Source organism: Sphingobium sp. (assembly GCF_036170395.1).
Taxonomy (GTDB): domain Bacteria; phylum Pseudomonadota; class Alphaproteobacteria; order Sphingomonadales; family Sphingomonadaceae; genus Sphingobium.
This window is the reverse complement of the sequence record NZ_JAVHPD010000011.1, coordinates 54,852-101,644: the sequence shown is the minus strand read 5'-3', so window position 1 is coordinate 101,644 and position 46,793 is coordinate 54,852. Positions and strand designations below refer to the sequence as shown.

The window sequence follows — 46,793 nt, the reverse complement described above, 5'->3', positions numbered from 1 at the left end:
ATGCCGACATAGTCCCACATGAAGCGGCGGATTTCCTTCCAGTTATGCTGGACGATGACTTCCTCGTCGCTGTTGGTGACGCGGCTTTCGTCCCAGGGGCGGATGGGCGGGGGCGGGGGCAGGCTGTCCCAATTAGCGCGGATGTGACGGGCCGCCGCCTCGCCGAACACGAAACATTCGAGCAGCGAGTTGGAGGCGAGGCGGTTGGCGCCGTGCAGGCCGCTCTCGCTTACTTCGCCGGCGGCATAGAGGCCGGGCAGGTCGGTGCGGCCGTCCAGATCGATGATGACGCCGCCGCAGGTATAATGTTGCGCGGGCACGACCGGAATCGGCTCCTTCGTGATGTCGATGTCGAGATCGAGCAGGCGCGCGTAGATGGTCGGGAAGTGATGCTTCACGAATTCGGGGTCTTTGTGACTGATGTCCAGATGAACATAATCGAGCCCCAAGCGCTTGATCTCATGGTCGATGGCGCGGGCGACGATATCACGCGGGGCCAGTTCCGCGCGCGGGTCGAAGCGGGGCATGAAGCGCTCGCCGGTGCCGGGGATCTTCAGATGCCCGCCTTCGCCGCGGACGGCTTCGGTGATGAGGAAATTCTTGACTTCGAGGTTGTAGAGACAGGTCGGGTGGAACTGGTTCATCTCCATGTTGGAGACGCGGCAGCCCGCGCGCCAGGCCATGGCGATGCCGTCCCCGGTCGCGCCGCGCGGTGCGGTCGAGAAAAGATAGGTGCGCCCCGCGCCGCCGGTGCAGAGGATCGTGGCTTTCCCGAGCAGCGTATCGACGCGCTTCGTTTTCTTGTTGAAGGCATAGACGCCCCAGACATGGCCGTCGCCCGAATAGCGCTCGCCATGGCGGGAGGTGACGAGGTCGATCGCGACCATATCCTCCATCAGCGTGATGTTGGGGTTGGCGCGCGCGGCTTTCAGCAGCGCAACCTGCACCGCATGGCCGGTGGCGTCGTCGACATGGATGATCCGGCGGTGGCTGTGGCCGCCCTCGCGGGTCAGGTGCCAGCGCTCGCCGAACTCCTCGCCGCCGTTGAAGGGGACGCCCAATGCGGCGAGCCGCTCGATCGCGGCGGGCGCTTCGGAGACGACGAACTCGACGGTCGCGCGATCATTGAGGCCGGCGCCCGCGACCATCGTGTCATGGACATGCGCCTCGAAACTGTCGCCGGCGTCGAGCACGGCGGCGATCCCGCCCTGCGCCCAGTTGGTCGAGCCGCCATCGAGCGCGCCCTTGGCGAGCACCAGAACCTTGCGATCCTGTGCCAGATTGATCGCGGCAGTAAGCCCGGCCGCGCCGGAGCCGATGATGATGACGTCGTGGAGGGTGGTCATTCTTATCTTATTTTCTTTACTCCCCTCCCGCAGGCGGGAGGGGCTGGGGGTGGGTCTGCGCAAGCATCGCTCGAATGTGCGAGACGACGCCTTCAAGATTCGTCATCACATCGTCATTGCCGATGCGCAAGATTTGGAAACCTAGCGAGCGGCAATAGGCGTCACGTCGAGCGTCGTGATCGATGCTCAGATCGTGGCTGGCACCATCAAGTTCGATGATCAGCTTGAGTTCGCGACAGAGAAAATCGGCGAAATAAGGTCCGACAGGCATTTGTCGGCTGAATTTATAGTCCAGCTTGCGGCTGCGCAGGCATTGCCAGAGGAGTTGCTCAGCAGCGGTCGCATCGTTCCGCAAGCTCTTTGCCCGAGACGTATTGCGTTGCTTGAAGGGGCGTGCTTGCCCACCCCCTAGCCCCCTCCCGCCTGCGGGAGGGGGAACTGTGTTGCTTTCATCCCTCACGCATCCGCCGTCAAATTCAGGAACACATCCTCCAGGTCAGGGTCGCGGGTCGATACATCGACGATCGCCAAGCCGCTCGCCTGCACCGCGCTCAGCACCTGTCCCGCGTTGGCGCGGTCCTTGCTGTAGGTGATGGTGAGGGTGCGGTCGTTCGACAGCTCGACCTTCTCGAAGCAGGGCGCGTCAGGCGCCGCCGTGAGATCGCGGTCCACCGTCACCACCACGACCTTTTCCTGCGCCATGGCGATGAGTTCGCGGGTCGGCTTGTCGGTGATGACGCGGCCATGGTTGATGATGCCGATGCGATCGCAGAGCTGCTCGGCTTCTTCGAGATAATGGGTCGTCAGCACGATCGTCACGCCCATGGCGTTCAATTCGCGGACATAGGCCCAGAGTTGCTGGCGCAGTTGCACGTCGACGCCCGCGGTGGGTTCGTCCAGCACCAGGATGGGCGGCGAGTGGACCATAGCCTTGGCCACCAGCAGCCGGCGCTTCATGCCGCCCGAGAGGGTTCGGGCATAGGCATTGGCCTTGTCCTCCAGATGCACCGCGCGCAGCAGCTCCATCGATCGGCGGCGCTCCTTGGGCACGCCATAATAGCCGGCCTGGTTCTCCAGCGTCTCGAACGGGGTGAAGAAGGGATCGAAGACGATTTCCTGCGGGACGATGCCGATGCTGTTTTTGGCATTGCGCGGATGCGCGTCGATGTCGAAGCCCCAGATGCTGACATCGCCCGCAGTCTTATTGACCATGCCGGCGAGGATGTTGATCGTGGTCGATTTGCCCGCGCCGTTCGGCCCCAGCAGCCCGTAGATTTGGCCGCGCGGGATGGAAAGGTTGATCCCGTCGAGCGCGCGCTTGCCGCCTTTATAGACTTTGGTGAGGTCGCGGATTTCGATGGCGGCTTGAGGGGTTGCGGATGGGCTATCAGTCATGGCTGATATCTATGGGGATCGGGGCGCGGGATGGGAAGGGGCATCGTCGACCTGCCGGAACCGGACGACGCGACAGCCGAAGTTCACACCGTCGTTGGGCTTCGGGCGCACGAAGCGCTCGGGAAGCGATCGCGACGCCACCGCGAGGCGACAGTGGCGCGCCACATGCGTTCCGGCAATGCGCCATGTATGCGACATCGGCGCGCCGCGCAGGCGACGGGGTCGCGACAGGATCGCGCCGGCGAGGCGACACCTTCATGGCGCCACGCGGGGCGCGGGGCGGCGGGAAGGATCGGGGGCGAAGGGATCGGCCAGGCGCGCGGCGTGAAGCGCCAGCGCGTTAGCCCAGGCCCGGTCGAAGGCCGTGCCCGCGAGCCGCTGACGCAGGCGATACGCGCTGGACCGCGACATGCCTACCAACCTTGCCGCGCGGGCGACGCTACCGGTGTCGAGCAGCGCGGCGAGAAAGGCGCGCTGCCTGTGCGGCGTCCAGTAGGCGCGGATGGGAGTGACGGACGCCGCGGGTGCGGCGGGGGGATTGGGGTAGGGGTGCTGTGCCATCCGATAGGGTGGATCAGAAAAGGCGCGTGTAGGAAAGGGCGAGGTTGGGGTTTTGCCGCTTTATCTCGTCTCGGGGCAGCTTTTCGGCGAATTGGAAAGAAGACGCTCGCCCAACCCTCTCCCGCGAAAAGCGGGAGAGGGCTATGGGCTAAAACTGCTCGGCAATATCCATCAGCCCCAGCAGTTTCTTCGGTGCGATCTGGCGCCAGCTTGCGCGCAGTCGCTCCGCGATGTGCTCCCAGTCGGTGTCGCCCAGGTCGAGGCGGATGCCGACCCAGTCGTTGCCGAAATAGGCGGGGCGGTAATAGCGGTCGGGGTCGGCTTCGATCAGCGTCGCCTGTTCCTCCGGCGCGGTGGTCTTGACGAGGACGGCGGTGATGCCGTCGCCATGATGGTCGCGGGTGAACCAGCCAAACTTCTTGCCCTTGACCACGCCGAAGCAGGGCATGCCGTGCGAGAGCGTCTCTTCCGCCTGGGGCAGGGCGAGCGCGATTTCGCGAACCTTGTTCAGCAGCCAGTCGGGCTGGCGCTCGCGCGTGACGAAGTCGGCGAGGGTGCGGGCGTAGAGCTGATGCTCGGCGATGAGGATGCGGGCGGCGAGGGTGTCGGCGGTGTCGCCCGGCAGGATCGCGACCGGGGTCTGGCCCAGCACCGGGCCGTCGTCCAGCTCCGCCGTCACGATATGGACCGAGCAGCCGGCCTGGGCATCGCCTGCGTCGAGCGCGCGCTGGTGGGTGTCGAGGCCCTTATACTTGGGGAGCAGGCTGGGGTGGATGTTGAGCATCCGGTTCTCCCACCCCGCGACGAATTCGGGCGAGAGGAGGCGCATATAGCCCGCGAGCGCGACATAATGCGCCCCGGCGGCGCGCAGCTCGCCGTCGATGATGCGGTCGAACTCGGCGCGTTTCAGCCCCTTGTGGCTGTAGGCGAAGGTGGGGATGCCTTCTGCGGCGGCGAGGGCCAGGCCGGGGGCTTGCGGATCGTTGGCAGCGACCAGCACGATCTCGAACGGGCAATCGTCAGCCTTCGCGGCGTAGAGCAGGGCCGCCATGTTGGACCCGCGGCCGGAAATCAGGACGGCGACTTTTGCCTTTTGCATCAAAACCTCCGTTCGGTTCGAGTATCCTGAGCTTGTCGAAGGGCGAGAACCCTGCACGCCGTTCTCGACAAGCTCGAACCGAACGGGGGTGGTGTAAGCTTTAGCCCAGATGCGTCGCCGACCAGTCGGCCTTCGCGCTCCACGTCTCGATGCTGCCCTTCACCGTGCAGCCCTTCTCGCCTTCCTCCACCGCGCCGATGGTGAAGACGGTTTCGCCCGCATCCTCCAGCGCGTGGATGACGGCGGCGACATGAGCTTCGTCGACGGCGAGCACCATGCCGACGCCGCAGTTGAAGGTGCGCGCCATTTCTTCGGGCTCGATATGACCCTGCGCCTGGAGGAAGGCCATGAGGCGCGGCTGGGGCCAGGCGTCGGCGTTGACCACGGCATGGCTGCCTTCGGGCAGCACGCGCGGAATGTTTTCGAGCACGCCGCCGCCGGTGATGTGGGCGAGCGCGTTGACCATGCCAGCGCGCACCAGCGGCAGCAGGCTCTTCACATAGATGCGCGTGGGGGCCATCAGCGCGTCGATCAGCAGCACATCCTGATCGAAGATCGCCGGGCGATCGAGCTTCCAGCCCTTGTCGGCGGCGAGGCGGCGGACCAGCGAATAGCCGTTGGAATGGACGCCCGAAGAGGCTAGGCCGAGCAATATGTCGCCCGGCTTCACGCGGTTGCCGGTCAGCGCCTTCGCGCGCTCCACCGCACCGACGCAGAAGCCGGCGAGATCATAGTCGCCATCGGCATACATGCCCGGCATTTCGGCGGTCTCGCCGCCGATCAGCGCGCAGCCGGCGATCCGGCAGCCTTCGGCGATGCCGGCGATGACCCGCTCGGCGACGCCGCTTTCCAGCCGGCCGGTGGCGTAATAATCGAGGAAGAAGAGCGGTTCGGCCCCCTGCACGATCAGGTCGTTGGCGCACATGGCGACGAGGTCGATGCCGACGCCGTCATGCCGGTCATGGTCGATGGCGAGCTTCAGCTTCGTGCCGACGCCGTCATTGGCGGCGACCAGCAGCGGATCGTCATAGCCGGCGGCCTTCAAGTCGAAGAAGCCGCCGAAGCCGCCCAGATCGGCCTCCGCGCCGGGGCGGCGGGTGGCCTTCGCCAGCGGGGCGATCGCGCGGACGAGGGCGTTGCCGGCGGCGATGTTCACGCCGGCCTTGGCGTAGCTGTAGGATTCGGTGTCGCTCATGGGGCAAGCGCTCTAGGGTAATGTGCCCGAAAGGGGAAGGGCGGGGGGCTTAAGACTCTTCGTTCCCCGGCGCAGGCCGGGGTCCAGTTCCACGGTCCGAACTGGGCCCCGGCCTGCGCCGGGGAACGGTTGGGTAAAGCTGGGGCCAATCTCTCCTTCACGCTTGGCATCGCAGGCAATTGCCGCCAAAAGGGCGCGCGTGAGCCTTAGCCTGTCCCGATCCTGGTCCCTGTCCCCCGCCCTGCTGCGCCTGCTGTCCCGGCCGGTTCAGATCGTGCTCGCCATCGGCATCGGCCTGATCGCCGCGGCCCTGTTCGCGCAGATGGAGGGCGAGCGGGGCGTGCCGCCGATCGCCAGCGGCGGGGATTTCGAGGTGCGCGGGGTCAAGGTGGACGTGGTGGCGAAGGATGCCGACAGCGCCCGCTATGCCGGCTGGCGCATCGCGCAGCGGCAGGCATGGCGGATGCTCTGGACCCGCACCCATGGCGGGGCGGGCGCGCCGGGCCTGTCCGATTCGCAGCTGGAAGGCATGATTTCGGGCATTGAGATCGAGAGCGAGCAGATCGGCCCCAACCGCTATGTCGCGACCTTGGGCGTGATGTTCGACCGGGCGCGGACAGGCGCTCTGCTGGGTGTGAGCGGCAATGTGATGCGCTCACCGCCGCTGCTGGTCATCCCGGTGCTGTGGGACGGCGGCTCCGCCGTGTCCTATGAGCGGACCAATGAATGGCAGAAAGCCTGGGCGCGCTACCGCACCGGCGACAGCGCGATCGACTATGTCCGCGTCGCAGGCTCCATCGCCGACCCGATCCTGCTCAATGCCGGGCAGACCGGGCGGCGCGGGCGGTTGTGGTGGCGGGTGCTGCTCGACCAATATGGCGCCGCCGACGTGGTGATCCCGATCGCGCGGCTGGAGCGCGCCTTTCCCGGCGGGCCGGTGACCGGGCGCTTCACCGCGCGCTATGGCCCCGACAACAGCCTGATCGGCAGTTTCACGCTGCGCGCCTCCAACGACAGCGGCATTCCGCAGATGCTGGACGAGGGCGCGCGGCGGATCGACGAGCTTTATATCCGCGCGCTCAATGACGGGCGGCTGCGGCCCGACCCCTCGCTCATCATCGAAGAGCCGGTCGATCCCGATGCGCTGGAAATCGAGAATGCGACCGACGCGCCGATCGAGGCGATCGACGTGCCGGTGCTGCCGGCGGCGGGCACAGCGAGCTTCTCGATCCAGTTCGACACGCCCGATGTCGGATCGATCGGCGCGGCCGAATCGGCGGTGCGCGCGGTTCCGGGGGTGCGGTCGGCGGCGACCAGCAGCCTGGCGCTGGGCGGCACGTCGGTGATGCAGGTGAGCTTCGAGGGCACCGCCGACATGCTGCGCACCGCCTTGCAAGCGCGCGGCTACAGCGTGGCGGCGTCGGGCAACACGCTGCGCATCAGCCGCAGGCAGGCGGCCCCGGCGGCGCAATGAGCCAGATCAGCCTGCCCTTCGACTGGCAGGGCGATGCGGACGGCGATTTCCTGGTGAGCGACGCCAACCGCATTGCCGTCACCCATCTGGAGCGGTGGCGCGACTGGCCGCTGTCGGTGAGCGTGCTGACGGGACCGCCGCTGTCGGGTCGCACCACGCTGGCGCGCCATTTCGCGGCGATGAGCGGCGGCGCGGTGATCGATGACGCTGAAGGGAGCGACGAGCATCGGTTGTTCCATGCCTGGAATGCAGCGCAGACGGCGCGGCGGCCGCTGCTGCTGGTGGGGCAGACGCCGCCCATGACCTGGACCGTGGCCCTGCCGGACCTTAGATCGCGCCTCGCCGCCGCCCCCCATGTCGCCATTGCCGAGCCGGACGAGGCGCTCGCCCGCGCGCTGATCGCGCGGGGGTTCGATCGGGCGGGGGCCGGCTATGCGGCGGACGTGTCCGACTGGCTGCTGCGCCGGATCGAGCGCAGCTATGGGGCGATCGCCGCGGTCATCCGCCTGCTCGATCGCGCCGCTTTGTCATCCGGACGCAAGATTTCCATCGCAATGGCGAAAGAGGCTCTGCAAAGCGCCGGCTTTCTGCCTATAGTCCCGCCCGATCCTTCCACCGACCAGCGCGAGTAATCCGTGGCCGACGCCGATCCCATCGCCAGCCTCACCGTACCCGGCGACCGCTATTTCAACCGCGAGCTGTCCTGGCTGGCGTTCAACCAGCGAGTGCTGGAGGAGGCGATGAACCGCGCCCATCCGCTGCTCGAACGGGTGCGCTTCCTGTCGATTTCGGGCGCGAACCTGGACGAATTCTTCTCCGTCCGGGTCGCGGGCCTCAAGGGGCAGCAGTTACAGGATGTCGATCTGCGCTCGGCTGACGGCCTCACCCCGGCGCAGCAATTGGGTGCGATCACCGAGGCGACCGCCACGCTGATGCGCGCGCAGCAGCAGGTGTGGGGCGCGCTGCACGGCGAACTGACGCAGGTGGGCATCGAGGTGATCGGGCCATCGGCGGAGATCGATATCGGCTGTGCGCAATGGCTGCGCGAGCATTTTCTGACGCAGATTTTTCCGATCCTCACCCCCCAGGCGCTCGACCCGGCGCATCCCTTTCCCTTCATCCCCAATCAGGGGCTATCGATCGTCTTCGATCTGGAACGTCTGTCCGATCAGCAGCCGATCCGCGAGCTGGTGATGATCCCGCCTTCGCTCGCCCGCTTCGTGCGGGTGCCGGGGGAGCCAGCGCGCTATATGGCGCTCGAAGCGGTGATCCGGCGCTTTTCCGCCGACCTCTTCCCCGGATATAAGGTGCGCAACAGCGGCGTGTTCCGCATCATCCGCGACAGCGATATCGAGATCGAGGAAGAAGCCGAGGATCTGGTTCGCCATTTCCGCAGCGCGATCAAACGGCGGCGGCGCGGCCGGGTGATCCGCATGGAGATTGAGGAGCGCATCCCCGAGCCGGTCGAGGAGATGTTGCAGGACATGCTCCAGGGGCATGACGCGATCATCGAGGAAGTGGAGGGCTTCGTCGGCATCGGCGACCTCAGCGGCATTGTCGACGAGGATCGGCCGGACCTGAAGTTCGAGCCTTACGCCCCGCGCTTCCCCGAGCGCATCCGCGAATATGGCGGCGACTGTTTCGCCGCGATCCGGGCTAAGGACATCGTCGTCCACCACCCCTATGAGGCGTTCGACGTCGTCATATCCTTCCTGAAGCAGGCGGCGTCCGACCCCGATGTGGTGGCGATCAAGCAGACGCTCTATCGCGCCGGCAAGCAGTCCGCGATCATCCGCGCGCTGATCGACGCGGCGGAGGCGGGCAAATCCGTGACTGCCGTGGTCGAATTGAAGGCGCGGTTCGACGAGGAGCAGAACCTCCTGTGGGCCGATGCGCTGGAGCGGGCGGGTGTGCAGGTCGTCTATGGCTTCATCGACTGGAAGACCCATGCCAAGGTGTCGATGGTGGTGCGGCGCGAGGGCGAGCAGTTCCGCAGCTACTGCCATTTCGGCACGGGCAACTATCATCCGGTGACGGCGCGCATCTACACGGACCTCAGCTTCTTCACCGCCGATCCCGCCTATAGCCGCGATGCCGCCGCGCTGTTCAACTATATCACCGGCTATGTCGAGCCCAAGCGCCTCGAAAAGCTGGTGATGAGCCCGCGCGACCTGCGCGATCGGCTGTGCCAGTGTATCGAGGCCGAGATCGACCATGCCCGCGCCGGGCGGCCCGGCACCATATGGGCGAAGATGAACAGCCTGGTCGATCCGGCGATGATCGAGAAACTCTACGCGGCAAGCAATGCCGGGGTGCAGATCGACCTCATCGTGCGGGGCATATGCTGCCTGCGGCCGGGCGTGCCGGGCATGTCGGAAAATATTCGGGTGAAATCGATCGTCGGCCGCTTCCTGGAGCATAGCCGGATCGCCGTGTTCGGCAACGGCAAGGCGCTGCCCAATAACGGCGCGAAGGTCTATATCAGCTCGGCCGACTGGATGCCGCGCAATTTCGACCGGCGGGTGGAGTTCATGGCGCCGATCGAGAATCCGACCGTCCACGACCAGATATTGGACCAGGTGATGGTCGCGAACCTGATCGACACCGAGCAGAGCTGGACGCTGGACGGCGACGGCCATTATAGCCGGCTGGAGGCGGGCGAGAAGCCGTTCAACCTGCACCGCTATTTCATGACCAACCCGTCGCTGTCCGGGCGCGGCGCGGCCTATGACGATGGCGCGGTGCCGACGCTGCGCCTGCGCGGCCGGGCGTGATCGCGCGATGAATTCGATGCTGAGCCGGGTGCGCGCCGCCGCCGAGCAGATGGTGACATCGCCCGAGCCCGCCCATGCGCGCACCGCGATCATCGATATCGGCTCCAACAGCGTGCGGCTGGTCGTCTATGACGGGCCGCGCCGCATCCCCTTCATCCTGTTCAACGAAAAGGTGATGGCGGGTCTGGGCGCGTCGCTGGCGCGGACCGGCGCGATTGAGGCGGAGGCGATGGAGCGCGGCCTGCGCGCGATCGGCCGCTTCGCCCATCTGTGCCGGTCGATGAAGGTCGCCGACATACGCTGCGTCGCGACGGCGGCGGTGCGCGATGCGACCAACGGCGCGGACTTCATCGCCCGCGCCGAGGATATGGGCCTCTGCGTCGAGCTGCTGTCAGGCGGGCAGGAGGCGATCGGCGCGGCGATGGGCGTGCTGTCGGGCATACCCGACGCGGACGGCATCGTCGGCGATCTCGGCGGCGGCAGCCTGGAGCTGGCGCGGGTGCGGGGCGGCGCGGTCGAGCAGACGATATCGTTGCCGCTCGGCGTGCTGCGCCTGCCGCAGATCCGGGCGAAGGGGCCGCGCGCGCTGGAGCGGCTGGTCGCCAGCATGCTGGAGAAGGCCGGATGGCGGCCCGAACCGGGCCTGCCGTTCTACATGGTCGGCGGATCGTGGCGCGCGCTGGCGCGGTTCGACATGCAGCTGACCCACTTCCCGCTGCCGGTCGTGCATCAATATGAAATGACCGCCGCGCGCGCCGAGCAGCTGACGCGGATCGTGAGCCATGTCGACCGCGCGCGATTGAAGCAGATCCCGGCCATGACCGGATCGCGCGTGCCCACGCTGCCCGATGCGGCGGCTCTGCTGTCGGTGGTGGTGCGGCAGTTGAAGTCGAGTTGCCTCGTCGTGTCGGCCTATGGCCTGCGCGAAGGATTGCTGTTCGAGGCGCTGCCGCCCGAAATCCGCGCGCATGATCCGCTGCTGGTCGCGGCCGAAGCGGAAGGGGAAGCGCAGGCGCGCTTTCGCGGCCATGGCGACCGGATCGACCGCTGGATCGATCCGCTCTTCCCGGACGATGATCGGGCTATGCGGCGGATACGGCGGGCGGCCTGCCTGCTCGCTGACGTGAGCTGGCGCGCCAACCCTGATTTTCGCGCAGAGCGCGGGGTCGAGATCGCGCTGCACAGCAATTGGGTGGGCATTACCGTGGTCGAGCGGGCCATGCTGGGACAGGCGCTGCACAGCCATTTCGGCGGGGGGATGAGCGTGCCGCCGGGGCTGGACCGCATCGCGCCGGCCGATGCGTTGGGTCGCGCCGCGCTCTGGGGGCTTGCCATCCGGCTGGCGCAGCGCCTGTCGGGCGGGGTGGAAGCGCCGCTGGCCGTATCGCGGCTGGCGCGGACGGACGCGGGCATTACGCTGCACATGCGCGCCGAGGATGCCGAGCTTTATGGCGAGGCTGTCGAGCGGCGGCTACGGAACCTGGCCCAGGCGATGGACCTGTCCTATGCGATGGTGACGGGGTAGGCTGGCAGTAGAGACTTTTGTTCCCCGGCGCAGGCCGGGGTCCAGGGTTCGAGGCGCTGCGCATGGGACTCTGGACCCCGGCGCGCGCCGGGGAACATCGTAAGTTGGATTATCCGTGCGCTTACTCGCTCGCGTTGCCCGCAGCGTTCGCCGCCGGCGCTTCGGCCGCATTGGCGGCGTTGCCCGCTTCCGCCGCATTCGCGCCCTCGGCGGCGGCGGGGGCCGCGTCGGCGGCGGGGAGGGGCAGGTTCGACCCCTGGGTGTTGAGCCAGGCGATGAGATTGGCGCGATCGGCAGGATTGCCCAGGCCCGCGAAGGTCATCTTGGTGCCCGGCGCGAACTCGCGCGGGCTCTTCAGCCACGCATCGAGATTGTCGAAGCTCCACTGGCCGCCCTTGCTCTTGAGCGCGTCGGAGAAAGCGAAGCCGCCCTTGCCCTGAGCGATGGCCTCGCCCACCGTGCCCCAGAGATTGGGGCCGATGCCGTTCGCGCCGCCCTGGTTGACGGTGTGGCAGGCGGCGCATTTCGCGAACACCTTTTCGCCCGCTGCGACATCGGCGCTGGCGAGCAGGGTGTTGAGGCCGGGGCCGCTGTCGCCGCCTTCGCCTTCGGCTTCCACGCCCTCGATGGCGTAGCCCATCTTCTCGGGCCGTTCGTCATGGAAATATTTGGAACTGACGATCGCGCCGCCCAGGGCGATGATGCCTGCAAACAAAGCCCAGCCCGCAACGGTATTGAAACGATCGCCCATCTCGCTCGATTTCCCTCAGCTTTTTCTTCTGGCGGCTGGCAGATGCGCCCCCTGTTGTGCGCTGCCATAATGGCGGAGGCGCGATGGTGCAAGCCGGGTTGAGCCCTATTGCTTGCACTCGCATCCACTTAATCCTAAGCGCACGCGCGCTTATGGAAAACTATCCCGCTCCCGCCCGCGCCATCGTCGCCGAGCTTAGCCAGAAGGCCGCCGCCGACCCGACACGCGCTGTCGCCTATCAGGGCGCGCCGGGCGCGAATTCGCATCTGGCGGCGCTCGGCTATGCGCCCGATTGCGTGCCGCTGCCCTGCTTCGCGTTCGAGGATGCGATCGACGCGGTGCGCAACGGATTGGCGGCGCGCGCGATCATCCCAATCGAAAACAGCCTGCACGGGCGCGTGGCCGACATGCATTTCCTGCTACCCGAATCGGGATTGGCGATCGTGGACGAATATTTCCTGCGTATCCGCCACTGCCTGATGGCGGTGGACAGCGTGGCGGTGAAGAGCGCGATCAGCCATCCGCAGGCGCTGGGCCAGTGCCGGCATTATCTGCGCGAGCGCGGCATCCAGCCCGTCGCCTATGCCGATACCGCCGGCGCGGCGGCGCTGGTGGCGGAGACGCGCAACCCCGGCGAAGGGGCGATCGCGCCCTATCTGGCGGCGGAGATTTACGGGCTGCGCCTGATCGCCGAGAATATCGAGGATAGCGACGACAATATGACCCGCTTCCTGGTGCTGGCGCGCGAGCCGAAGATGCCGCTCGTCGGGGTCGGCCCGGTCATGACGACCTTCCTGTTCGAGGTGAAGAACATCCCCGCCGCCCTCTACAAGGCGATGGGCGGCTTTGCGACCAATGGCGTCAACATGACCAAGCTGGAAAGCTACCAGCGCGGGGCGAGCTTCGCCGCGACCGAATTCTACTGCGATATTGAAGGGATGCCGGGCGACCCGGCGGTCGATCGGGCGCTCGCGGAGCTGGAATTCCACACCAAATGGGTGCGCCAACTGGGCAGCTATCGGCAGGCGCGGCCGCGCACCTGAGCGTGCGCGCGCAACCAAGACGGCTCATCCGCGTATATCCCGCCAGGGTCCATGCTGGACCTTCATGGGACATGGGAGCAAGACATGGCGCGTTCGGCCGAGAAACGGGGCAAGGAAGAAACCGCTGCGGCGGCGAAGAAGGTCAAGGCGACGGGCAAGCCCGCCGGCGGCGCGCGCGGCGGCATCACCGCGCCGGTGACGCCCTCGCCCGAACTCGCCGAGATCGTGGGCGAGAAGGATCTGCCCCGCAGCGAAGTCGTCAGCAAGGTGTGGGACTATATCAAGAAGCACGACCTTCAGGACGCTAAGGACCGGCGGCAGATCAACGCCGACGAGAAACTGGGCAAGATTTTCGGCAAGAAGTCGGTCAGCATGTTCGAGATGAACAAGCATCTCAGCCAGCATCTGACCGCGCCGAAGAAGGATTGAGCGGGACGAACTCCTGACCGCAGCGCCTCGAACCTGGACCCCGGCCTGCGCCGGGGAACACGGGGGTGAGCGTGGCGCGATAAGGCTTCAACTGACCTTCGCCGTTCGTTCTCCGGCGCAAGCCGGAGGCCAGAGTCCCACCCACAGCGCCTCGAACCCTGGGCCCCGGCCTGCGCCGGGGAACAGCTTTCTCATTCGCGGAAGGCGGTTTCCTTCAGGCGGGTGAGCGGCGTCAGGATGTAGGCGAGGACGGTGCGCTTGTCGCCGAGGAGGTTCGCTTCCGCGCCCATGCCGGGGCCGATCAGCAGGCGGCGGCCATTTTTGTCGGTGATGCCGTCGGCGGTGGTGCGGACGCGGACGAGATAGTGGCTCTCGCCGGTGCGCTCGTTGACAACGGCGTCGGGCGAGATCGCGATCACGCGGCCCTCCATCGATCCATAGACGGCGCTGTCATAGGCGGTGATGTTGACCTTCGCCTTCTGGTCGAGCTTGACCGAGGCGATGTCCTTGGCGGCGACCATGACCTCTACCAGCAGATTGTCGCGGCCCGGCACCATTTCGAGCAGCGGATCGCCGGGGCGGACAGTGCCGCCGACAGTGGTCGCGAATACGCGGTTGATCCGGCCGTCGACCGGCGCGCGGACGATGGTGCGGTCGAGCTTATACTCGTAAGCCGGCAGGGTCGCTTGGCGCACGCCGGCTTCGGCGCGCGCGGCGGTAAGTTCGTCGGCGGCGCGGGTCAGCCAGTCGCGCCGCTGCTGCGCGGCGGACGCCTGCGCTTCGGCCAGCGCCGACTGGGCGCGGCCGAGCGCGGCGGCAGCAGCGGCGGCTTCGCTGGAGGAGACGCTATAGGCGTTTTCGGCCTGGAGCAGCGAGCGGCGCGGCTCTATTCCTTCGCGCACCAGCGGACGGATGAGGGTGAGGTCGGCCTGTGCGGTGTCCCGGGCGGAGATGCGCGCGGCTTCGGCGGCGCGCGCCTCGGCGATGGCGCGCTGGCTTTGCGCGATGCGCGCTGCGCCGACTGAATTGATGCTTGCGATTTCGGACATGCGCGAGGCGTAGAGCGCGCGCTCGACCGCGATCTGGCCGGCCATGGCGGGGTTGCGGGGGGCGGGGAAGCGCGGCGCGTGACCGGCGATCTCGGCCTCCAGCCGCGCGATCTTGAGCGCGAGCGCGTCGGTGCTCGCCTGGTTGGAGGAGAGTTCGGCGGTGGGCTGGGTGGGGTTCAAGCGGACGAGCGGCGCGCCGGCTTTCACCTCCTGCCCCGTGCGGACAAGGATCGATTCGACGATGCCGCCTTCGAGGTTGGAGATGATCTGGAGCTGCGAACTTGGGATCACCTTGCCCGTCGCGCGGACGGTACGGTCGATTTCGGTCAGCCCGGCCCAGAGGAGAAAGATGATGACGAAGGCGAGGATCGCCCAGAGGAAGATGTTGGCCGGGACAGCGGGCTTGATCTCCGCCGTGGGCTGATGAAGGTCCATGGTGTCGCTCATGCGGCCTTGCCTCGCGTCAGGCGCTGGAGAATGGCGTCGCGCGGCCCGTCGGCGGCCACCTTGCCCGCTTCCAGCAGGATGATCCGGTCCACCAGCCGCAGCAGCGAGGTGCGGTGGGTGATGAGGAGGAAGGTGCGGCCCTGAATCTCGTCCTGCAACCGGGCGATCAGCTCGTTTTCGGTCTGCGCATCCATGGCGCTGCTGGGTTCGTCGAAGATCAGGATCGGCGGCCGCCCAGCGAGCGCGCGGGCGATCGAGATGGACTGGCGCTGGCCGCCCGACAGGCCATCGCCGCGGTCGGCGAGGCGCAGGTCATAGCCATTGGCGATCTGCCCCATGAAACGGTGCGTCCCGCTGATCTCGGCGACGCGGATCATCTCGTCCTGGTCGACATGGCCGCGCTCCAGGCTGATATTCTCGCGCACGGAGCCTTGCAGCAACACATTGTCCTGCATCGCCGCGCCGATATGGCGGCGCAGTTCGATGGGGTCATATTGGCGCACGTCCGTGCCGTCGATCAGGACGACGCCTTCCTGCGGCTCATAGAGGCCGAGGATCATGCGGGCGAGGGTGGACTTGCCCGATCCCACGCGGCCAAGGAAGCCGACCCGTTCGCCCGGCGCGATTCCCATGTTGACGCCGTCCAGCGCTTTTTCGGGCGCGCCGGGGTAACGGAAGGCGACGTTGCGCAGTTCGATCCGGCCCTGAAGATTGGCGGGGATGATGCCTTCGCCCTGCGGGCCTTCGCTCGGCGTTTCCATCAGCGCGTTGATCTGGCGGTAGGCGACGCGGGTGGCCGACAGGCGCGACAGCAGCGTCGCGATCTGCGCCAGCGGGGCGATGGCGCGGCCGCACAGGACCGAGCAGGCGAGCAGCGCACCGGTGGTGATCGTGTTGCTGCGGAGCAGGCCGACGCCGACGATGATGATGCCGCAGTAGGCGATAGTGCTGGCGCTGCTGGCGACAGTGACGGCAATCGAGGAGATAAGCCGCTGCCCCAGCGAACTGTGCGAATGTTTGTTGAGCGCCAGGCGCCAGCGGCGCCCCAACATCGGGCCGGCGCCGATCGCCTTCACCGTTTCCAGGCTGCCGATGGTTTCGACCAGCACCGATTGCTTGACGAGGCCATCGCCCAGGCTCTTGGCCGAAAGCCGGTCGAGCGCGGGGTTGGTGACAAGGCCCGCGCCGATGACCAGCGGGATCATCGCCAGCGGCAGCAGCACCAGAACGCCGCCCAGCAGCCAGATCACGGTCAGGGTGATGAGGATGAAGGGCACGTCGATGATCGCGGTGAGCGTCGCCGAGGCGAAGAAGTCGCGCAGCGTCTCCAACTCGCGCATCAGCCCGGTGAGTGTGCCGGTGGAGCCTTTGCGCATGTCGAGCCGCAGCGCCATCAGCTTGGCGAATAGCGTGTCGCCGACCTCATAGTCGATATTCGCGCCGGCGATATCGACGAAATAGACGCGCAGGAGCCGCAGCACGAAATCGAACACCACGACGATGGCGAGGCCGATGCTGAGGCCCAGCAGCGATTCCGAGGCGTCGTTGGGGATCACCCGGTCATAGACCGTCATGGTGAAGAGCGAGGAGACAAGGGCGAAGATGTTGATGAGCGCCGCCGCCGCCGCCACCTTGATATAGGTGCTGCGGTTGCGGAGCATCGGCTCGATCAGCCAGGGGGCAAAACGCGCCTTCGCGGTGGCGAGCAAGGGCTGATCGGTCACGGCTGTGCCATCCTCTCGGCAGGATCGACCCTGATCCCCAGATCGTCGAGCAGCAGGCCGCTCTTCGCCAGCAGGACGAAACGCGACACGTCCCGTTCGGCCAGCGTCTGGATGAAGGTCGTTATGGAATAGAAATAGCTGTCCTCGGCATAGAGGAGGTCGGTGATCGTGCCCTGCGAGGCTTCAAAGCGGGTGGCAATAACATCGCGGGCGGTGCGGTTGGCGATATAGCCAGATTCGGCGGCGGTAAGCTGCGCCTCCAGCCCCTTGGCATCGGCGAGCGACATTTGCGCGTCGCGCAGCGCCTCCAGCCGGACGCGCGCGGCATAGGCGTCGGCGGCGTCGGCGCGGGCGGTCGCCTGGTCGGCGCGCGCGTTGATCCCAGCGCCCAGTTGTGCGCGCACGATGACGCGGCCGCGAATGTCATAGTCGCCCGGATTTTCGAACACGCCATAGCGGCCGGCGTCCAGTCCGGCGGAGATGGTCGGCAGCCGTTCGGAGCGGGTGGCGCGCGCGTCCTGCCGCGCGGCGCGGGCTTCGGCCTCGGCGCGCAGCACCACCGGCGCGCGGGCGATGAGCGCATCGAGCGCCTCTGGCGTGTCGGCGGCGGTGCGGGGCAGCGGCGCGCGGGCGAGATCGGGCGGCGCGTCATGGCCGGTGAGCGCCCGATACTGCGCTTCGGAACTGGCGAGGTCGCGGCGGAAACTGGCGAGCCGGGTCTGGACATTGGCGATCGAGCTGTCGATCCGGGGCAACTCGCCGCGCGCGGAAAAGCCCTGGCCGATACGCTTTTCGACTGCCTGGCGCAGACGCGCCTGCCGACCGACATATTCCTCGGCCGCCTGCGTCATCAGTCGCTGGGCGAGGATCGAATACCAGGCGGTGACGGTGCGGATCGCGACATCCTGGCCATAGCCGAGCGTCGCATTTTCAGCGGCGGTCACGCGGGCGTTGCCGGCGTTGATGCGGCTCGACGTCGCGCCGAAATCGAGCAGCCGCTGGCGGATCGAGGCGGTCGCGTCGGTGCGGCCTTCCGGGCGCGACCGTTCGATGATGTTGCCCGGATCGTTGGAGAAGTTGCGCGCGAAGCTGCGGTTGGCGTCGACGGTGAGATCGACGGTCGGGAACAGGGCCGAGCGCGCTTGCACCCGCGCCGCCTCCGCCTCGCGCACGCCGGCGCGGGCTTCCTCCAGCAGCGGATTGTAGCGCACCGCCGATTCCACTTCGGCGCGAAAGCGGCTTTCGGTGGTCGTGGTGCGGGCGAGCGCCAGCAGCGGATCATCCTGCGCCGGGGCGGAGAAGGGGCGCGGATTGGGCGGGACGATCAGATGATCCTGCGCGCGCGCCGGCATGAGCCCAACCGCGCCCGTGCACAGCATCGCCAGCGCAGCGGCTCTGCGCCCCCCGGCACGTCCCGTGTTCATCGTCAAGCGCACAGCACCCCAACCGCGCCAAAGCCCCATGTCGCATGGATGATTCCGCTGGTAAGGCGCCAGTCATCGCTCCGACTCCGCGGCTAATGCACGAACATGATGGGCAGCGCAACTTGGCCAGCGACGAAAGGAGCGCGTCTGTCAGCAATTGTTACCAAATGGAAGCGCAGCCGGTTCGGCCGCGTTGTTGGCGATCATGGTTATTACTTCATTTTTATTACGGTCGCCGCTGCAATCTGGCAGCCCCTTGAAAAGCGGTTCGCGATCGGCATGATCCCGCCCATTGGGCCGTCCGGCCCCTGTCCCATCATGGCCGCCGACCACGCGGCTCTGGAGAGTTACCGTCATGACCACTCGCCCTTTGCGCATCCTGGCCCTTGCCGGCCTGCTCGCCACGTCCGCTCTGGCTCCTGCGGCGGCGCAAGCGCCGACGTTCGACATCGCGCGCATCGCCAACGACATCAAGATATTGGCGAGCGACGAATTTGAAGGACGCGGGCCAGCGACTCCGGCCGAAAAGAAGACGATCGACTATATTGCCGCGCAGATGAAGGCGGCGGGGCTGGAGCCGGCGGGCGGCAAAGGCGGCTGGTTCCAGGACGTGCCGCTCCGCAAGTCGGAGATCGTGGGCGCGCCGACGCTCTCGATGACGATCGGCGGCGCGGCGCAACCGCTGACCCAGGGCAGTGAAGTCGCGTTGCGCGCCGCCGAGACCGGACAGGCGTCGGTGAAATTCGCCGACCTGCCGCTGGTCTTCGTCGGCTATGGGGTCAAGGCGCCGGAGCGTGGCTGGGACGATTTCAAGGGCGTGGACCTCAAAGGCAAGATCATGGTCGTGCTGGTCAACGACCCCGATTTCGCGGGTGGCGAGGGCGATTTCGGCGGCAAGCTGATGACCTATTATGGCCGCTGGACCTATAAATATGAGGAGGCCGCGCGGCAGGGCGCGGCCGGCGTGCTGGTGGTGCATGAGACCGAGCCGGCCTCCTATGGCTGGGCGACGGTCAAGAACAGCAACACCAACACGATGTTCGACATCGTGCGCGCCGACCCGACCAAGGCGCATACGCCGATGGAGGGGTGGATCCAGAAGGACCTGGCGGCCAAGCTGCTGAGCGCGTCGGGCGTGGATTTCGACGCGGCGAAGGCGGCGGCGCGGAAGAAGGATTTCCGACCGATCCCGCTCAAGGCCACGATGAGCGCCGACTATGCGGTCAAGTCAGAGATCATCACCTCCTATAATGTCGCAGGGCTGGTGCGGGGCAGCACCTATCCCGACGAGACGGTCATCTATTCGGCGCATTGGGATCATCTCGGCGTCGGACTGCCCGATGCGAGCGGCGACAAGATCTACAATGGCGCGCTTGACAATGCGTCGGGCACGGCGGCGCTGCTGGAACTGGCGCGCGCCTATGCCAAAGGGCCAAAGCCTGAGCGCAGCGTGCTGTTCCTGGCGGTGACGGCGGAAGAGAAGGGGCTGCTTGGCTCCGAATATTATGCCGACAATCCGCTGCGGCCGCTGGCGACGACGGCGGGCGTCATCAACATGGACGGGCCGTTCGGGGTCGAGAAGACGACCAATTTCAGCATATCGGGCGCGGCGAAGCTTGACCTGCTGACGATCCTGACCGAGGAAGCGCAGAAGGTCGGTCGGCATTACACCCCGGACGCGCGGCCGGAGGCTGGCCTCTTCTACCGCTCCGACCATTTCCCGATGGCCAAGCGTGGCGTGCCCGCCATTTCCTTCAATCCGGGGCGCGAACTGGTGAACGGGGGCGAGGCGCGGGGCAAGGAACTGGCTGACGCCTATACCCGCGACCGCTATCACCAGCCGGCCGACGAATATGACGAGAGCTGGAACACGAGCAGCTGGGCAGGCGACATGGGGCTGCTCTACGCGACCGGGCGGCGGGTGGCAGACAGCCATGTCTGGCCCAACTGGTCTGCCGACAGCGAATTTCGCGCGGCCCGCGACGCGAGCGCGGCGCAACGGAAATAGGAGGCGGGGCGAAGGGCGGTGGCGGTCAGTGGCCCTGATGCGCCCCGCCCTTCGCGGCCGGCGCGCTGGCGGCTTCGGGCTTGCGGATCACCGCGTCGACCAGCAGCCGGTCGCCATTGCCCATCAGGAAGGTCAATTGCATCTTGCCCCGGCTGATCGCCGTGTCGTTGACGCCGAAGATCATGAGATGCTTGCCGCCGGGCGCGAAGGCGACTTCGCCCTTGGGCGGAACATCGACGCTCTCGATCGGCTGCATCGCCATGACGCCGTCCTTCATCACGCTTTCATGCATTTCGACCTTGAGCGCATAGTCGGTGATGACGCCCCTGATCTGCGTTCCCGCGTCGCCGCCATGCGCGACGAAATAGCCGGCGGACGGCGTATCCTTGTTGGGCGACAGCCGCACCCACGCCTGATCGACATAGCTGGGCGCGGGATCGCCGCAGGCCGCAAGGCCCAGCGGTGCCGCCAGGGCGATAAGGGCAAGGGCCGCGCGCATCCGTCACTCCATGACTGTCTCGTTTCCGGTCGTTGCACGACGCTAATGGCCCGCGCTTCTTGTGCCAAGCGAAACCACGCCTATATCGCCCTTGCTAACCGGCCTTGCCTTGGCGCTTTCGTGGGGTATGGGGCCTTCAACCGCTGAACATGATTTGGGGTTAAAAGAGGAAGAAATGGCAAAAGTTATCGGGATCGACCTTGGCACCACCAACAGCTGCGTCGCCGTGATGGACGGCGGCAAGCCCAAGGTCATCGAAAATGCGGAAGGGGCGCGGACCACCCCCTCGATCGTCGCCTTCGCCAAGGATGGCGAGCGTCTGATCGGTCAGCCGGCCAAGCGCCAGGCGGTCACCAACCCGGATAATACGATTTTCGCGGTCAAGCGCCTGATCGGCCGCCGCTTCGACGACCCCATGACCAAGAAGGACATGGAGCTGGTCCCCTATTCGATCGCGAAAGGGCCGAACGGCGACGCCTGGGTCAAGGCCGGCGGGCAGGACTATAGCCCGTCGCAGATCAGCGCCTTCATCCTCCAGAAGATGAAGGAAACCGCCGAGAGCTATCTGGGCGAAACGGTCACGCAGGCGGTCATCACCGTCCCTGCTTACTTCAACGACGCCCAGCGTCAGGCGACCAAAGACGCTGGCCAGATCGCGGGCCTTGAAGTGCTGCGCATCATCAACGAGCCGACCGCGGCCGCGCTCGCCTACGGGCTTGAGAAGCAGGACGGCAAGACGATCGCCGTCTACGACCTTGGCGGAGGCACCTTCGACATTTCGATCCTGGAGATCGGCGACGGCGTGTTCGAGGTGAAGTCGACCAACGGCGACACCTTCCTGGGCGGCGAGGATTTCGACGCCAAGCTGGTGGAATATCTGGCGGCCGACTTCCAGAAGGCCGAGGGCATCGACCTCACCAAGGACAAGCTGGCGCTCCAGCGGCTGAAGGAAGCCGCCGAAAAGGCGAAGATCGAGCTGTCCTCGGCGCAGACGACCGAGGTGAACCTGCCCTTCATCACCGCCGACCAGAATGGTCCCAAGCACCTCGTCAAGACGGTGACTCGCGCCGATCTGGAGCGCTTGGTCGCCGACCTCATCAAGCGCACGATGGAGCCCTGCAAGAAGGCGCTGGCTGACGCGGGCGTTACTGCGAGCGAGATCAGCGAAGTGGTGCTCGTGGGCGGCATGACCCGTATGCCCAAGGTGCGCGAAGCGGTGAAGGACTTCTTCGGCAAGGAGCCGCACACCGGCGTCAATCCCGACGAGGTCGTCGCCATGGGCGCGGCGATCCAGGCGGGTGTGCTTCAGGGCGACGTCAAGGACGTGCTGCTGCTCGACGTGACTCCGCTCTCGCTGGGCATCGAGACGCTGGGCGGCGTGTTCACCCGCATGATCGACCGCAACACCACGATCCCCGCCAAGAAGTCGCAGGTTTATTCGACCGCCGACGACAATCAGCAGGCGGTGACGATCCGCGTGTTCCAGGGCGAGCGCGAGATGGCGGCGGACAACAAGCTGCTCGGCCAGTTCGACCTGGTCGGCATCCCGCCCGCGCCGCGCGGCGTGCCGCAGATCGAGGTGACGTTCGACATCGACGCCAACGGCCTCGTCAACGTGTCCGCCAAGGACAAGGGCACCGGCAAGGAGCAGCAGATTCGTATCCAGGCTTCGGGTGGTCTTTCCGACGCCGACATCGAGCAGATGGTCAAGGACGCCGAGCGCTTCGCCGAAGAGGACAAGAAGCGGCGCGAGGCGGCGGAAGCCAAGAACAATGCCGAAAGCCTGGTCCATACAACCGAGGCGCAGCTGGCCGAGCATGGCGATAAGGTCGATGCGTCCCTAAAGGGCGAGATCGAGACCGCGATCGCCGCGACCAAGAGCGCGATCGAGAGCGGCGACGCCGAAGCGATGAAGACCAAGGCGCAGGAACTCGCCACGGTCGCCATGAAGCTCGGCCAGGCCATCTACGAGAAGGAACAGGCCGCCGCTGCCTCACCCGAGGCGGAAGCGCCCAAGGCCGATGACGGCGTGGTCGATGCCGAATTCTCGGAAGTGGACGAAAACAACAAGGCGTAAGCTATGTCCAACCTTCGTCATTCCAGCGAAGGCTGGAATCTCTCTTTCTTTGGTTTCGTGCCTCAAGAAAAGAGAGACCCCAGCCTTCGCTGGGGTGACGATATGGGCGGGCGGGGGTCCGAATGACGACCGAAGTCGATTACTACTCGCTGCTCGAAGTCGAGCGCACGGCGGACGGCGCGGCGATCAAGAGCGCCTATCGCAAGCTCGCGATGAAGTATCACCCGGATCGCACCGGGGGATGCGCCGACAGCGAGGCCAAGTTCAAGGCCGTGTCGGAGGCCTATGAGTGCCTGAAAGACCCCCAGAAGCGCGCGGCCTATGACCGCTATGGTCACGCCGCCTATACCAATGCCCAGAACGGCGGAGGCGGCGGCGGGTTCCGTGGGCAGCAGGGCGGCTTTTCCGACCTGGGCGACATTTTCGAGACGATTTTCGGCCAGTCGGGCTTTGGCGGCGGCGGACGGCAGCAGCAGCGCCGGGGCGCTGATCTGCGTTATGACATGGAAATCAGCCTCGACGACGCCTATCATGGCAAGAAGACCGAGATTCAGATTGAGGTGTCGGCGGCTTGTGATACCTGTGACGGATCGGGCGCGCAGCCGGGCACCGGGGTCAAGACCTGCGGCACCTGCCACGGCCATGGCCAAGTGCGCGCGCAGCAGGGCTTCTTCGTGGTCGAGCGCACCTGCCCGTCCTGCCATGGCGCGGGGCAGGTGATCGAGAGCCCGTGCCGCGCCTGCCGGGGCGAAGGTCGGGTGGACAAGCCCAAGACGCTGTCGGTCTCCATCCCCGCCGGCGTGGACGAAGGCACGCGCATCCGCCTGTCGGGCGAGGGCGAAGCGGGCGCGCGTGGCGCGCCGCCGGGCGATCTATACATTTTCCTCCACGTGAAGCGCCATTCGATCTTCGAGCGCGACGGCACGACCCTGTTCTGCCGCGCGCCGGTCAGCTTCACGACGGCGGCGCTGGGCGGCAGCATCGACGTGCCGGGGCTGGACGGCAGCCGACACGAGATCAAGATTCCCGCTGGCATCCAGTCGGGCAAGCAGATCCGCCAGCGCGGCGCGGGGATGCCTGTGCTGAACGGCCGCGGTCAGGGCGACCTCGTTATCCAGGTCGACGTCGAAACCCCCACGCGGCTGACGGCCAAGCAGAAGGAATTGCTGGAGGCGTTCCGCGAGACCGAGACGGGCGACGAATGCCCGGCCTCGACCGGCTTCTTCGGCAAGCTCAAGGAATTATGGGGGGATTGAGCCTCTACTTAGGATAAAACCGTTCGGGCTGAGCGAAGTCGAAGCCCTCTCACTGAGCGAAGCGAAGTGGCTTCGCTCCGCTCAGCCCCGCCCTTCGACTTCGCTCAGGGCGAACGGATGTTTATGGGGCCACCCGCTCCCGCCGCGCCCACCAATAAAAGGGCAGCCCCGCCGCCATCAGCAGCAGGCTCGACCCGCTCGCGACCACGCCCGCGCCCCATAAGGTCCAGAGCGCATAGGCGAGACCCAGCAGCGCGGCGGGCATGACCAGCCGGAAGCGCAGGCTGGCCAGCGCGCAGCCGACATAGAGCCAGAGCGTCGCCGATGTCGCCAGCAGCGCCATCGCGGTGAACAGCGCCACCAGCCCCTGTAGGCTGTTCGCCACCAGCAGCAGGCTCGCCAGCAGCGTGGACAGGATGAGGCCGCGCACCGGCGTTCCCTTCGCATCAGTCGCGGCCAGCCAGCGCGGCAGCTCGCCCGCGCGCGCCATCGCCAGCGGCACTTCGCCCTGAAGGAGCGTCCAGCCGTTGAGCGCGCCGAGGCAACTCACCATCACGAACAGCGCGATGAAGCGCGCCGGCCCCGGCGACCAATAATGGCTGACGAACGCGCCGAAGGGGGAGCCGGTCTGCGTCTCCGCCGCCGGCAGCGTCAGCGCGATACCGGAACAGACCAGCAGGTAGATGAGCCCCGTCGCCGCCGTGCCGATCAGCGTCGCGCGCGGGATAGTGCGCGCGGGATCGCGCACCTTGTCGGCGGCGACGCTGGCGGACTCGAAGCCCAGTAGCGCCCAGAGGGTGAGCGCCGCCGACGCGGTAATGCCCGCGCCGGTCAGCCCCCGCGCGGGGAAGGGCGCGACCTCCGCCCGGCCGCTGCCCAGGATCAGGATCAGCAGGACGAGGACCACCAGGATCGGGATCAGCTTGACGATCGTAGTGCCGATCTGCGTCACCCCTGCCGCCCGCGCGCCGGCGAGGTTGATCGCGGTCATCGCCCAGAGGAAGCCGATCGAGCAGACCGCACCCGCGCCCGGCCGCGCGAGCGCGGGCGCCACGCTGCTGAGGTTCGCGGTCGCGGCGACGGCGATGGTGACATTGGTGATGATGATCGAGAGCCAGTAGATCCACCCGATCGCGAACCCGGCGAGCGGCCCATAGGCGCGCGCGATCATCTGCGACGCATTGGCGTCCGGCATCGCCACGGTGAGCCGCGCTATGACGAAAGCGAGCAGCAGCGATCCGCCGATCGTGAACACCCACCCCGCCACCGCGTCCCAGCCGAAAGGAGCAAGGCTCGCGGGCAGCAGAAACACCCCCGACCCGATCATGTTGCCCATGACGAGTGCGATGCAGGCGGCGAGGCCCAGGGTGCGGGAGGCGGGGAAAGGGGGCTGCATCGCCCGAGCTTATGGGGAGTGACGGAGTTTGACGAGTGTGGATCGGGTGAGTTGGGTTAGAGAGGCCAGTTTGATGTCCCGTAATCCCAGCGGATGCTGGGATCTCCCTTTTCTCTCAACCGCGCCGCAGAAGAAGAGAGATGCCAGCCTTCGCTGGCAGGACGGAGATGGGTGGATTTGAGACTGTCGTCTTTTGGTTGCACTGGGGCCGTTAGCTGCTGTTCCGCTTGCACTTGGTCGAGACGCGATTAGGCTTGTGCAATGACGCTGGATTATCTGCATCTATCGCCCGACGACCCCCTGCCCAGCGTAGAGGTTCGGCCTTACCGAGCAGTTTTGATTTCCGAACAGGCTGTAAGCGAAGTGCGGCGGAATGAAGTGGCCTCTTGGCTCTTGGAGAGCGGATGCCTCTACTTTATTGCTTGGGGTATCGACTGCGAGGCTTGGCACGACACAGTAGATTGGAGGCACTTAGAAGCCTTTGATTTCGGGGACATCCCGGATGACAGGTTTGTGATGACGACATGGCATGACAAAGAACCGCTGTCAGAGGCTCTATGGTTCGCTGGGAATTGTGCGTCGCACCCTGACATCGAACTTTCGGGCACAGTGATCGTGCATGTCGCGCGCGAAGAACGACGGGTCGCCACATTGGAGCTTTATAGCAAAAGCCAAGGGACGGAGGCCGAGGCCTGATCCTGCGTCCGATTCGGGGAACCGCAGAAAGAGACGACAACGGCAAAAAATGGTCGATGATAGACCCCCCCCTCCCGTAAACGGGAGGGGAAACATGCCCCCTCACGCCGCGAGGAACATCTCCGGGTCCAGCGCCATCAGCGCGTCCGCGCCGCCCTCGATCTTCCGCCGCAGCGATCCTGCATCCGGCATGATGCGTTCGGCGAAGAAGCGCGCGGTCACCAGCTTGGCTTCCAGGAACCCGGCATCGCCTTCGCCCGCGGCGATCAGCGCGGAGGCGGCCTTCGCCATCCGCAGCCACATCAGGCCGGTCGCGACGATGCCGAGGATGTGCATGTAGTGATGTGCGCCCGCGCCGGCATTGTCGGGATTCTTCATCGCGTTCTGCATCAGCCACATGGTCGCGGCGCCAAGCTGTCCGCTGGCCTTTTCCAGCGCCTCGGCGATCGGGGCGAGTTGTTCGTCCGCCTTCGTCGCCGCGACTTCCTCCGCCACCAGCTTCAGGAACGCCTGCAACGCGCGACCGCCATGCATCGGCAGCTTGCGGCCGACCAGGTCCATCGCCTGGATGCCGTTGGTGCCTTCGTAGATCTGGGCGATGCGCGCGTCGCGGACATATTGTTCGACGCCATTTTCCCAGATGTAGCCATGGCCGCCGAACACCTGCTGCGCGGCGACCGCGACGTCGAAGCCCTTGTCGGTGCCATAGCCCTTCACCACCGGGGTCAAGAGCTGGAGCATGTCGTCGGCCGCCTGCCGCTCTTCCTCGCTCGCGGCGTTGTGCGACAGGTCGACCTGGAGCGCGGTCCATAGGATCAGCGCGCGCAGCCCCTCGGTGATCGCCTTCCCCTCCATCAGCATCCGGCGGACGTCGGGATGGACAAAGAGGGTGTCGGCCTTCTCCTGCGGCTCCTTGGGGCCGGTGAGCGCGCGGCCCTGACGGCGGTCCCGCGCATAATGGACGGCGTTCTGGAAGGCGGCGTCCGCCTGGCCCAGACCCTGCACCCCGACGCCGAGGCGCGCCGCGTTCATCATGATGAACATGGCGGCGAGGCCCTTATTCTCCTCGCCCACCATCCATCCGGTCGCGCCGTCATAATTCATGACGCAGGTGGCGTTGCCGTGGATGCCCATCTTGTGCTCGATCGAGCCGCAGGACACAGCGTTGCGTGTCCCCAGCGACCCATCCGCGCCGACGAAGATCTTGGGCACGACGAACAGCGATATGCCCTTGCTGCCTTCGGGCGCGTCGGGCGTCTTGGCGAGGACCAAGTGGATGATGTTTTCGGCAAGGTCATGCTCGCCCGCCGAAATGAAGATCTTGGTGCCGGTGATCGCGTAGCTGCCGTCGCTCTGCGGCACGGCCCTGGTCTTGATGAGGCCGAGGTCGGTGCCGCAATGGGGTTCGGTCAGGTTCATCGTTCCGGTCCATTCGCCCGTCACCATCTTGGGGATGTAGCGCTGCTGCAATTCGTCGCTGCCTTTGGCGATCAGCGCCGAGATCGCGCCCGATGTCAGGCCGAAATACATTTCGAACGCCTGGTTGGCGGCGGACATATATTCGCCGAGCGCGGTGGCGATCACCATCGGCAGGCCCTGTCCGCCAAATTCTTCGGGCGCGTGGAGCGTGGTCCAGCCGCCCGCGACATATTGGTCATAGGCTTCTTTGAACCCCTTGGGCGTGGTCACGCTGCCGTCGGGGTTCCGGGTGCAGCCTTCCTTGTCGCCCGAGGCGTTCAGGGGAAACAGTATCTCCGCCGCGACCTTGCCGCCTTCGGTCAGGATCGCTTCGACGAGGTCCGGCGTGGCGGCGGCAAAGCCTGGCAGATTGGCATAGCGGTCGAGCCCGACGACATGCTCCAGCACGAAGCGGGTGTCGCGGACGGGGGCGGCGTAGCTCGGCATGATCTTCTCCTGGAACGATTCTTATGAAGGGGGCAGGGCTTATTTCTGTTCGATGGTGGCGACGAAATCGGCCAGTTCGGCGATCGCAGCGTCGATATCGTCCTTCTGCCGGGTGAGCAGGTCGATGCGCGCGCGGCATTTGTCGATGGTGACGCGGCGCTGCGCCTCATGCGCTTCGTCCGCGTCGTAGAGGTCGATCATCTCGCGAATGTCGGTGAGGCTGAAGCCCACGCGCTTGCCGCGCAAGATCCACGCGAGGCGGGCACGGTCGCGGCGCGAATAGATGCGCGCCAGCCCCTGCCGCTCGGGCGAGATCAGCCCTTCATCCTCGTAGAAGCGGAGCGCGCGGGCGGTGACTCCGAATTCCTCCGACAGGTCGGTGATGCTGTAGCTCTGCCGGTCGCTATGGTCCGGCAGCTCGATGCCTGCGATGGTGCTCAGCTTGCTCATGGGCGCTGATGTAAGGCAGCTTTACGTTTACGTCAATGTCAGTTCGGGCTGCTGGGGCCTTTTGCCCTGGTGACAGGGCAGTCTGTGGCCGCTACGGCCTGCGCCATGACAGGGGCCATCAGAGGATCGAGCAAAGCACGCGGCTTGCTGGCCGTGCTGGCGCTGCTCGTCCTTGCGGTCCAGTTGATCGCGCCTGCGGGCTTCATGCCGATGCGAACCGAGCGCGGCGTGGTCGTCACGCTGTGCACCGGGCAAGGCGCGGTCAATGTCGTCGTGCCGCGCGACCGCGCACCGGGCAGGCCGGACGCGCCCGACGACGGTATGACGGGGCAGCAACATTGCCCCTTCGCCGCCTCGATCCAGCCGGTGGTTCCGCCGCTGATCCTCGCCGATCTGCCGCTGCCTGCATGGCAGCGTGCCTTTGGGCCGATCGCCTTCGCGCTCAAGACCGGGCTGATCGCGCGCCTCGCCGCGCCGCCGCCGCCCTCGTCGGGGCCGCCCTTGTACTTCTGAACAATAGATTCGCGCCGGCGATCCCGCCGCGCGACCCCATGCCTGTTTTCAGAAGAGATTTCCCATGCATCCTTGTCATGCCGCGCGCAGCCTGCCGCTGTGCGCCATCCTCCTGTCCGTCCCGCCCGCCCTTGCCGATGAAGCGCCGGGCAGCACCATCATCGTCACCGCCATCCCGCAGGTCGAGGAGGCGGTCGCTCGTGTCGAGCGCACCCCCGGCGGGGCCGATGTCGTCGCGGCCGAAGCCTTCGAGAACCGTCTCGCCGTCTCGCTGCGCGATGCGCTCGCTTTCTCGCCCGGCGTCTATACCCAGCCGCGATTCGGGCAGGAGGTGCGCCTCTCGATCCGGGGATCGGGCCTGTCGCGCGGCTTCCATATGCGCGGGCTGACTTTGTTGCAGGACGGCATCCCGATCAACATGGCCGACGATAATGGCGACTTCCAGGAACTCGACCCACAGGTCTTCCAGCATATCGAGGTGTATCGTGGCGGCAATGCGCTGCGCTATGGCGGATCGACGCTGGGCGGCGCGATCAACGCGGTGACGCCGACGGCACGCAGCGCACCGGGCATTGAACTGCGGTTGGACGGCGGGAGCTTCGACACGCTGCGGGGCAAGGCGGCCTATGGTTATGCGGATGCGCGAGGCGACGTCTATCTTGCGGTGACGGGCGACCGCTCCGACAGCGACCGCGCCCATGGCGAGCGCAAGGCGCTGCGCTTCAACGGCAATGTCGGGCTGCGCCTCAGCGATCGCGTCGAGACCCGCTTCTACGCCAGCGCGCAGACGATCCGGCAGAAGCTTGCCGGGGCGCTGACTGAGCGGAATGCGCTGACCAACCCCACCACCGGCAATTTCGTGGGCGATCAGGCGCGCGACATCGATTCGCTGCGGCTCCAGAACCGCACGACGGTCGATCTGGGAGACGGGACGCTGGCCTTCGGGCTGTTCTACAACGCCAAGCAGTTGTTCCACCCGATCTTTCAGGTGATCGACCAGAAATCTGAGGATCGAGGGGTTTATGCCAGCGTCGATCTGGCGGGCGATCTGGGCGGGATGCCGGTTGAGGTGACATTGGGCAGCCAGGCACGTTTCGGCAGGGGAACAGCACGCCAGTTCGTCAATGTGGCAGGCCAATCCGGCGCACCGACCGCCTATGCCCGTGTGCGGGCGCATACGATCAACAGCTATGGCGAGGCGCGGATTGCGCCGGTGGACCATCTCTGGCTGATCGTCGGGGGCATTCACAGCCATGGCGAGCGGCGCATCGCCAATCGCTTCGCGCCCGTACGCAGCGGCCAGGCGACGTTCGACGCCTTCGCGCCGAAGTTCGGCCTGCTCTACGCCCCGACCGGGCAGGTGCAATTTTACGCCAATTACAGCCGCTCGGTCGAAATGCCCGGCTATAGCGAACTGAGCCAGACCCCGAGCGGCGGCGCGCCGGGCTTCACCCCGGTCGGCTTGCAAAAGGCGTGGACGGCGGAGGTCGGCACGCGCGGCCGAGCGGGGATCGCGGCCTGGGATATCAGCCTCTACCGCGCGGACATCAGGGGCGAGATGCTGCAATATAATGTCGTGCCCGGCATAATCCCGGCCGCGACCTTCAATGCCGATCGCACGCGGCACCAAGGGATCGAAGCTGGGCTTGACCTCTCCCTACTGCCTTGGGCGCGGCTGCGGCAGGTTTACCAATATAGCGACTTCCGGTTCCGGGGCGACGCCCAGTTCAGGAACAATCGCCTGCCCGTCATCCCGCGCCATCTCTACCGCGCCGAACTGACGCTGGGCGGCGATCGGCTCAGCATGTCGCCGGCGATCGAGTGGCTGCCGCAGGGGGCATGGGCCGACTATGCCAACACGAAACGCACCGGCGGCTATGCTTTGCTGGGGCTGACGGCGCAGGCGGGGGTGCGTGAGGGCGTCACCCTGTTCCTCGACGCGCGCAACCTGACGCAGCGGCGCGCCATCGGTGACATCAGCGCGGTCGTCCGTTACAGCGGGCAGGCGTCATTCTACCCGGTCGAGCGCCGCGCCGTCTATGCCGGCCTGCGCGCGCGCCTGTGATGAAAGGGGATCGCATGGAAGACGCCGCTTTCTATCGCGCCATGTGGCGCTGGCATTTCTATGCCGGGCTGATCGTGCTGCCGGTGCTCGCGCTGATGGCGGTGACCGGAGCGCTCTATCTCTACAAGCCGGAGGTGGAGGCGTGGCTCTACCCGGTGACACTCGATCGCCCGGCGGTTGCTGCTTCACCGGCCCGGCTGATCGCGGCGGTCGAGCGGCGGACGGGGGAGAAAGTCACCCAGATTACGGTGCCGCAGACGGCCGATCAAAGCTGGCGGGTCATGACCCGGCCGGGCGGGGGCGCGCCGATCGTCCATTTCGTCGATCCGGCTGACGGCCGCCTTCTGGGCGAGATGCGCGGCGGCGGGGTGATGGGCGTCGTCAAGAATTTGCACAGCCTGGCGCTGACCGGGGCGGTGGGCAACCGGCTGGTCGAGGTGGTCGCGGGCTGGGCGATCCTGCTCTGCGTCACGGGCCTTTATCTGCGCTGGCCCCGGCGCGGCCAGCCGGCGCTGGCGGTGCGGGGCCGTCCCAAGGGCCGATTATTTTGGCGCGACCTGCATGGCACGCTGGGTTTCCTGTCGGCGGGGGTGATCCTGTTCCTTGCGGTCACGGGAATGCCCTGGACGGAGATATGGGGCGGCGGACTGCGCGCGGTCGTGGCAGCGAACGCGTGGGGCCGGCCGAAGATGGCGTCAATCCCCTGGAGCGCACCCGCGAAGGAGGCGCTGCCCTGGACCCTGCGCGAGGGCGGCAGCGGCGCGGGTGGTCCGGGTGATGTCGGCGTCGATGCCGTCGCCCGCGTCGCTGCTGGACGCGGGATCAGCGCGGGCTATCAGATCATCCTGCCGGCGCAGCCCGGCGCGCCCTATCTGGTCGTGACCTTGGTCGAGCGCGCCGACGATGCACGCGCGCTAACGATCGACGCGGCGAGCGGGGCGGTGGTGCAGGACATGGACTGGCGCATGTTCGGCCCCTGCGCGAAGGCGGTGGAATGGGGCATCGCGGTGCATCAGGGCCAGCAATATGGCGAAGCGAACCGGCTGCTGATGCTGGCGGGCTGCCTCTGCTTGCTCGCGCTCTGCCTCACTGCGCCGATCCTCTGGTGGAAGCGGCGCTTCGCCACGCCGCCCCCTGCGACGCCGGGCGCGCGCCGCACCGTCGCGGCACTGATGATCGCAATCGGCGTCCTCTTCCCGCTAACGGGCCTCAGCATGGTCGCGGCGCTGCTGGGGGAGGGTGTAGCCCGCCGCGTCGCGCGGGGGTGACGGCGAAGCGGAGAGGGACTATGGGCCGGGCATGATCCGCCTGTCCGGCCTCAAACTCCCGCTCGACCACCCCGCCGACGCGATTGCCCCCGCCATCTGCGCGCGCCTAAGCCTCGCGCCGGATGAATTGCGCGGCCACAGACTGGTGCGCCGGGGCAATGACGCGCGCCGCCGCTCGGCGATCCAACTCGTCTATACGTTCGACGTCGATGTGGCGGACGAAGCGGCAGTGCTGGCCCGCTTCGCCAACGACCATGACGTCCGCCCGACCCCCGATACACGCTACCGCTTCGTCACCCATGCGCCGCAGGGCTGGGCCGGCAAGCGCCCGGTCGTGATCGGCGCGGGGCCGTGCGGCCTCTTCGCCGGCCTCATCCTCGCGCAGATGGGCTTCCGCCCGATCATCCTCGACCGGGGGAAGGTGGTGCGCGAGCGCACCAAGGACACATGGGGCCTGTGGCGGCGCGGCGAACTGAACCCCGATTCCAACGTCCAGTTCGGGGAAGGGGGCGCGGGCACCTTCTCCGACGGCAAGCTCTATTGCCGGGTCAAAGACCCGCGTTTCCTGGGCCGCAAGGTGCTGGAGGAATTCGTCGCCGCCGGCGCGCCTGACGACATTCTCTGGGAAGCGCATCCGCATATCGGCACCTTCCGCCTCGTCTCGATGGTTGAGGCGATGCGCCGCCAGATCGAGGGGCTGGGCGGCGAATATCGTTGGCAGGCGCGGGTGGACGACCTGCTGCTCGACCGCACCGGCGAGGGGACGCAGCGGCTGCGCGGCGTCGTTCTGGCGGACGGGAACGTCATCGAGAGCGACCATGTCGTCCTCGCCATCGGCCATAGCGCCCGCCCGACCTTCGCCATGCTCCACGCGCGCGGCGTCCATATGGAGGCCAAGCCCTTCTCGATCGGCGTGCGGATCGAGCATCCGCAAAGCTGGGTGGACCAGGCCCGCTACGGCAACTGCGCAGGCCACCCGGACCTGGGCGCTGCCGCCTACAGCCTCGCCCATCATTGCGCCAACGGCCGGACGGTCTACAGCTTCTGCATGTGCCCCGGCGGCCGCGTCGTCGCCGCCACCTCGGAGGAGGGCCGGGTCGTCACCAACGGCATGAGCCAGTATAGCCGCGCCGAATTCAACGCCAATTCGGGCCTTGTGGTCGGCATCGACCCGGAGCGCGACTATCCCGGCGGGCCGCTGGCGGGGATCGATTTCCAGCGCCACTGGGAAGCCCAGGCCTATATCGCCGGCGGCTCCTCCTATCATGCGCCGGGGCAGACGGTGGGCGATTTCCTCGCCGGCCGCCCCTCGACCGGATTGGGATCGGTGGAACCGAGCTACAAGCCCGGCGTCACCCCCACCGACCTGTCGCAATGCCTGCCGCCCTTCGTGATCGAGGCGTTCCGCGAGGCGCTGCCCGTCTTCGGCCGGCAGATCGCGCGCTACGATCATCCCGACGCGGTCATGACCGGCGTGGAGACCCGCACCTCCTCGCCGCTGCGGATCAACCGGGGCAAGGATTTTCAGAGCCTCAACGTCGCCGGCCTCTATCCGGCGGGGGAGGGCGCGGGCTATGCCGGCGGCATCCTCTCAGCCGCGATCGACGGGATCAAGGTCGCCGAAGCGGTCGCGCTGGCGATGGCGGGCTGAGATGAAGCCGCCCTATCGGCCCAGGCTCCACCGCTTCTATCGCGCCGCGAGCCGGCTGGCGCTCCGCCGGGCATCGACGCTGCGGACGGCGGACGGCGCGCCCTGCGACGTGTGGCTGGACGATGTGTCGCTGACCGGGTGCAGCCTGTCGGGCGTGCCTGCGCTTGTGCCCGGCGCATCCGTGCTGGTCGGCCTCTCCGGGGTCGGCGCGCGCGGGGGGCGGGTGGTCTGGGTGCGGGATGGGCGCGCGGGATGCCTGTTCGACCTCCCTCTCTCCGCCGCCGAGTTCGACCTGGCGAAGCAGGCCGGCATCATCGTCCGCGCGAATTTTGGTGCGAGCCTCGCTCCTGAGGAGCCGACAGCCACCGCCCCGGCCGCAAGGCGCGCCCGAGGGGCCGGCGCGATCATTCTGGGTGCGCTATTGTGCCTGCTCGCGGCGGCCTATTCCATTGGCCTAGTCTAGCCGTCCGATGATCTCCGCGCGACTTCTGGTGCCTCAAATATAGCGATGATCGGTCAAGTTCCCATCCACCTATATTGAGAAAAAATGAAGCCAAATCCGATGCGCATCCCGCATTTGCGGTATTGCGCGCGCGCTCCATTGTGGTTAAGATGCGGTTAATAGTGATTCTCCTAAATTAGTGAATAAGAACTAAGTATCGGGAATCTATAAAAGAATCTGAATAAGTAATCCGGTCGCATCGGTAAGAAGGTCGTTCCTGCACATGACATGTGCGGGCTGCATTGTGTTGCGCATAGGGGGGTTATCATGGACGGCGGGCTGAACATCAATCTGAGCGACAGCAATCTGACCGGCAGCGTTACCGAAGAGGTCGCGGTTTCGCTCGGAAAGCTGGAGACGATCGGCAAGATCAAGTTCACCGATACATCTGGCGGCACCGGCCATTTCCATATCCCGCTGGCAGAGCGGATCAGCAGCACCGGGGCGAATCTCGGGACTTTCTCGGTCAACATCCTCGATGACGCGACCGGCACCGCGGATCAGAATGGCGAGGTGGACTGGAAATTCTCGGTCGATAACGCCGCAGTCCAGTATCTCGCCGTCGGCGAGACGGTCACGCAGGTCTTCCGTGTCACGATCATCGACGATGACGGCGACGAAAAAACGACCAATGTCACCATCACCATCACCGGCACGAATGATGACCCGACATTCACCAGCAGCCAGTCCTCCCCCGACAGCCTGACCGAGGACGCGATCCCGCCCCTGACCGGCACCCTGACCTTCACCGATGTCGATGTGCTCGACACCCACAGCATTTCCAGCGTCGCCGTCGCTTCGACCGGCGATACGACCGGCCTGTCGGCAACGTCCGACCAGTTGAAGGCGCTGCTGGGGACGGCGGTGACCTCCACGACGACGGACGCCGCCGGCTCGGTCGCCTGGACCTTCACCAACACACCCGCCTATTTCCAATATCTTCAGGCCAGCCAGACCCTGACCCTCACCTATACGCTGACGCTGAGCGACGGCCATGGCGGCACTGATACGCGGACCGTCACGATCAACGTCACCGGCGCGAATGACGGGCTGGTGGTCGTGGCGGATACGGGCGCGGTCACCGAAGCGGGGCAGATTTCGACCGGACTGGTTGCCGGAACCCCGACCTTCACTGGCAATGTCCTTACCAATGACACCGACGTCGATGTCGCGGACTCCAAGTCTGTCGACGCCATCGCGTTCGGTGCGGTCACCGGCACGGTGGGTGAGCCGCTCGAAGGCAAATATGGATCGCTGACGATCGCGGCGGACGGCGCCTATACCTATACGCTGAACAATGGCGATGCGGACACGCAGAAGCTTAAGGCGGGGCAGACCGTTACCGAGGTCTTCACTTATCATGGCCGCGACGCGGCGGGCGTGGGCGGTTCTTCGACCCTCACCATCACCATCACCGGCACCAATGACGTGCCCACGGCGGTTTGGGACACCTATGCCGGCACGGCGCTGGTGGAGGCGGGCTTTGCCGGCACGGGCAATGCCACGGCGACGGGCAATGTCCTGACCGAAGATACCGACATCGATGATGGCGATACGAAGACGGTCGTCGGCGTCAGCGCCGGATCGGTGCCATCGGCCAGCGGCGGTGTCGCCGCCACCATCGCCGGCACCTATGGCGACATCAGCATCGCCGCCGACGGCAGCTATACCTACACGCTGGCCAACAGCCGGGCCGCGACCCAGGCGCTGACCGACGGGCAGCCGGCGACGGAGACCTTCACCTACACGATGGTCGATGGCGGCGGCGTAACCGCCACCGCGACGCTGACTCTCGCCATCACCGGCAGCAACGACGCGCCGGTGGTGCTGGCGGACACCACCCGCTCGATTTCCGAGGATGCTGTCGCTGCGCTGGAAGGCGACCTGTCGGCCGGCGGCAACTGGAGTGATGTGGACGGCGCCGAAGCGGCCGGGCTGCACATCACCGCCATCGGCTTCGGCCAGAGCGCCAGCCAGAGCTTCGCGCTGCCGACCCCGACGCCTGTTGCGGACGGCGGCGATTTCCGCGTCAATCAGACTACAGCGGATACCCAGTTTGTGCCGTCGATCACCGCGCTGTCGAACGGCGGGTTTGTGGTTACATACGGCGCTTATGACGGCGTCAGCTACAATGTTCATGGCCGGCGATATGGCGCTGACGGGCAACCGGAAGGCGATGATTTCCCGATCACAAATCTGGGCGTCGACGAACTTGCCGCATCGGTCGCAGCTTTCGGTGACGGCGGTTTCGTGGTCACCTGGAGCGCCCCGGACGACACTGGTTACGGTGTGTATGGCCGCATCTACGATGCCGCCGGTGTGGGCGGCGACGCTTTTCCCATCACGACCACCGCTTACAATCAATCTAATCCCACCGTGTCACTTTTGTCGAACGGTGGTTTTGTGGTGACATGGCAGTCCCTGTACGAAGATGGCAGTGGATACGGCATTTTCGCCCAAATTTTCGACGAAGATGGAGAACCGTCCGGAACCCAGACACAGTTGACATTCAGCCTGAATTCGGAGGTATATCCCTCGGTATCGGCTTTGCCTGGCGGCGGCTTCGTCGCAACCTGGACCGCCTATACCGGCAGTAATTATGACGTCTTGGTCCGGACTTATGGGGCCGATGGCGCGCCGTCCGGCAGCGAGATTCTCGTAAACAGCTTCACGACTTCGGAACAGGAATATTCCTCCGTCGCGACGCTCGACGATGGCGGCTTCGTCGTGACATGGCAGTCGCCCCAAGATGGCGGCGGTTATGGCATCTACGCCCAGCGTTTCGATGTCGATGGGGCCAAAATCGGCGGCGAATTCCGCGTAAATACTTACACGACAAATGGTCAGCACTACCCCGCGATCACCAGCCTGGACGATGGCGGCTTCCTGATCAGCTGGACCTCCAACAGCCAGGATGGGTCCAGCTGGGGCATTTATGGTCAACGCTTCGATGCGAATGGCATTGCTGTCGGCGCCGAGTTCCGGCTGAACGAGACCAGTTCGGGCACCCAGTTCCGGCACAGCGACTACGGCTTCATCCCGCTCGCGCAACTGGATGACGGCAGGATCGTGTCCGTGTGGGACGGCAACGGTCCAGGCGACGGCCAGGGCATATTCGGCCGCGCCTTCACCCTGCCTGACAATGTCGCGGTCGATGAAATGGCGATCGAGGGCACCTACGGCACCCTCTATCTCAAGGAGACGGGCGAATATCGCTACGTCCTCGACAACAGCCGCGAGGTGACGCAGGCGCTCGACAGCCAGGACAGCCCGACCGAGACCTTCACCTACAAGGTGTCGAACGGTGCGGGCGCCGCGAACGAGGATACGGCGCAGATCGTCATCACCGTCAACGGGCAGAACGATGCGCCGGTGCTGGGCAGCGTCACGCAGCCGAATGCGGTCGAGGAACTGCTGGTCGCGTCCGCGCAGGACATCGCGCCGATCGTCGGCACGATCAGCGTATCGGACGTGGACGGCAGCGACATGCTGACGCCGCAGGCCGGTGTGCCGACGATCAAGCTCAACAACGTAACCTTCGCCGGTGCACCCGCCGAACTCACCGCCACCGGCGCGTTCACTCTGGCGATCAACAACGCCGCCTCCGCCTCCGGCACGTCGCGGACCGTCACCTGGACCTACAATCCCGCCGCCGCCAATCTCGACTTTCTGGCAGAGGGCGACACGCTCACCATCAGCTATCCGGTGACCGTGACCGACGGGACGAGTCCGTCCAACGAGCAGACCGTCACCATCACTATCACGGGCACCAATGACGGTCCCGTCGCGGTCGATGACAACAACACCGCCGATGCCGTGATCGAAGCCGGCGGCGTCGCCAATGCTACGGCCGGCGACGCTTCGGCGGCCGGCAATGTCATCACCGGAAGCGACACCGACGCCGACCGCAATGCCGTGCTCAAGGTGACCGCCGCCAATCCTGAGGGTTTGGACAGCAGCGTCGTCACCGATGAGGGCGTGACGCTCACCGGCAAATATGGCACGCTCACCATCTATGAAAATGGCAGCTACAGCTATGCGCTAAGCGATGCCGACACGCAGGCGCTGAAAGCGGGCGAGACCGGCAGCGACACATTCGCCTATGTCGTCACCGACGACAAGGGCGCGAGCGATGAGGCCACGCTCACCATCAGCGTGCAGGGACGCAACGACGCGCCGGTGATTTCGGGTTCGTCCATCGTCGGCGGCGTTATCGAGGCCGGCGGCGCGGCAAATGGGGCGGCGGGCGAGCCGTCCGCCAGCGGCAATGCCGCCCTCCTATGGTCCGACGTGGAAGGTGAGACTCTTCGTGTCACCAAAGCCAGTGCCGAGGGCACCACCCAGAGCAGCCTGGCCTTCACCGGCGGCACCGGCGATGAGGCCGTCATCGATGGCGTCTACGGCACGCTGTATCTGAAGGCCAATGGCAGCTACCGTTATGCGCTGAATAATGCGGCCCTCGATACGCAGAAGCTCGCTGTTCAGGAAGTCGTGGACGATATATTCGACTATACCATTTCGGACGACAGCACGACGCCGCTGACCGCGACCAACAAGATCATCGTGTCGATCACCGGGACCAACGACGATCCTGTCATCAGCATCGGAACCGGCAATTCGGACGCCAAGACCCTGGCCGAGGATGCTTCGCTCACCACCAGCGGCACGCTGACTCTTACCGATTATGATGTGGGCGACATTCACAGCTTCTCGGTCGTAATTGGTCCGGTCACAGGCGAACGGAATGGGCTGACCGACGGGCAATTGCTCACCATGTTCACCCGGCCGACCGACGAGCCGGTCATCGCAGCAGACGGCACCGCCCAACTGACCTGGTCCTTCAACGCTGGGGCGGAGAAGTTCGACTTCATCGCGGCGGGCGAGGATCTCAAGATCACGTACAGCCTCATGGTCGACGACGGCAAGGGCGGCATCGACACGCAGGATGTCGTCATCACCATCACCGGCACCAACGACGCGCCGGACATCACGTCGATGGCTTTCTCAAAGACCTTTGCCGAAGGCGAGGCGAACACGCTGACCGTATCGGGTAGCTTCGACTTCACTGACCTCGACATCGCGCAGGACGCGACGCACATAATCGACAAGAGCGTTCAGATTTCGGGCGGCCCGACGACGCTGCGTGTGACCGAAGCGGACATGCTCGCTGCCTTCACCGCGTCGCTCGTGGATGCGGGCACCGACAATCAGCATGGCAAGATCGACTTCGCCTTCTCGGCCGCCAGCAGCAAGTTCGACTATCTGTCGATCGGTGAAACGGTCACGCTGGCCTATACGGTCACCGTCAAGGACGGCAGCGACGCGACGGACACGCAGACCGTCACTATCATCGTCACCGGCACCAACGACGCGCCGGTCATCACCAGCAATGCGGCGGAGAATGCTGCGTTCACCGAGCTTACCGACCGCACCGGCAGCGACACCCTGCTGGGAGGCAACGGCAGCATCGCCTTCACCGACCTCGACGTCAGCCAGGACGGCACGCACACGGTCACCCATGAGGTCGCGTTCGGCGGCACCGGCCCCACCATCGGCCGTCCGTCCGAAGCGGCCGCGCGGGGCTATCTGACTACCTCTATCGCCGCGGCGGGCGGGGATGCACAGGCGGGCAGCGCAAGCTGGGCTTTCGCAGCCGCCGAAAAGGCGTTCGACTATCTCGCCGCCGGCGAGACGCTGGTGATGACCTACACGGTTTCCGTGTCCGATGGCGCTGCCTCCGACAGCGAAACGGTCACCGTGACGATCACCGGCAGCAACGACCAGCCAGTCATCTCGACCGAGCAAGGGGATAGCGCTGCTCAAAGCTTCAACGAAGGCAACTCCGGGCTCAGCGCCACCGACACGCTGACCATTACCGACGTCGACTTGACCGATGCCCACACCGCATCGGCAACGCTGAAGAGTGTCGGGGGTGAACATCCCGGTATTTCGAACCTCGATCTTGAAGCGATGTTCAGCATCGGCGTTCACACCGACCTGACCGACAATGCCACTGGTGCAGGCGCGCTGAACTGGACCTTCAATTCGGGCGGCCGGGCGTTCGATTATCTCGCGGTCGGCGAATCGCTGGTCCTGACCTATGAGACCACGGTCATCGATGGCAAAGGCGGCGTTGCCAAGCAGGATGTGGTCATTACCATTAACGGCACGAATGACAATCCTGTCATCTCAATCGGCGTCGAGGATTCCGTCGCCGGCGGCGTGACCGAAGCCAACGCCGGGAATCTGTCTGCCAGCGACACGCTGAGCGTGTCCGACCTCGACCTCAGCGATGTGGATACCGCTACGGTGAAGAGCGTGGTTGCCGTGGGCATCACCAACGGCATCAGCAACGACGCGCTCAAGGCAATGATGAGCGTGACGGAGGGTGACCTCACCGACGACGAAACGGGCGTCGGCAGCCTGACCTGGGCCTTCAACTCCGGCGCCCAGACGTTCGACTATCTCGCCAAGGATGAAACGCTCGTCCTCGCTTATGAGATCGAAGTCAGCGATGGCGAAGGTGGCGCCGATACGGAAACGGTGACGATCACCATCACCGGCGCCAATGACGCGCCGACGATCAATGCCGGCGGCGATTTTGCCGAGACGTTCGCCGAAGCCGTGACCGGTGCTACGTCCATCAGCACCAGCGGCAGCTTCACCGCCAGCGATCTCGACCTGACCGACGTGCTGACCGTCAGCGAAGGCTCGACCACCGTCGCGTGGTCGGGTGGCACGCCACCGATGGACCTGGTCATAGCCCTTTCCAGTGCCGACGCCTTCACCGTCGTGAAGAATATGAACGGCAGTTTCACCTGGACCTGGACCGCCTCTCCCAATCTCGACTTCCTGGCGCTCGGCGAAACGCTGACCATCACCACCCCGGTGACGATCAGCGACGGCAAGGGCGGATCGGTGTCCGAGAATGTGGTCATCTCCGTCACCGGCACCAACGACGCGCCGGCCATTTCCGGCGTCTCGCAATCGGCGGGTCCGATCGCAGAGCCCGTCGGCCATAGCGGCGGGACGACCGCGCTGCCGGGGATCAGCGGCACCTTCACGATCACGGATGCGGACGCGAACGGGCAGACCGTGCTCACCAAGGCGCTGGACCTCAGCCTCGGCGATTCCAAAGGCTTCACCAGCAATTTCGCGGCGCGCACGTTGAGCGAAAGCCAGATCACGAGCCTGCTGGGTTCGCTCACCCTGCCGCCGATCACGGGCAATGACGGCGCGGTCGGCTGGACCTACGCCGTCACCGAAAGCCAGATCGACTTCCTGCGCCAGGGCGAAGTACTCACGCTCTACATCAAGGTCACCGCCGACGATCAGAGTGGTGCTGCCAATGCGACGGCGTCGACCACCATCGCCATCACCTTCAACGGCACCAACGATCCGATCACGCAGGGCTTGGCGACGCTGAGCGCTTCCGTCAGCGAGCCGACGGCGACCGGCGTCGATCCCGCCCCGGCCTCCGGCACCATCGCGTTCAGCGATGCCGACTTCTCCAACCACGCCGTTCAGGTCACGCGCCTGACAAGCGGCCTCAGCGGCCCCGGGGGGTCGCTGACCGCCAGCGTGACCAATCCGGCGCTGGATGACGGCAACGGGGTTGTCACCTGGAATTACAGCCTCAGCAACAGCGCCTCGACCTATCTGGCCGTGGGCGACACGGTGACCGAAACCTATCGGGTTCGCATCATCGACTCGTCGGGCGAGCAGTTCGATAAGACCGTTACCATCACCATCACCGGCACCAACGACGCGCCGGTCATCGCCGCCAGCACCCAGTCGGGCGCAGTCACCGAGACGGGCGAAACCAACGGGTCGACCAGCCTCCAGGCCATAGGTAACTTCACCTTCTCCGACGTCGATCTGGCGGATGCGATCGACGAGCATAGCGCGTCGGTCAAGAGCGTCACCACGAGCGGCGCAACGGATGGCCTCGGCCTCAACGAAGCGGCGCTCAAGGCGCTGCTCAGCTTCGTCACGACCCAGACCGGAAGCGACGGCACCGGCGGCGATGTCGACTGGACCTTCACGGCGGCCGACAGCGCCTTCGACTATCTGCGCGAAGACGACACGCTCACCTTGACCTACACCGTCACGGTCGCCGACAAGCATGGCGGCACGGCGGACCAGGTCGTCACGATCACGATCAACGGCACCAACGATGTGCCGATCATCACAGCGCCGTCATCCACCGGCGGCGTGGTGGAAGCGGGCGTCGTCGAGGGTAATGCAATCGTCACAGGCGACCTGTCAGACGATGGCAGCTACTGGTTCGACGCAGACCGCACCGAGGATGCCGCGCTCAAGGTCACCAAGGGCGCGTCGGGCACGGATACGCAAGCCGATCTGGTCTTTGACGGTTTGGCGAGCGGCGCTCAGACCGGCGAAGCGAAGATCGCGGGCAAATATGGCGACCTGTTCGTCAAGGATGACGGCAGCTATCGCTACGTCCTCAATGATGCCGATGCGGACACGCAGGCGCTCGACTCCGACCAGTCGGTCAGCGAAACCTTCCACTACACCATCGCCAACAATGGCGGCGGCACAGGCAACGAGGCGACCAGCACGCTGATTGTCACTATCGCCGGCGGCAACGACGCGGCGACCATCACCGTCACCAACCCGACCGCCGTGAGCGAGATCAACACGACCGCGACGGTCAGCTTCAATGTCGCCGACTATGTGACGATCACCGATCCCGACACGCAGGACGCGTCCAACCCTCAGGATTATGTCGCGAATTCCGGCAGCATCACCGCCACCGGCACCGCGCCGGTGAACGGTACGCTCGATGGTCTCGTCACCTTCGACAAGCCGTCCGGTGAGGTGAGCTACGACCGCGCCGCCTTCAACTGGCTGGGGACAGGCCAGAGCGTCACCTACACCATCGCCTTCAAGGCGCAGTCGGGCGACGATGGCGAAGTTCCGCAGACCCTGAGCTTCACCATCACCGGCGAGAATGACGCGCCGGTGATCGGGACGGCCACGGATGTCGTCGGCGATTTGGCCGAAACTGTCGACCAGACGGGCAGCCTTGTACCGACGCTGATCGACACGGGCAGCTTCACCTTCACCGACGCCGACCTTGTCGACGACGCATCGGAGCACAGCGCGATCGTCAAGTCGGTTGAGATCAGCGGCAATGATGACGGCCTTGCCCTAAACGAAGCGGCGCTGAAGAACCTGCTGGGGCTGACCGTGGCGCAGACCGATGGCAGCGGCTCCGGGAGCGTCACCTGGGATTTCTCGGCCCCGGACATCAACTTCGACTATCTCAAGAAGGACGACACCCTCACCCTCACCTACACTGTCGAGGTGAAGGACAAGCAGGACGCATTCTTCACGCAGCTTGTCACCATCACCGTGACGGGCACCAATGACGCGCCGCTGCTCTCGATAATCACGTTGCCGGACGATCAGGCGGAATCCGGCAATGCCTCGGCTCAGACAATTGAAGCCGACGGGCTCCTCACCGTCCAGGATGCCGATATCGGCGACACGCTGACCGTATCGGCGGGCACGCCGGAGGTTGAACTGAGGGATGCGTCCGACACTGTCGTCAGCTATTCGGGCATTCCGGAAGCGCTGCTGGACGGGCTGAGCTTCGACGACGCCATCAGCGCGAGCGGGGAGGAGCAGTCGATCGGCTGGACCTACGCCGCCACGGCCGATCTCGACTTCCTGCGCGCCGGCGACACGCTGACGCTGACCTACACGGTGACGCTGGAGGACGAGACGGGAGCAACCAGCCAGCAGCCGCTCGTCATCACCATCACCGGCACCAATGATGCGCCGGAAATCAACGTCCCATCGACCACGCCCAGCGCGGTCGTCGAGGGCAGCGATGTCCTGACCCATGCCAGCGTCAGCGGCAACCTGTCCGGCGTGGACGGCGCAAACTGGTTCGACGCCGACCGCACCGAGGATGCGGCGCTCAAGCTTGTCAAAGGCTCTTCGGGCACCGACGCGCAAATTAATCTCGTTTTTGACGGCGTGACCGGCGAAGCGAAGATCGCGGGCAAATATGGCGACCTGTTCGTCAAAACGGACGGCAGCTACCGCTATGTGCTGAACGATGCGGATGCGGACACGCAAGCGCTCGACAGCGGTGAACTGGTCAGCGAGACCTTCCACTACACCATCGCCAACAATGGCGGGGGCGCGGGCAACGAGGCGACCAGCACGCTCACCGTCAACATCACCGGCGGGAACGACGCGGCAACCATCACCGTGAGCGGCGTGATGGATTTGGCCGAAACTGACGCCAGCACGCCTGTCAGCTTTAACGTCGCAGGCTATGTGACGATCACCGACCCCGACACCAGCGATGCGGCCACGCCCACCAAATATGTCGCGAACAGCGGCAGCGTTACCGCACAAGGCCCGGCACCGGCCTCGGGAACGCTCGTTGGTCTCGTCACCTTTGACAAGGAAACCGGTGCGGTCAGCTACAACCGCGCCGCCTTCAACTGGCTCGACGACGGCGAAAGCGTCACTTACAGCATAGAATTCCAGGCGGAATCGGGCAATGACGGCCCGGTCGGCAGAACGCTGACCTTCACCATCAACGGCGAGAATGATGCGCCTGTGGCCGTCGCGGACTTGGCGACGTTGGCGGAAAATGTCGGGGGCACCTTCGATCTGGTCGCCAACGACACCGATGTCGACAAGAATGAAAGCAAGACGCTCCAGAGCTTCACCGTCGATGTCGATGCGATAAGCGGTCTTGGCGACCTGACGCTGAGCGAAAAGGCCGACATTGCCGATGATTTCGCGATCGTCGGCGGCAAGCTGGTCTTCACCCCGTCGGCGGGCCTGCCCGGCACGACCGAGGCGGTCTATGATCGCTTGGCCCCCGGCCAGAGCGCGACGATCACGATCAACTATGTCGTCGCCGACGACAGCAACGCTACCGCCACCGGCACTTTCACCCTGACCATCACCGGCGCGGCGGAGAATTTGACCGGGAATGGCGCCGACAATACGCTCAACGGCTCGGGTTCGGACGATGTGATCTCCGGCCTGGGTGGCGACGACAGCCTGATCGGCAATGGCGGCAAGGACACGCTCTATGGCGGCGAGGGCGACGATACCCTGTCCGGCGGCAGCGGCGACGATGCGCTCCATGGCGGCGGCGGCGAGGACACGCTGATCGGCGGATCGGGCAGCGACACCGCCTATCTGGCGGGTAGCTGGGCGTCCTACACGATCAGCCAGGCCGGCGGCACCTACACGCTCAGCCGGGCCGGGGAATTGGTCACCGCCACCTCGGTCGAACTGTTCAGCTTCAACGGCGGCGCTGCGGTAGCTGCGGCGGACATTCTCAACGACGCCCCCACAGCGACGGGCCAGACGGTCACCCTCGACGAAAATATCGCCGACACTGAAATCCTCGCGACGATCAGCGCATCCGATCTCGATGCGCCGCTGGGTGACACGTTGAGCTACGCCATCACCAGCGGCAACACGGGCGGCCTGTTCGAGATCGACGCCACCGGCGCCATCTCGCTCGCGGCCGGCAAGGTGCTGGATTATGAGAGCGCGATCAGTCACATACTGACCGTTACGGTAACTGACGCGAAGGGTGCGACGGCCACTGCAACCGCAACGATCAACGTCACCGACCTCAACGACAACGCGCCGGTCTTCACCTCGAGCGGCACGGCGAGCGTGGCGGAGAATGCCGATCCATCGACCCTGGTCTACAAGGCAGTCGCCACCGACGCCGATGTGAACTTCGGCCCGGTAACCTATGCGCTGAGCGGCATCGACGCGGGGGCCTTCACCCTTGATGCGACAACCGGCGATCTCAAGCTCAAGGCGAGCGCCGATTATGAGACGAAATCCGCCTACAGCGTCGACATCACGGCGTCGCAGGGCAGCGGGCCGTCCACGACCAGGACGGTGACCATCAGCGTCACCAACCAGAATGACGCGCCGACCGCCACGGGTGCGACCGTAACGGTGGCCGAGAATGTCGCGGAAACGGTGACCCTCGCGACGATCCTGGCGAACGATGTGGACGGCGATAGCCTGGGCTACGCCATCACGGGCGGCAACGGCGCGGGCCTGTTCGAGATTGACAGCACGGGCGCTATATCGCTCGCGGCCGGCAAGATACTCGATTATGAAAGCGCGACGAGCCATGTGCTGACCGTCACCGTGAGCGACGGCCGGGGCGGCACTGCCACTGCGACCGCAACGATCAATGTCACCGACGTGAACGACAATGCGCCGGTGTTCACCTCGGGCGGCA

31 protein-coding genes are annotated in these 46,793 nt (G+C 65.8%); 16 read left to right on the top strand and 15 right to left on the bottom strand.

The annotated features are described in order from the left end of the window. The 6 genes from nadB to purM form a co-directional block, all read right to left on the bottom strand. Nucleotides 1-1,346 (bottom strand): L-aspartate oxidase (gene nadB / locus V2B31_RS04790; protein WP_328275887.1); only part of this gene is annotated, 1,346 nt, incomplete at its 3' end. Nucleotides 1,347-1,362: 16 nt separating this feature from the next. Then, on the bottom strand, nucleotides 1,363-1,701 hold the full coding sequence (locus V2B31_RS04785; RefSeq protein ID WP_422247730.1) for an endonuclease domain-containing protein: 339 nt from the start codon (nucleotides 1,699-1,701) through the stop codon (nucleotides 1,363-1,365). A 101-nt stretch (nucleotides 1,702-1,802) separates the two neighbouring features. Next, complete coding sequence (locus V2B31_RS04780) at nucleotides 1,803-2,741, bottom strand: ABC transporter ATP-binding protein (RefSeq protein ID WP_328275884.1); 939 nt, start codon at nucleotides 2,739-2,741, stop codon at nucleotides 1,803-1,805. Nucleotides 2,742-2,996: 255 nt separating this feature from the next. Beyond that, on the bottom strand, nucleotides 2,997-3,302 hold the full coding sequence (locus tag V2B31_RS04775; protein WP_328275882.1) for a LysR family transcriptional regulator: 306 nt from the start codon (nucleotides 3,300-3,302) through the stop codon (nucleotides 2,997-2,999). Nucleotides 3,303-3,450: 148 nt separating this feature from the next. Next, entirely contained in the window at nucleotides 3,451-4,401 is a 951-nt protein-coding gene (gene purN / locus V2B31_RS04770) for a phosphoribosylglycinamide formyltransferase (RefSeq protein WP_328275880.1), read from the bottom strand. A 100-nt stretch (nucleotides 4,402-4,501) separates the two neighbouring features. After that, nucleotides 4,502-5,596: a phosphoribosylformylglycinamidine cyclo-ligase gene (purM, locus tag V2B31_RS04765; RefSeq protein ID WP_328275878.1), complete on the bottom strand. Its 1,095-nt coding sequence runs from the start codon at nucleotides 5,594-5,596 to the stop codon at nucleotides 4,502-4,504. A 199-nt stretch (nucleotides 5,597-5,795) separates the two neighbouring features. Here purM and V2B31_RS04760 point away from each other — a divergent pair, with 199 nt between their 5' ends. The 4 genes from V2B31_RS04760 to V2B31_RS04745 are packed head-to-tail and all read left to right on the top strand — an operon-like array spanning nucleotide 5,796 to nucleotide 11,369. Next, entirely contained in the window at nucleotides 5,796-7,070 is a 1,275-nt protein-coding gene (locus tag V2B31_RS04760) for a heavy-metal-associated domain-containing protein (RefSeq protein WP_328275876.1), read from the top strand. Then, nucleotides 7,067-7,702: an HdaA/DnaA family protein gene (locus V2B31_RS04755; RefSeq protein ID WP_328275874.1), complete on the top strand. Its 636-nt coding sequence runs from the start codon at nucleotides 7,067-7,069 to the stop codon at nucleotides 7,700-7,702. Before V2B31_RS04760 ends, V2B31_RS04755 begins: the two co-directional genes overlap by 4 nt. 3 nt (nucleotides 7,703-7,705) lie before the next feature. Then, the gene (locus V2B31_RS04750; RefSeq protein WP_328275872.1) at nucleotides 7,706-9,844 is read left to right on the top strand and encodes an RNA degradosome polyphosphate kinase; all 2,139 of its coding nucleotides are present in this window, start codon (nucleotides 7,706-7,708) and stop codon (nucleotides 9,842-9,844) included. Between the two features lie 7 nt (nucleotides 9,845-9,851). After that, nucleotides 9,852-11,369, top strand: a complete 1,518-nt coding sequence (locus V2B31_RS04745) for a Ppx/GppA family phosphatase (protein ID WP_328275870.1) — start codon at nucleotides 9,852-9,854, stop codon at nucleotides 11,367-11,369. Between the two features lie 121 nt (nucleotides 11,370-11,490). On the opposite strand, the gene V2B31_RS04740 is transcribed toward V2B31_RS04745, so the two are convergent. Continuing rightward, nucleotides 11,491-12,120: a cytochrome c family protein gene (locus tag V2B31_RS04740; protein WP_328275868.1), complete on the bottom strand. Its 630-nt coding sequence runs from the start codon at nucleotides 12,118-12,120 to the stop codon at nucleotides 11,491-11,493. Between the two features lie 152 nt (nucleotides 12,121-12,272). On the opposite strand from V2B31_RS04740, the gene V2B31_RS04735 reads away from it, so the two are divergent. Then, complete coding sequence (locus tag V2B31_RS04735) at nucleotides 12,273-13,163, top strand: prephenate dehydratase (protein ID WP_328275866.1); 891 nt, start codon at nucleotides 12,273-12,275, stop codon at nucleotides 13,161-13,163. 84 nt (nucleotides 13,164-13,247) lie between these two features. Continuing rightward, on the top strand, nucleotides 13,248-13,592 hold the full coding sequence (locus V2B31_RS04730; protein WP_422247729.1) for an SWIB/MDM2 domain-containing protein: 345 nt from the start codon (nucleotides 13,248-13,250) through the stop codon (nucleotides 13,590-13,592). A gap of 191 nt (nucleotides 13,593-13,783) precedes the next feature. On the opposite strand, the gene V2B31_RS04725 is transcribed toward V2B31_RS04730, so the two are convergent. The 4 genes from V2B31_RS04725 to V2B31_RS04710 all read right to left on the bottom strand — a co-directional run bounded on the left by V2B31_RS04725 (nucleotide 13,784) and on the right by V2B31_RS04710 (nucleotide 18,593). Continuing rightward, nucleotides 13,784-15,088, bottom strand: coding sequence for an HlyD family type I secretion periplasmic adaptor subunit (locus tag V2B31_RS04725; protein ID WP_328275864.1), 1,305 nt, complete (start codon nucleotides 15,086-15,088; stop codon nucleotides 13,784-13,786). Continuing rightward, nucleotides 15,085-16,812: an ATP-binding cassette domain-containing protein gene (locus tag V2B31_RS04720; protein ID WP_422247728.1), complete on the bottom strand. Its 1,728-nt coding sequence runs from the start codon at nucleotides 16,810-16,812 to the stop codon at nucleotides 15,085-15,087. Before V2B31_RS04720 ends, V2B31_RS04725 begins: the two co-directional genes overlap by 4 nt. Further along, on the bottom strand, nucleotides 16,809-18,236 hold the full coding sequence (locus V2B31_RS04715) for a TolC family protein (RefSeq protein ID WP_328275862.1): 1,428 nt from the start codon (nucleotides 18,234-18,236) through the stop codon (nucleotides 16,809-16,811). The genes V2B31_RS04720 and V2B31_RS04715 overlap by 4 nt, the downstream gene beginning before the upstream one ends. A gap of 150 nt (nucleotides 18,237-18,386) precedes the next feature. Then, entirely contained in the window at nucleotides 18,387-18,593 is a 207-nt protein-coding gene (locus V2B31_RS04710; RefSeq protein ID WP_328275860.1) for a hypothetical protein, read from the bottom strand. Here V2B31_RS04710 and V2B31_RS04705 point away from each other — a divergent pair. Continuing rightward, on the top strand, nucleotides 18,592-20,244 hold the full coding sequence (locus tag V2B31_RS04705; RefSeq protein WP_328275858.1) for a M28 family metallopeptidase: 1,653 nt from the start codon (nucleotides 18,592-18,594) through the stop codon (nucleotides 20,242-20,244). The genes V2B31_RS04710 and V2B31_RS04705 overlap by 2 nt on opposite strands. Nucleotides 20,245-20,269: 25 nt before the next feature. Here the strand turns inward: V2B31_RS04705 and V2B31_RS04700 are convergent, their stop codons facing one another. Continuing rightward, the gene (locus V2B31_RS04700) at nucleotides 20,270-20,743 is read right to left on the bottom strand and encodes a copper chaperone PCu(A)C (protein ID WP_328275856.1); all 474 of its coding nucleotides are present in this window, start codon (nucleotides 20,741-20,743) and stop codon (nucleotides 20,270-20,272) included. Between the two features lie 175 nt (nucleotides 20,744-20,918). Between V2B31_RS04700 and dnaK the strand changes: the two genes are divergently transcribed. After that, the gene (dnaK, locus tag V2B31_RS04695; protein WP_328275854.1) at nucleotides 20,919-22,820 is read left to right on the top strand and encodes a molecular chaperone DnaK; all 1,902 of its coding nucleotides are present in this window, start codon (nucleotides 20,919-20,921) and stop codon (nucleotides 22,818-22,820) included. Between the two features lie 122 nt (nucleotides 22,821-22,942). After that, a complete protein-coding gene (dnaJ, locus tag V2B31_RS04690) occupies nucleotides 22,943-24,076 on the top strand; it encodes a molecular chaperone DnaJ (RefSeq protein WP_328275853.1) in 1,134 nt (377 codons plus the stop codon). A gap of 121 nt (nucleotides 24,077-24,197) precedes the next feature. On the opposite strand, the gene V2B31_RS04685 is transcribed toward dnaJ, so the two are convergent. Then, nucleotides 24,198-25,472: an amino acid permease gene (locus V2B31_RS04685; RefSeq protein ID WP_328275851.1), complete on the bottom strand. Its 1,275-nt coding sequence runs from the start codon at nucleotides 25,470-25,472 to the stop codon at nucleotides 24,198-24,200. A gap of 261 nt (nucleotides 25,473-25,733) precedes the next feature. On the opposite strand from V2B31_RS04685, the gene V2B31_RS04680 reads away from it, so the two are divergent. Beyond that, nucleotides 25,734-26,168 (top strand): DUF7684 family protein, encoded by a 435-nt coding sequence (locus V2B31_RS04680; protein ID WP_328275849.1) that lies wholly within the window; start codon nucleotides 25,734-25,736, stop codon nucleotides 26,166-26,168. A gap of 102 nt (nucleotides 26,169-26,270) precedes the next feature. Here the strand turns inward: V2B31_RS04680 and V2B31_RS04675 are convergent, their stop codons facing one another. Together V2B31_RS04675 and V2B31_RS04670 are read right to left on the bottom strand one after the other, a co-directional pair. Next, nucleotides 26,271-28,073 (bottom strand): acyl-CoA dehydrogenase C-terminal domain-containing protein, encoded by a 1,803-nt coding sequence (locus V2B31_RS04675; RefSeq protein ID WP_328275847.1) that lies wholly within the window; start codon nucleotides 28,071-28,073, stop codon nucleotides 26,271-26,273. 39 nt (nucleotides 28,074-28,112) lie between these two features. Then, on the bottom strand, nucleotides 28,113-28,523 hold the full coding sequence (locus tag V2B31_RS04670; protein WP_328275845.1) for a MerR family transcriptional regulator: 411 nt from the start codon (nucleotides 28,521-28,523) through the stop codon (nucleotides 28,113-28,115). A gap of 105 nt (nucleotides 28,524-28,628) precedes the next feature. Here V2B31_RS04670 and V2B31_RS04665 point away from each other — a divergent pair, with 105 nt between their 5' ends. From V2B31_RS04665 to V2B31_RS04640, 6 genes are all read left to right on the top strand, one after another. Beyond that, nucleotides 28,629-29,036: a DUF2946 family protein gene (locus V2B31_RS04665; protein ID WP_328275843.1), complete on the top strand. Its 408-nt coding sequence runs from the start codon at nucleotides 28,629-28,631 to the stop codon at nucleotides 29,034-29,036. A gap of 64 nt (nucleotides 29,037-29,100) precedes the next feature. After that, entirely contained in the window at nucleotides 29,101-31,101 is a 2,001-nt protein-coding gene (locus V2B31_RS04660) for a TonB-dependent receptor family protein (RefSeq protein ID WP_328275842.1), read from the top strand. A 14-nt stretch (nucleotides 31,102-31,115) separates the two neighbouring features. Continuing rightward, on the top strand, nucleotides 31,116-32,369 hold the full coding sequence (locus V2B31_RS04655) for a PepSY-associated TM helix domain-containing protein (protein WP_328275840.1): 1,254 nt from the start codon (nucleotides 31,116-31,118) through the stop codon (nucleotides 32,367-32,369). A 31-nt stretch (nucleotides 32,370-32,400) separates the two neighbouring features. Beyond that, entirely contained in the window at nucleotides 32,401-34,020 is a 1,620-nt protein-coding gene (locus tag V2B31_RS04650; protein ID WP_328275838.1) for an NAD(P)/FAD-dependent oxidoreductase, read from the top strand. A gap of 1 nt (nucleotide 34,021) precedes the next feature. Continuing rightward, nucleotides 34,022-34,483 (top strand): PilZ domain-containing protein, encoded by a 462-nt coding sequence (locus V2B31_RS04645; protein WP_328275836.1) that lies wholly within the window; start codon nucleotides 34,022-34,024, stop codon nucleotides 34,481-34,483. Between the two features lie 306 nt (nucleotides 34,484-34,789). Continuing rightward, nucleotides 34,790-46,793: VCBS domain-containing protein (locus V2B31_RS04640; protein WP_328275835.1), on the top strand; the 12,004-nt coding region annotated here is incomplete at its 3' end.

Bases quoted from the DNA above. Each gene is read 5' to 3' on its own strand.
- V2B31_RS04780 (WP_328275884.1), bottom strand. From the start codon at position 2,741: ATGACTGATAGCCCATCCGCAACCCCTCAAGCCGCCATCGAAATCCGC.
- V2B31_RS04775 (WP_328275882.1), bottom strand. From the start codon at position 3,302: ATGGCACAGCACCCCTACCCCAATCCCCCCGCCGCACCCGCGGCGTCC.
- purN (WP_328275880.1), bottom strand. From the start codon at position 4,401: ATGCAAAAGGCAAAAGTCGCCGTCCTGATTTCCGGCCGCGGGTCCAAC.
- purM (WP_328275878.1), bottom strand. From the start codon at position 5,596: ATGAGCGACACCGAATCCTACAGCTACGCCAAGGCCGGCGTGAACATC.
- V2B31_RS04755 (WP_328275874.1), top strand. From the start codon at position 7,067: ATGAGCCAGATCAGCCTGCCCTTCGACTGGCAGGGCGATGCGGACGGC.
- V2B31_RS04745 (WP_328275870.1), top strand. From the start codon at position 9,852: ATGAATTCGATGCTGAGCCGGGTGCGCGCCGCCGCCGAGCAGATGGTG.
- V2B31_RS04740 (WP_328275868.1), bottom strand. From the start codon at position 12,120: ATGGGCGATCGTTTCAATACCGTTGCGGGCTGGGCTTTGTTTGCAGGC.
- V2B31_RS04735 (WP_328275866.1), top strand. From the start codon at position 12,273: ATGGAAAACTATCCCGCTCCCGCCCGCGCCATCGTCGCCGAGCTTAGC.
- V2B31_RS04730 (WP_422247729.1), top strand. From the start codon at position 13,248: ATGGCGCGTTCGGCCGAGAAACGGGGCAAGGAAGAAACCGCTGCGGCG.
- V2B31_RS04725 (WP_328275864.1), bottom strand. From the start codon at position 15,088: ATGAGCGACACCATGGACCTTCATCAGCCCACGGCGGAGATCAAGCCC.
- V2B31_RS04715 (WP_328275862.1), bottom strand. From the start codon at position 18,236: ATGAACACGGGACGTGCCGGGGGGCGCAGAGCCGCTGCGCTGGCGATG.
- V2B31_RS04705 (WP_328275858.1), top strand. From the start codon at position 18,592: ATGACCACTCGCCCTTTGCGCATCCTGGCCCTTGCCGGCCTGCTCGCC.
- V2B31_RS04710 (WP_328275860.1), bottom strand. From the start codon at position 18,593: ATGACGGTAACTCTCCAGAGCCGCGTGGTCGGCGGCCATGATGGGACA.
- V2B31_RS04700 (WP_328275856.1), bottom strand. From the start codon at position 20,743: ATGCGCGCGGCCCTTGCCCTTATCGCCCTGGCGGCACCGCTGGGCCTT.
- dnaK (WP_328275854.1), top strand. From the start codon at position 20,919: ATGGCAAAAGTTATCGGGATCGACCTTGGCACCACCAACAGCTGCGTC.
- dnaJ (WP_328275853.1), top strand. From the start codon at position 22,943: ATGACGACCGAAGTCGATTACTACTCGCTGCTCGAAGTCGAGCGCACG.
- V2B31_RS04685 (WP_328275851.1), bottom strand. From the start codon at position 25,472: ATGCAGCCCCCTTTCCCCGCCTCCCGCACCCTGGGCCTCGCCGCCTGC.
- V2B31_RS04680 (WP_328275849.1), top strand. From the start codon at position 25,734: ATGACGCTGGATTATCTGCATCTATCGCCCGACGACCCCCTGCCCAGC.
- V2B31_RS04675 (WP_328275847.1), bottom strand. From the start codon at position 28,073: ATGCCGAGCTACGCCGCCCCCGTCCGCGACACCCGCTTCGTGCTGGAG.
- V2B31_RS04670 (WP_328275845.1), bottom strand. From the start codon at position 28,523: ATGAGCAAGCTGAGCACCATCGCAGGCATCGAGCTGCCGGACCATAGC.
- V2B31_RS04665 (WP_328275843.1), top strand. From the start codon at position 28,629: ATGACAGGGGCCATCAGAGGATCGAGCAAAGCACGCGGCTTGCTGGCC.
- V2B31_RS04660 (WP_328275842.1), top strand. From the start codon at position 29,101: ATGCATCCTTGTCATGCCGCGCGCAGCCTGCCGCTGTGCGCCATCCTC.
- V2B31_RS04655 (WP_328275840.1), top strand. From the start codon at position 31,116: ATGGAAGACGCCGCTTTCTATCGCGCCATGTGGCGCTGGCATTTCTAT.
- V2B31_RS04650 (WP_328275838.1), top strand. From the start codon at position 32,401: ATGATCCGCCTGTCCGGCCTCAAACTCCCGCTCGACCACCCCGCCGAC.
- V2B31_RS04645 (WP_328275836.1), top strand. From the start codon at position 34,022: ATGAAGCCGCCCTATCGGCCCAGGCTCCACCGCTTCTATCGCGCCGCG.